This is a genomic window from Neolewinella aurantiaca, assembly GCF_008014675.1.
GTDB lineage: Bacteria > Bacteroidota > Bacteroidia > Chitinophagales > Saprospiraceae > Neolewinella > Neolewinella aurantiaca.
On record NZ_VOXD01000019.1, the window covers coordinates 57,672 to 115,342 of the forward strand.

At 54.0% G+C, this 57,671-nt stretch carries 54 protein-coding genes and 1 riboswitch (2 of these 55 cut by a window edge); of the genes, 38 read left to right on the plus strand and 16 right to left on the minus strand.

What is annotated here, in order from left to right:
• A protein-coding gene (locus FUA23_RS13145) for an NUDIX domain-containing protein (RefSeq protein ID WP_147931206.1) crosses the window boundary here: on the minus strand, positions 1-155 show its start. It extends 271 nt beyond the left edge of the window; only the first 155 of its 426 coding nucleotides appear in the window; it begins with the start codon at positions 153-155; its stop codon lies off the left edge, out of view.
• A 266-nt stretch (positions 156-421) separates the two neighbouring features.
• Between FUA23_RS13145 and FUA23_RS13150 the strand changes: the two genes are divergently transcribed.
• From FUA23_RS13150 to crcB, 7 genes are all read left to right on the plus strand, one after another.
• A complete protein-coding gene (locus FUA23_RS13150) occupies positions 422-1,513 on the plus strand; it encodes a PLP-dependent cysteine synthase family protein (RefSeq protein ID WP_147931207.1) in 1,092 nt (363 codons plus the stop codon).
• A gap of 60 nt (positions 1,514-1,573) precedes the next feature.
• On the plus strand, positions 1,574-2,233 hold the full coding sequence (locus FUA23_RS13155; RefSeq protein ID WP_147931208.1) for a sterol desaturase family protein: 660 nt from the start codon (positions 1,574-1,576) through the stop codon (positions 2,231-2,233).
• A 14-nt stretch (positions 2,234-2,247) separates the two neighbouring features.
• A complete protein-coding gene (locus FUA23_RS13160) occupies positions 2,248-2,568 on the plus strand; it encodes an MGMT family protein (RefSeq protein WP_147931209.1) in 321 nt (106 codons plus the stop codon).
• Positions 2,565-3,302: a tRNA (adenosine(37)-N6)-threonylcarbamoyltransferase complex dimerization subunit type 1 TsaB gene (tsaB, locus tag FUA23_RS13165; RefSeq protein WP_147931210.1), complete on the plus strand. Its 738-nt coding sequence runs from the start codon at positions 2,565-2,567 to the stop codon at positions 3,300-3,302. Before FUA23_RS13160 ends, tsaB begins: the two co-directional genes overlap by 4 nt.
• A complete protein-coding gene (gene truA, locus FUA23_RS13170) occupies positions 3,302-4,072 on the plus strand; it encodes a tRNA pseudouridine(38-40) synthase TruA (RefSeq protein WP_147931211.1) in 771 nt (256 codons plus the stop codon). Before tsaB ends, truA begins: the two co-directional genes overlap by 1 nt.
• Before the next feature lie 86 nt (positions 4,073-4,158).
• The gene (locus FUA23_RS13175; protein ID WP_187271016.1) at positions 4,159-5,265 is read left to right on the plus strand and encodes a glycosyltransferase family 4 protein; all 1,107 of its coding nucleotides are present in this window, start codon (positions 4,159-4,161) and stop codon (positions 5,263-5,265) included.
• On the plus strand, positions 5,265-5,633 hold the full coding sequence (crcB, locus tag FUA23_RS13180) for a fluoride efflux transporter CrcB (RefSeq protein WP_147931213.1): 369 nt from the start codon (positions 5,265-5,267) through the stop codon (positions 5,631-5,633). Before FUA23_RS13175 ends, crcB begins: the two co-directional genes overlap by 1 nt.
• On the opposite strand, the gene FUA23_RS13185 is transcribed toward crcB, so the two are convergent.
• Positions 5,583-6,851 carry an O-antigen ligase family protein gene (locus FUA23_RS13185; protein ID WP_147931214.1) on the minus strand — a complete coding sequence of 423 codons (1,269 nt, stop codon included), beginning with the start codon at positions 6,849-6,851 and terminating at the stop codon, positions 5,583-5,585. The two genes, crcB and FUA23_RS13185, sit on opposite strands and share 51 nt — an antisense overlap.
• Before the next feature lie 113 nt (positions 6,852-6,964).
• A complete protein-coding gene (locus FUA23_RS13190; protein WP_147931215.1) occupies positions 6,965-8,560 on the minus strand; it encodes an ArnT family glycosyltransferase in 1,596 nt (531 codons plus the stop codon).
• A 169-nt stretch (positions 8,561-8,729) separates the two neighbouring features.
• Here FUA23_RS13190 and FUA23_RS13195 point away from each other — a divergent pair, with 169 nt between their 5' ends.
• Positions 8,730-10,139: a hypothetical protein gene (locus tag FUA23_RS13195; RefSeq protein ID WP_147931216.1), complete on the plus strand. Its 1,410-nt coding sequence runs from the start codon at positions 8,730-8,732 to the stop codon at positions 10,137-10,139.
• On the opposite strand, the gene FUA23_RS13200 is transcribed toward FUA23_RS13195, so the two are convergent.
• On the minus strand, positions 10,124-11,593 hold the full coding sequence (locus FUA23_RS13200) for an O-antigen ligase family protein (protein WP_147931217.1): 1,470 nt from the start codon (positions 11,591-11,593) through the stop codon (positions 10,124-10,126). The genes FUA23_RS13195 and FUA23_RS13200 overlap by 16 nt on opposite strands.
• A 146-nt stretch (positions 11,594-11,739) precedes the next feature.
• Entirely contained in the window at positions 11,740-12,867 is a 1,128-nt protein-coding gene (locus FUA23_RS13205; RefSeq protein WP_147931218.1) for a Wzz/FepE/Etk N-terminal domain-containing protein, read from the minus strand.
• A gap of 247 nt (positions 12,868-13,114) precedes the next feature.
• On the opposite strand from FUA23_RS13205, the gene FUA23_RS13210 reads away from it, so the two are divergent.
• The 7 genes from FUA23_RS13210 (at position 13,115) to FUA23_RS13240 (ending at position 18,776) form a co-directional block, all read left to right on the plus strand.
• Entirely contained in the window at positions 13,115-14,152 is a 1,038-nt protein-coding gene (locus FUA23_RS13210) for a dipeptide epimerase (protein ID WP_246144201.1), read from the plus strand.
• Positions 14,153-14,305: 153 nt separating this feature from the next.
• Positions 14,306-15,271 (plus strand): potassium channel family protein, encoded by a 966-nt coding sequence (locus FUA23_RS13215; protein ID WP_246144203.1) that lies wholly within the window; start codon positions 14,306-14,308, stop codon positions 15,269-15,271.
• 3 nt (positions 15,272-15,274) lie between these two features.
• The gene (locus tag FUA23_RS13220) at positions 15,275-15,511 is read left to right on the plus strand and encodes a hypothetical protein (RefSeq protein WP_147931221.1); all 237 of its coding nucleotides are present in this window, start codon (positions 15,275-15,277) and stop codon (positions 15,509-15,511) included.
• Positions 15,512-15,720: 209 nt separating this feature from the next.
• Complete coding sequence (gene meaB, locus FUA23_RS13225; protein WP_147931222.1) at positions 15,721-16,785, plus strand: methylmalonyl Co-A mutase-associated GTPase MeaB; 1,065 nt, start codon at positions 15,721-15,723, stop codon at positions 16,783-16,785.
• On the plus strand, positions 16,782-17,372 hold the full coding sequence (locus tag FUA23_RS13230; RefSeq protein ID WP_147931223.1) for a LemA family protein: 591 nt from the start codon (positions 16,782-16,784) through the stop codon (positions 17,370-17,372). The genes meaB and FUA23_RS13230 overlap by 4 nt, the downstream gene beginning before the upstream one ends.
• A complete protein-coding gene (locus FUA23_RS13235; RefSeq protein ID WP_147931224.1) occupies positions 17,373-17,804 on the plus strand; it encodes a TPM domain-containing protein in 432 nt (143 codons plus the stop codon).
• 141 nt (positions 17,805-17,945) lie between these two features.
• Positions 17,946-18,776 carry a TPM domain-containing protein gene (locus FUA23_RS13240; RefSeq protein ID WP_222707031.1) on the plus strand — a complete coding sequence of 277 codons (831 nt, stop codon included), beginning with the start codon at positions 17,946-17,948 and terminating at the stop codon, positions 18,774-18,776.
• 23 nt (positions 18,777-18,799) lie between these two features.
• Here FUA23_RS13240 and FUA23_RS13245 read toward each other — a convergent pair whose 3' ends face one another.
• On the minus strand, positions 18,800-19,387 hold the full coding sequence (locus tag FUA23_RS13245) for an HD domain-containing protein (protein WP_147931225.1): 588 nt from the start codon (positions 19,385-19,387) through the stop codon (positions 18,800-18,802).
• Positions 19,388-19,779: 392 nt separating this feature from the next.
• Here FUA23_RS13245 and FUA23_RS13250 point away from each other — a divergent pair, with 392 nt between their 5' ends.
• The 5 genes from FUA23_RS13250 (at position 19,780) to FUA23_RS13270 (ending at position 24,960) form a co-directional block, all read left to right on the plus strand.
• Positions 19,780-21,078, plus strand: a complete 1,299-nt coding sequence (locus FUA23_RS13250; RefSeq protein ID WP_147931226.1) for a citrate (Si)-synthase — start codon at positions 19,780-19,782, stop codon at positions 21,076-21,078.
• 93 nt (positions 21,079-21,171) lie between these two features.
• Positions 21,172-21,561, plus strand: a complete 390-nt coding sequence (gene gcvH, locus FUA23_RS13255; protein ID WP_147931227.1) for a glycine cleavage system protein GcvH — start codon at positions 21,172-21,174, stop codon at positions 21,559-21,561.
• 105 nt (positions 21,562-21,666) lie between these two features.
• A complete protein-coding gene (locus tag FUA23_RS13260) occupies positions 21,667-22,014 on the plus strand; it encodes a VanZ family protein (RefSeq protein ID WP_222707032.1) in 348 nt (115 codons plus the stop codon).
• Positions 22,015-22,034: 20 nt separating this feature from the next.
• Positions 22,035-22,964, plus strand: coding sequence for an energy transducer TonB (locus FUA23_RS13265; RefSeq protein ID WP_147931229.1), 930 nt, complete (start codon positions 22,035-22,037; stop codon positions 22,962-22,964).
• A 196-nt stretch (positions 22,965-23,160) separates the two neighbouring features.
• A complete protein-coding gene (locus tag FUA23_RS13270) occupies positions 23,161-24,960 on the plus strand; it encodes a tetratricopeptide repeat protein (RefSeq protein ID WP_246144206.1) in 1,800 nt (599 codons plus the stop codon).
• Here the strand turns inward: FUA23_RS13270 and FUA23_RS13275 are convergent.
• A complete protein-coding gene (locus tag FUA23_RS13275) occupies positions 24,957-25,499 on the minus strand; it encodes an RNA 2'-phosphotransferase (RefSeq protein WP_147931231.1) in 543 nt (180 codons plus the stop codon). The genes FUA23_RS13270 and FUA23_RS13275 overlap by 4 nt on opposite strands.
• Positions 25,500-25,632: 133 nt before the next feature.
• Here FUA23_RS13275 and FUA23_RS13280 point away from each other — a divergent pair, with 133 nt between their 5' ends.
• The 10 genes from FUA23_RS13280 to FUA23_RS13325 all read left to right on the plus strand — a co-directional run bounded on the left by FUA23_RS13280 (position 25,633) and on the right by FUA23_RS13325 (position 37,375).
• On the plus strand, positions 25,633-26,385 hold the full coding sequence (locus FUA23_RS13280; protein WP_147931232.1) for a UDP-2,3-diacylglucosamine diphosphatase: 753 nt from the start codon (positions 25,633-25,635) through the stop codon (positions 26,383-26,385).
• A gap of 298 nt (positions 26,386-26,683) precedes the next feature.
• The gene (locus FUA23_RS13285) at positions 26,684-29,056 is read left to right on the plus strand and encodes an alpha-ketoacid dehydrogenase subunit alpha/beta (protein WP_246144207.1); all 2,373 of its coding nucleotides are present in this window, start codon (positions 26,684-26,686) and stop codon (positions 29,054-29,056) included.
• Between the two features lie 102 nt (positions 29,057-29,158).
• Entirely contained in the window at positions 29,159-30,274 is a 1,116-nt protein-coding gene (locus tag FUA23_RS13290) for an AraC family transcriptional regulator (protein ID WP_147931233.1), read from the plus strand.
• Positions 30,275-30,380: 106 nt separating this feature from the next.
• Positions 30,381-31,166, plus strand: a complete 786-nt coding sequence (locus tag FUA23_RS13295) for a hypothetical protein (RefSeq protein WP_147931234.1) — start codon at positions 30,381-30,383, stop codon at positions 31,164-31,166.
• A gap of 58 nt (positions 31,167-31,224) precedes the next feature.
• Positions 31,225-32,262 (plus strand): S41 family peptidase, encoded by a 1,038-nt coding sequence (locus tag FUA23_RS13300; RefSeq protein ID WP_147931235.1) that lies wholly within the window; start codon positions 31,225-31,227, stop codon positions 32,260-32,262.
• A gap of 144 nt (positions 32,263-32,406) precedes the next feature.
• The gene (cysQ, locus tag FUA23_RS13305) at positions 32,407-33,210 is read left to right on the plus strand and encodes a 3'(2'),5'-bisphosphate nucleotidase CysQ (protein WP_147931236.1); all 804 of its coding nucleotides are present in this window, start codon (positions 32,407-32,409) and stop codon (positions 33,208-33,210) included.
• A gap of 164 nt (positions 33,211-33,374) precedes the next feature.
• Positions 33,375-34,139 (plus strand): glycosyltransferase family 2 protein, encoded by a 765-nt coding sequence (locus tag FUA23_RS13310; RefSeq protein WP_246144209.1) that lies wholly within the window; start codon positions 33,375-33,377, stop codon positions 34,137-34,139.
• Positions 34,140-34,303: 164 nt separating this feature from the next.
• Entirely contained in the window at positions 34,304-35,722 is a 1,419-nt protein-coding gene (locus tag FUA23_RS13315) for an NAD(P)/FAD-dependent oxidoreductase (protein WP_147931238.1), read from the plus strand.
• A 138-nt stretch (positions 35,723-35,860) separates the two neighbouring features.
• Positions 35,861-36,352 (plus strand): methylated-DNA--[protein]-cysteine S-methyltransferase, encoded by a 492-nt coding sequence (locus FUA23_RS13320; protein WP_147931239.1) that lies wholly within the window; start codon positions 35,861-35,863, stop codon positions 36,350-36,352.
• Between the two features lie 228 nt (positions 36,353-36,580).
• On the plus strand, positions 36,581-37,375 hold the full coding sequence (locus tag FUA23_RS13325; RefSeq protein ID WP_147931240.1) for a glycoside hydrolase family 25 protein: 795 nt from the start codon (positions 36,581-36,583) through the stop codon (positions 37,373-37,375).
• 55 nt (positions 37,376-37,430) lie between these two features.
• Here the strand turns inward: FUA23_RS13325 and FUA23_RS13330 are convergent, their stop codons facing one another.
• The 5 genes from FUA23_RS13330 to FUA23_RS13350 all read right to left on the minus strand — a co-directional run bounded on the left by FUA23_RS13330 (position 37,431) and on the right by FUA23_RS13350 (position 42,614).
• Positions 37,431-38,531 carry a homoserine O-acetyltransferase family protein gene (locus FUA23_RS13330; protein WP_147931241.1) on the minus strand — a complete coding sequence of 367 codons (1,101 nt, stop codon included), beginning with the start codon at positions 38,529-38,531 and terminating at the stop codon, positions 37,431-37,433.
• A gap of 124 nt (positions 38,532-38,655) precedes the next feature.
• Entirely contained in the window at positions 38,656-39,114 is a 459-nt protein-coding gene (locus FUA23_RS13335; protein WP_147931242.1) for a DinB family protein, read from the minus strand.
• 58 nt (positions 39,115-39,172) lie between these two features.
• Positions 39,173-39,628, minus strand: a complete 456-nt coding sequence (locus FUA23_RS13340; protein ID WP_147931243.1) for a DinB family protein — start codon at positions 39,626-39,628, stop codon at positions 39,173-39,175.
• Between the two features lie 149 nt (positions 39,629-39,777).
• Entirely contained in the window at positions 39,778-41,064 is a 1,287-nt protein-coding gene (locus FUA23_RS13345; protein ID WP_147931244.1) for an O-acetylhomoserine aminocarboxypropyltransferase/cysteine synthase family protein, read from the minus strand.
• A 131-nt stretch (positions 41,065-41,195) separates the two neighbouring features.
• On the minus strand, positions 41,196-42,614 hold the full coding sequence (locus FUA23_RS13350; protein WP_147931245.1) for a pyridoxal phosphate-dependent decarboxylase family protein: 1,419 nt from the start codon (positions 42,612-42,614) through the stop codon (positions 41,196-41,198).
• 60 nt (positions 42,615-42,674) lie between these two features.
• Positions 42,675-42,787: riboswitch (SAM riboswitch) on the minus strand.
• 145 nt (positions 42,788-42,932) lie between these two features.
• On the opposite strand from FUA23_RS13350, the gene FUA23_RS13355 reads away from it, so the two are divergent.
• The 6 genes from FUA23_RS13355 (at position 42,933) to FUA23_RS13380 (ending at position 49,658) form a co-directional block, all read left to right on the plus strand.
• Entirely contained in the window at positions 42,933-43,202 is a 270-nt protein-coding gene (locus tag FUA23_RS13355; RefSeq protein ID WP_147931246.1) for a GldL-related protein, read from the plus strand.
• A 33-nt stretch (positions 43,203-43,235) separates the two neighbouring features.
• Complete coding sequence (locus tag FUA23_RS13360; protein ID WP_147931247.1) at positions 43,236-44,411, plus strand: MFS transporter; 1,176 nt, start codon at positions 43,236-43,238, stop codon at positions 44,409-44,411.
• 103 nt (positions 44,412-44,514) lie between these two features.
• Entirely contained in the window at positions 44,515-44,835 is a 321-nt protein-coding gene (locus FUA23_RS13365) for a hypothetical protein (RefSeq protein ID WP_147931248.1), read from the plus strand.
• A 172-nt stretch (positions 44,836-45,007) separates the two neighbouring features.
• Positions 45,008-46,960 carry a DNA mismatch repair endonuclease MutL gene (gene mutL / locus FUA23_RS13370; RefSeq protein ID WP_147931249.1) on the plus strand — a complete coding sequence of 651 codons (1,953 nt, stop codon included), beginning with the start codon at positions 45,008-45,010 and terminating at the stop codon, positions 46,958-46,960.
• A gap of 102 nt (positions 46,961-47,062) precedes the next feature.
• Positions 47,063-47,920 carry a rhomboid family intramembrane serine protease gene (locus FUA23_RS13375; RefSeq protein WP_147931250.1) on the plus strand — a complete coding sequence of 286 codons (858 nt, stop codon included), beginning with the start codon at positions 47,063-47,065 and terminating at the stop codon, positions 47,918-47,920.
• Between the two features lie 175 nt (positions 47,921-48,095).
• The gene (locus tag FUA23_RS13380; protein ID WP_147931251.1) at positions 48,096-49,658 is read left to right on the plus strand and encodes a YifB family Mg chelatase-like AAA ATPase; all 1,563 of its coding nucleotides are present in this window, start codon (positions 48,096-48,098) and stop codon (positions 49,656-49,658) included.
• Between the two features lie 273 nt (positions 49,659-49,931).
• Here FUA23_RS13380 and FUA23_RS13385 read toward each other — a convergent pair whose 3' ends face one another.
• The 3 genes from FUA23_RS13385 to FUA23_RS13395 all read right to left on the minus strand — a co-directional run bounded on the left by FUA23_RS13385 (position 49,932) and on the right by FUA23_RS13395 (position 52,500).
• On the minus strand, positions 49,932-50,255 hold the full coding sequence (locus FUA23_RS13385) for a PepSY domain-containing protein (RefSeq protein ID WP_222707033.1): 324 nt from the start codon (positions 50,253-50,255) through the stop codon (positions 49,932-49,934).
• Entirely contained in the window at positions 50,240-50,734 is a 495-nt protein-coding gene (locus tag FUA23_RS13390) for a carboxypeptidase-like regulatory domain-containing protein (RefSeq protein ID WP_187271018.1), read from the minus strand. The genes FUA23_RS13385 and FUA23_RS13390 overlap by 16 nt, the downstream gene beginning before the upstream one ends.
• A 656-nt stretch (positions 50,735-51,390) precedes the next feature.
• Positions 51,391-52,500 carry a M42 family metallopeptidase gene (locus FUA23_RS13395; protein WP_147931254.1) on the minus strand — a complete coding sequence of 370 codons (1,110 nt, stop codon included), beginning with the start codon at positions 52,498-52,500 and terminating at the stop codon, positions 51,391-51,393.
• 408 nt (positions 52,501-52,908) lie between these two features.
• Here FUA23_RS13395 and FUA23_RS13400 point away from each other — a divergent pair, with 408 nt between their 5' ends.
• Positions 52,909-53,232, plus strand: a complete 324-nt coding sequence (locus FUA23_RS13400; RefSeq protein WP_147931255.1) for a hypothetical protein — start codon at positions 52,909-52,911, stop codon at positions 53,230-53,232.
• Between the two features lie 115 nt (positions 53,233-53,347).
• Here the strand turns inward: FUA23_RS13400 and FUA23_RS13405 are convergent, their stop codons facing one another.
• The gene (locus tag FUA23_RS13405; protein WP_147931256.1) at positions 53,348-55,570 is read right to left on the minus strand and encodes a patatin-like phospholipase family protein; all 2,223 of its coding nucleotides are present in this window, start codon (positions 55,568-55,570) and stop codon (positions 53,348-53,350) included.
• A 1,049-nt stretch (positions 55,571-56,619) separates the two neighbouring features.
• Between FUA23_RS13405 and FUA23_RS13410 the strand changes: the two genes are divergently transcribed.
• Positions 56,620-57,671: the 5' portion of an OmpA family protein gene (locus tag FUA23_RS13410; RefSeq protein WP_147931257.1), read on the plus strand. Its footprint extends 145 nt past the window's final position; only the first 1,052 of its 1,197 coding nucleotides appear in the window; its start codon is at positions 56,620-56,622; its stop codon lies off the right edge, out of view.

Sequence of the window (57,671 nt, forward strand, 5' to 3'; positions counted from 1 at the left end):
CTGATCAGGGTGCGGGCGGCATACTCTTTGCGTTCGATGGTGCCTCCTACCAACGTGTAGTTGCCACCATTGGGCTTGGTTTGCTTGAGAAGAAGTAACCGGCCGTGATTCTGCAGAATGAGGCGGGCTTTGAGAGAGACGGCGAATTTGGCCATTTATACTAAGGATAGTTCTGTAAGGAAAAAATGGAAGCCGGTTGAAAATGGTTACTTTTGCGGCACCAAACGTACTCAATGTATGTTCGAATGTTCATAACACTGAAGTCCCGATAAGCTCTAAACCCTTGATTAAGGCTGCTTGTTTGGATTTGTAAATTTACACGAACCAACATTATTTCAGCGACGTTCGTACTTTGGGTCACGATTAATATTCGTTTAGTACTGATTTTAACAGTGATAACTCGAACCACTAAAGATTTTCTATGCGGCACGACAGCATTCTATCCACCATCGGTCATACTCCACTGATCAGCCTTGATCGTATCTGCGGAGACCGGATACCGGCAAAAGTTTACGGAAAAGTAGAGTCTTTCAACCCAGGACAGTCCGCCAAAGACCGTGCCGCTCTGTACATGATCGAACAGGCCGAAAAGAAAGGGCTCATCAAACCGGGCGCAACCCTCATTGAAGCAACCAGTGGAAATACCGGTTTCAGTATTGCCATGATTGCAGCGGTAAAGGGCTACAAATGTATCCTTACTCTATCGGACAAGGCCGGGCCGGAAAAACGCGCCCTGATGACCGCACTAGGTGCAAAAATTGTACTGTGCCCCAAAGACGCAGCCCCTGAGCACCCCGACTCCTACTACTCCCGTGCAGAAGAGCTCGCCGCTACCATCCCCAATAGTTTCTACCTCCGGCAGAACTGGAACCTGGACAATAGTGGCGCCCACTACGCCAGTACTGGCCCGGAAATTCTGGAAGACACCGATGGCAAAGTGACGCACTACGTTTGCTGTGCAGGAACAGGCGGAACGCTTTCCGGCACCGCCCGCTACCTGAAAGAAAAGAAGCCCGACGTGACCATCGTAGGCGTAGACGCCTACGGCTCCGTCCTCAAAAAGTACTGGCAAACCGGAATCTTCGATACCAACGAAATTTTCAGCTGGAAAGTAGAAGGCCTCGGAAAAACAATCATTCCCGACAATGTTGCCTTCGATCTTATCGATGAATTCATCAAGGTGGGCGACCGCGCCGCAGCCCTGAGGGTGCGTGAACTCGCTACCCGCGAAGGGATGCTGCTTGGCTACAGCAGCGGAGCAGCTCTGGAGGCAGTCTTTGCCATCAGAAAGCAACTAACCAAAGACGATGTCGTCGTTGTATTGTTCCCTGATCACGGAAGCCGCTACCTTGGTAAGGTCTTCAACGACGACTGGATGAAAGAGCAGGGTTACCTGACCCCTACCGGCGAGCCGGCAACCTACAGCGTAAAACACCTGCAGCGTATGTACCGGGTGTATAAACGCATGTATGGGAGAAAAATCAAGCAGCGTCTCAAACTGACCTCAGAGTAAGAGCGTTTCTAACGCGAAGACGAAACAATTGCGCCCACTGAGCCGGCAAAACCGAGCCTTATGAAGACGAGTACCGAAAAGTTTAAATCCAATGGGGAGGCCCCACCGATGTTTGAGAACAAGTTTCTCAACCGTCTCACCCAAACCCATATTGCTACACCCATCATCATCTTTCTGGTCTATGCCGCAGGATTGTTATGGTACACCGTAGCTAAAACCGACGTCCCGCCCTCAGCTGTCGTTGGGTTATTCTTCCTGGGTACGCTCGGCTTTACTTTTGCCGAGTACGTAGTACACCGCTGGGTTTACCATCCTCCTCATGGCGCATCCGACAGCTATAAGGAGATGACCTACAATATGCACGGATTTCACCATGATTACCCCAAAGACAAGAAGCGGTTGGCTATGCCCCCCATTCTTGCGGTGATTATTTCCACTTTGCTCCTTTTCCTCTTCGAGCTCGTGCTGCAACAATACGCTTTTGCCTACCTCGCTGGTTTCGTGGTTGGCTACGCCATGTACCTGGTTGTTCACTATACTGTGCACATGTACCCTCCACCCAAAAACTTCCTCAAAGCTCTTTGGGTAAACCACGCCTTGCACCACTACAGTGAGGACGACATCCTCTTCGGTGTTTCCCAGCCTTTGTGGGACTATGTTTTCCGGACCATGCCCAAAAGTGACAAAGACAAAAAACGGGGAGTGGAGATCGTCCGGTAACCCCAAAACCAACAATGGCTCAATACATAGAAGACGTACACGACGTGGCGAGGCTCATTCCGCCCGGGCGGGTCACTAATTACGGAGCCATCGCCGATTTCCTTACCCTTGGTAGTGCTCGCATGGCTGGCTGGGCGATGAATAAAGCCCACGGAGATGAAACCATCCCTGCCCACCGGGTAGTAAACCGGAAAGGAGAACTGAGTGGCCGCAACCACTTTGCCACACCAACGTTGATGCAGGAGCGGCTGGAAGCCGAAGGCGTTGAAGTTGTAGACAACAAAATTGTAAACTTTGACGAACTATTCTGGTCACCCACTGAACTCCTGAAATGATTCGATTACTACTGGAAACCGCTACCGACGTTTGCTCGGTTGCGGTGGCTAAAGATGACCTGATCCTTGCGGAGTATACTGCAGCAGAGGTTCACCAGCACTCCAGCCACCTCACTCTTTTCATCCAGCAAGTGATGGAAGAAGCCCAACTCAGCATGGCGGACCTCGACGAGGTGGTACTGTCTGACGGGCCAGGAAGCTACACCAGCCTAAGGGTCGGAGCCGCTACGGCAAAGGGACTTTGCGTGGCTTTACCGGAGTTGAAATTACGGGTAGTTCCCACCCTGCAGGCGCTGGCTTTTGCCTGCGCTCATAACGGGCCGGTTCTGGCCACGATCAAGTCCCGGAAAGGGGAAGTATTTGGTCAGCTTTTCGGGGCTCGGCAGCAGGTGCAGGGCTCGGTAAATGGCACAGCCTCTGACGCTACAAACCAGTCTCACCTGCTTCTGGAACCACAAAATATCCGCATGACGGAGGACGGCTGGCTGGAGGCCATCACCGCCGCCGGCGACGCCCGCGTTACCGTGGTCGGCTCCGGAGCGGAACGGCTCCGGGATGCTACCGAAGGTAGCAATGTGTTCAACTTTGCTTCGCCCAGTCAGTGTGCCGCCCAACTTTTGCTTGCACCTGCGTTATCGCCCGATACCTCCCGGCTCGAAGACATGGCCTCTTACGAACCTTTCTACCTCAATCCTCCCTTCGTAACCAAGTCGAAGAAAAAATTACTGGGCTGATGGAAGGCAACCGCTACGCCCTGGAACTGGCATACAACGGTACGAATTACGCTGGCTGGCAACGCCAGCCCAACGCCATGAGCGTGGAGCAAACCGTAGACTCGGCACTGAGCCTGATCCTCAACGAAAAAATAAAAATCGTAGGCTGTGGCCGTACCGATGCTGGTGTACATGCATCTCATTACGTTGCTCATTTTGATTTCACCGGTGAATTCCCGCCTTTTTTCCTGCGCCGCCTGAACCGCTTTCTGGCCGAAGATGTATCGGTTCAAGCCCTGTGGCGCGTGCAGCCACACTTTCACGCCCGGTTTCACGCTACCGGCCGCAGCTACATCTATAAAATCGCCCTGAAGAAAGACGTATTCCGAAGAGATACCGTAGCAAGTCTGCCTCAGCTCCGCGATCGGGTCGATCTGAAAGCGATGCAGGCTGCAGCAGACATGCTTCTTGAATTTGAAGCTTTTGCTCCTTTTTGTAAAACCAACTCCGACGCCTTCACTATGAACTGCGATCTTACCGAGGCAAAGTGGGAATTTGCAGAAGACACCTGGACTTTCCACATTTCGGCCAATCGTTTTCTCCGCGGCATGGTACGGCTGATCGTCGGGATGTGCATCAGAGTAGGCCAGGGTAAACTATCCCTGGACGATTTACGCACTGCGTTGGAGCAACAAACCCGCCTGCCGAAGCCCTGGAGCGCCCCTGCCGAAGGGCTCTTCCTGAACGATATCCGCTACCCAGAACGGGATAGATGGGAGGAGGTGAAATAATAAAGCCGCTATTTTCCGGCACATTAAGTTTACCTTTGTGTGACCTAAAAACTGAAATAGTGCTTCCATTTGACATCCCGAGAGACATGTTGATTCTCGTTCTGAGCTTCCTCATGTCGTTTGCCTTAGTGTTTTCCATCTCTCCATCCGTTATCAGAATAGCCAACGAAAAAGGGCTAGTCGCTAAAGCTGTTAACCGCAGTAGCCACAAAATCCCTACTCCCTGCATAGGGGGTATCCCCATCTTCATGGGTATCATGTTCACGACGCTTTTGCTTACTCCTCATCATCAGTGGGATACGCTGCAGTACATTCTGGGAGCAACCGTCATTGTATTCATGGTGGGATTCAAAGATGACATCGAGGGGCTTTCGGCCTGGAAAAAGATGGTTGGCCTCATCGTTGCTATTTCTATTCTGGTTTTAAAGGGCGGCGTCCAGCTGAAAGGCATGTACGGTCTGTTCGGTATCGAAGCCGAATTCCCGGGCTGGTTATCTATGATCATCACCGGCTTCACCCTTCTCGTTATCTCAAATGCTTTCAACCTTATTGACGGCATCAATGGTTTATCCGGAGTTGTCGGGACAATCGCATCGGTAACTTTTGGTATTTATTTCTTCATGGTGGACCAGTTCTACCTCGGTGTGCTTTCGATGACGACTGCCGGCAGCCTCCTTGCTTTCCTACACTTCAACATCAGCCCTGCACGCACTTTTATGGGAGATACCGGAGCACTGGTCATCGGGCTTCTGCTGGGGATTTTCACCATCAAATTCATTGAGGTTGGTTCGGGTGCCGACATCTTACCACAGTACCGTTTCGTCAACCCTGTTGCCGTTGCGGTCAGCATAATGATTATTCCTCTGTTCGACACCATCCGTGTATTCACGACACGGGCGCTACGGGGGGTGAGTCCATTCACTCCTGACCGCCGCCACATCCATCACCTTCTGATCGACTCCGGCCTGGACCACATGCAAGCCACCGCCGTTCTGGGGCTTACCAACCTGTCGTTCATCAGCACCATTTTTTACCTCGACTCTTTCGTGGAGCTGCACACTTTGATCGGGTTGCAACTCGTCGTGGCCCTGGCCATAACTTATTTCCTGCACCGCAATGTTGTCCGGATCAACGCCGAAAAGCAGGCTTTGGCCGACAATCGTGCAATCGAGATCAACCCTAAAGTGGTCTGATGCCGTGGCTCTTCGTCTTTATTGGAGGAGGGTTAGGTAGTCTTGCCCGTTACGGTGTGGGGCAACTCCTGCCGTCGGCGACACTGGAAGATGGTCAGATTCCCTGGTTTACGCTGGTGGCCAACCTGCTGGCCTGTGTCGTTCTTGGGTTAGGCGTCGGCTGGGTGAGTAAGGACCTCCTTTCTAAAGAACTACAACTTCTGTTACTCACCGGTTTTTGCGGTGGGTTCTCTACGTTTTCCACCTTTGCGCTGGAGTTAGTACTGATGGGCGAGGAAGGGCACTGGGGCAGCGCTGCTGTGTACCTAGGCATCAGTTTAGCCGGTGGCGTTCTCGCCATCGTGGCCACTTACTGGTTGGTACGGTAAACCCGACACCAGCAACAAGAACAAGCAAAAGAGAGTTACCCCCGCCGAGGTTTCCAGGGTGTTTTCGACCTGGCAACTGAGGAAAAGCACCGTCCATACAGCCAGGTAGACCGGCGCCCGCCTCCGGATTCCGACCCTGGCCAAAAGGAAGAAACAAGCCAGCGTAAAAACGCCCCCGATCAGTCCGCTACCGGCCAGAGCGCTGACAAATTGATTGTGGGGTCTTTTCCCTTCTGTTCCGGGCAGAATAGCGGCGTAGCGGGCATCCATTTCCTGACGGAGGTTTCCCGGCCCAACACCAAGCCAGAAGTGATCCTGCCACAAAGCAAGGCCAAGACGAATGCTCGTCAGCCGTCCCTCGTCACTGTATTCATGGGTATCTTTACTCGCATCGCGGTGAAAAAGTTCGTAGCGGGCATACTGTATTTTAGTGCGAAAGCTCGGCACCGCGACGTAGGCAACTACCGGCAAAGCGGCCAGCCCGATCAGTCCTGCAACCGCCGGCCACCAGGTTCCCCGCTCCCAGGCCAAAGCAAGCACCAACACCCCTACCCCACCGTAAGCTCCGGCCAGACCACTACGTACCGCCAGAATATGCTGTCCGATAAAAAGTAATGCTGCCACAGCAAGCCAAAACTTCCGGCCGCCCCAAGCTTTCAGCCGGTATGCTCCAACACTCAGCAAAGACGCAATGGCCACCAGCAGGCTGAAACGGATATGGTTACGCGGTACGGGCATGGGTTGCCCCTGGCGGATCATCGTTTCCACTTCTTCGAAGTGGAAGCCGTAATTCACAATAACTCCGGTCAGCACCGTCAGCATAAACAACGCAAAGCCGCCGAAAAGCCATCCCGTTTCCTTCTTCCCCATATCCGGCAATCCCGGCCAGATCAGGGGAAGTGCCAACAAAGGGACTTTGATCCGAAGGCGTTCGGTGAAGTACCCCCAATCCTCCGTTTGCCAGATCCCCGCCACCAACAGAAGGTACAGGCCCGCCATCCCCCAAAAAACGAGCGAGCGCAGCGTTGCGGGCAGCCGTTCTTTCCAGCGGGGGTTGAGACCTTCAAGCGGGTCCAGAAGACCGAGGACAAAGAGGCTGATGAGAGCTACCGATATGAAAGGCGGAGAAAAGACGAGGCCAAACATAGCCCCCGCGATCATCAGGAGAGTCAGGTAATAACGGGCTGTTTCTATGTTTTCGCGGCTTAGTCCCGACATGAGCTAGATTTTAACGGTGGAGGAGTTTTACTCCAGCATGAGCGGCATTGCACTCAGGGTTTTAGCCCTCACTTACTAACCTGATACCGACAAACCTCCAAGTCGTGGTAAGCTCACTCTTCTTTTAATTTGTAAACCCCGATAATCAAATGCCCGCCCGGAGCGATCTCTACCGCAGGGTTGGCAAAATGCAGCTTAAGGTCACGACGGTCATAGCGGGAATTGGCGTAAGTGAAGTTAGTCGCCAGGTAATCTGCCTTATGCCATGCACCTTCGAGCCTGAGCTTGGCCTTTGCTTCGGGGGGGAGAGAATAAAAGTTGTCTTTGCAGGGCCAGATTTCGCACTTCACAGAGCGGACCTCTCCTTCGGGAATCTGATCTGCGAGTTGCAGGAAAGCATCGCGGAAGCCGGTACCCCAGTAGTCCATCTCAAAGCGAACCATCAGGGGTTCGCCCTGAATAGCTTCGTTGAAATATACATTCTGATGTGGATGGTATCGCACCATTTGTACGGCAGTAAACAGCAATGCTGCTCCGAAAACCACCCTTTGCACCTGCTGCCGAGCCCAGTTCCTTTGCGCATAATCGAAACCTATCATCAGCAGGTAAACCAGCCCCGGATAAACGAAGTGCAGATGCCGCCAACCGTTGTACAAGGTGGAATGAAGAATGATTACCACCAGAATCGGGCCGATGCTCAGGCCGAGCTGGGCGAAATCGGACAGTTCATCATCGTTGCGCCATAACCGGAGGTCGCGCATACTGCCAATCATATTTTTCAGCGTAGCAAAGATGCCGGTAAACATCAACAGCAGATAGATAATGGGAGTCGTGATAAGTATCCAGGCCGGGATGTAGTAGGCCGGCAAATCGAGCGCATGGAGGTTATCGCCAAAGAGCAGCACGTGGCTGTCCCATTCAAAGTCCGACATCTCCGAAAAAGCAGCGATCAAACGCGTAAAAGTGTCTTCCCAGAGAAAAGGGAAAAATGGCACCATGAAGGCGATGGCAAGCGGCAGATAGACACCAAGCCATCCCAGGTTCTGACCAATGAACTTGCGTTCGCGCAACAACTCGAAGCCCAGAATACAGATAGTCGTGAGTGGTACGATGAGGGCCGGCAAGCGGGTATTGAGGGCAAGGCCCGTAGCAAAAGCGTGAAAAACAAGGTTGCGCCATGTCCGGTGCCTGAGAAAGCGTAAGAGCGTAAAAACGCTGATAAGGTAGAACACAAGCAGGATGTGGTCCTTGGGGTTGTAAAATCCGTGCGCGAAGATGCGGGGACTCAGAATGAGAGCGAGCGTACCCAGCAAAGGATACCATTCGTGATCGGGGAACCTTAGCTTTACTGTTCGGTAGAAGTACATCATGGCCAGCCACAGCAACAAAAAATTCATGACGTGGCGAAGCTTGTAGTAGCGGTAAAAATCTTGCTCCCAGCCAAAAGCCTGTTCCAGCAGATTAGCTGTGATCTGATAGATCATTCCGTAATTCGACCACTGGTAATCCTCAAGGTCCCAGTCCGGTTCGAGCTTGGTGTAATTATCGACACCTAATTTTTCTGCGGCGTAATCGATAGATACCCGGCCATGACGACGCTGAATGGACTCGTCCCAGCTGATTCCGTAATCATCTACAATTGCCAGGCCCAACAAAAGGAAAAGACCGAAAAAAAGAACAGGAAACCAAGGTTGGAACTTGAAATTCAAGTAATGGGAATTGTGGAGTGGAAGCCTGGGTGCTCCAGGCCTGGCGCAAATATCGCCATTTAGCCAAAGACTTTATCTTGGGCCGGGATTTACTCCGCAAAAAATATGCGAACTCAGTCAAAAAGACACGGTTAACCACCTATTGCAGACGCCTAAATCAGACGCACCAATGCTCAAGCATCGTTTCAAGACCCCCGCGTTATACTGTCTCATCGGAGCCGGCTTGCTGCTATGGACCATCAACTGGTGGTACGCCCGACCGGTCTTCATCGATGAAGCCAATGTAGCCCGTAATCTTTTCGACCGTTCTTTTGGTGGTTTTTTCCGGCCTTTGGATCACCAGCAGTACGCCCCGCCGTTTTTCATGGTGGCCGGCAAGCTCTTTGGGGAGTTGTTCGGTTACGGCGAACGGGCGCTGCGCCTGCCCGCTATGCTGGGCGGGATAATGACCCTGGCGGGCCTCCTCCTGGCGCTCCGCAAACTGGAAACAGGCTGGTGGGGCCTGCTGCCGGTGGCTCTGCTCTTTGCTAACCCGACCGTGCTCCGGTATGTGGGCGAAATGAAACCTTATGCTCTCGATCTCGGGGTAGCATCTTTGTTGCTGGCTGCTGTACTCAACTGGCGTGCACCTTCCTGGAAGTGGGCCCTGGCCGGGGCGCTTGCCGTCTGGCTTTCTTTACCGTCTGTATTTATGCTCGCGGCAGTAGGTATTGGAGCTCTTGCGCTAAGCGAGCGCGGCGAACTTAAAGGATGGGTATTGTGCATCATTTCCTGGTTAATTTCTTTCGCGCTTTTATACGTACTTATTCTTAAGGCTCACCTCGGCAACGGATACCTCAACAATTTCCACCAGGCGTACTTTTTCCCTTTGCCTTCGGCAAATGGTTTTGCTGCCGACCGGGCAGTCATTCTTCTGCTGAGCCTGCCCAAACTTGCCTTCGGCTTCACTGCTCTCGCGATGGTGGGGGGGATGCTGGGTACTATTTTCGGGCTGCAGCATGAAAAGCGAAGATTTGTAGTTACCGCCATCCTCCCGGTTCTGATCGTCCTTGCGGTTTCGGCTTCGGGCCGTTACAGTCTCATCGGCCGCTTATTGCTGTTCACGCTCCCGGGTTGGTGGCTTTTGGCCACCCTGGGCACCGTGCATGTGGCAGGTCTGCTCGCGGAGCAAAAGAAATGGCTTCCTTACCTGCTCGGTTTGTTATGGCTAATGATTGTGGGAGGAACCAACGTTGTCCGGCACTACGCCTCGCCCCTTAGTTTCAGCGATTCCAGAAAACTGGTAACCGGGCTCGAGCCGGGTTACAAGCCGGTGTTGCATTCCGGCGCGCAGCCCGCTTACGATTATTACCGGAGAATTCATCCATTCTGGAGCACCCAAGGCATCCCGGCCGCTGAAGTCGGAGACATCCGGGAGGTGGCCCGGCCCGGCCAGTATGTTTTCCTGTACAGCGTGCTCACCAGTAAGAGCACTGTGCAACGGAAGGAGAAAGACATCGATTGGGCGCGGACGCAGGGTGCAAAGCGCGTCGAGGAGCAGAGGATGTTCCGCGCGAGTGCGGTTTATGTGGATTTCTGAGACAACTCTTCCTCTGCCGGACCCGGCCGGTAATTACCCATCCCGATCAGGATGGCCAGGTTGAGCAGGTATTGTGCGCCGACTTTATCCGTCTCCATCTGATCATTGATGATGTTGAAAGCATCCACAACGAGCATGGCCAGCAGAGCCGCCATAATTGCGTTCCGGGCAGCTGGGTCGGTTTGCTGGTGGTACATCCGTTCACCAACAATAAGCGCTCCGAGGATGTACACAAGAAAAATTATCAATCCGGGAAAACCCTGCTCAACGAGCGTCATCAGGTAATAACTATGGATGCCAGACTGGCCTTCATTGTCGCTCACGTAGGTACGGAAGGCGTTTACGGTGTAGCCTTTATAGTTTTCAAGAAAAGTGCCTGGGCCCCACCCCGTATACGGCCTGTACGGCACCATGTGGCCGGCGGCCACCCACCGGTAAAACCGTTCCATCGTAGAAATGTCCTCCAGCTTGTAAGTTGCGGTAATCAGGCTGTTGAACTCCTCATGCGTAATGGTGGTGTCAAAATTCGGAGCATAGTCCAGGTACTTATTATTCCGGACGAAGTAAACAGAAACCGCAATGCCGCCAATAACAGCCAGCGCCAAGGCTGGCTTCAGCAAGCGCCACCTGATTATAAAGTAGGCACCGCCGGCCATGAAGAGAGCTACAAAAGCGGCCCGCGTGAACGAAAAGTACACCGCTGCCAACCAGATGGGAAGAATCACCATACTCAACCACCAGTTTTTCTTCCCCTTGCTCTTCAGCCACCAGCCTAAAAATATCAGCCAGGGCGCAAAGGTTGCCAGGCACCCCGCGTAAGAAACGTGTTCGTTCATGAACGGAAACATCGTTTTGTGCTGCATCGCAAAACTGAAGCCGTAAGCACCGTGCCGAACCAACGTCTGAACAGCCACAAACAGTAACGGCCACAAAATACAGTGCACCAAAACAGACACCTTCTTCGGCGTCTTGATGATGAGCAAAGGAACAAGAAAGTAAGCCCCGACGTACCACAACTTGGCCAACGAAAACTTCAGGCTGATCACAAAACCATCGCTGAATACGGTCGCGAACAGAATCCATCCTACGTGCAGGTACAGTAACCAGGCAATCGGGTGGCCAAAAGCTTTGGTATCGTACGAAGGCCAGTGTTTCGCAGCGTGCAGGATCAACAACCCGGTAAGGCCGATGGCCAGCGGCTCCGTTGGCAGATCAGTACCAAAGCCCCCCGGCAACAAAATGTTGGTGCTGAGCGGTATCGTGATCAGCAGCAACCAGAATAAGGGACGAAAATCGAGAAAAGCCTGCGCCGCAACCCAAATCAAAACGGGTGCTCCGATCAGCCAGTACTCCCCCGTCCCGATGCCAACGCCCAGGCACAGAAGCACCAGGGCTGCATAACCGTAGAACAGCTTGCGCACCGAAGGCGAAGGAGATGGAAGTACTTCTTTCAAGTTACTGGTTTAAAATTCTAAACTGAGTCACTGAGTTATAGCGAGTTACTAAGTTGCTATTGCCATTCGCGACGCTTCGCTTACTCGCCGGGCGAATGAGCGGCAACGAAATGAGTAGTAACAGTGGGAGCAACTCACCAACTCCCTTACTCTTCGAAGATCTCGTTCCAATCGTACCGCCGCCCGGAGTCGATGAGCAACACACCAACGACCGCCGCGATGAAACTGAACACCAGGGCTCCAATCACGATGAGACTCCGGACAGGGCTCGATTTAGCAACGGGTACCCGGGCGTCCTCTACCACTTCTATGGCCCGCATATCGGTACCAAGGATGGTTTCAAACTGCTTGAGACGAATGCGGTTGCGGGACAGAGCATCGTTGAGGCGGAGTCGCTCTTCTTCCAGATTATCCAACGGCCCCAGGCTTTCGTTGAGGCGGACGAGCTGGGTATCCAGGTTCATGCGGGCAGACTCGTAACCTGCCAGCTGGACGGTGTACTTCGCGATGCTGTCCCTCGAACCCCGACCGCCGTTGCGGCGGTAAGACTCGATCTTAGCCGCCGTAGTGGCCATGTCGTTTTGCAAAGAGGTGGTTTTAGTCGCAAGGGCTTCGCTTTGTGCCTCGGTGTTGTACACTCCGGAACGCTGCCGCAGCTCCCGGATACGCTCATCGATTACCTTCAGGTTTTCCTCGGCAGAATTGATCTCGCGGCGCAGACTCTGGGCGCTGCGCTGCTGGGTACCTCGCACCAGGGTCAGACTGATATCGTTCACCTGTTTGCGGGCCTCCCGCACCATCTCAGCCACCCGCTCGGGGTCCTGGTCCATGATGCTCAGTTCGATGGCATCCCGGGCGTTTTTCTTCACGTCATAGTTACTCAGAAACTCACGGCGGACATAGAGCGGTGCTTTCGCCTTCGTCGAGTCGATGTCGTAAACAGAATAGAGGTCAAATTTATCGACCATAAAATCTACCAGAGCGTCGCTTTCTGCAACCGACATGGCGCGGTCTATGTCGTCGCCTGTTCCGTAGAATTGCATCCGTCCGCCCGAATTACCGAATACCCCATCGATGGAGATTTGATCAGGACTGATCGTCAGAAAAGTAGTACTGGCTGCGTAGTAAACCGGCAATAGAAGCGAGATAACAGCCGCCAGTACCGTTCCGGCAATGGTGACAATAATTATCTGCTTGCGCCATTGCCACAGACTGCGGAGCGCACTCAGCAGATGGAACGGCGGAGATGTATCGCCTTGCTTATTTCTTGCCATAAGATTCGTTGGTTGTGATTGGGGCGCAAAGGTACGGTTTTGGGGTACGCCTGGGTTTATGATTGGTTCTGTAATAAAATCGTGGCCTTGGGAGGGGGAACAGATGTCAAAGTACAGAAAGCAGACAAATGACGTCTGCTCTTCGAGTTATACCTGAAACGAAGTGGTTCAGGTATATGACTTCTATAGCTGCCAACTCCCTATTTTTGTTCTCATGCAGCTAATTGTTCATCCTTATACTTTGCCAATGGCTAATCCTTTCCGCATTGCCCACGGCAGCCGGACAGAACAGCCTACACTGATCGTTGAATTAAGCACCGTTTCAATGACCACCAGAATAAGTGGCTACGGAGAAGCCCCGATGACGAGCTATTACGGGCTCGACTCCGCAGAGTGTACCCGGGTTTTAACCGACCTGGCACCTGCGTTCGCGCAAAAAAAGGACCTCCCGGAATCGATGGAAAGCTTTCTTGAAGAGGTCGCTCCGGATCTGCACCCCTTCCTCCGTTGCGCCCTGGACGTTGCCCTTGAAGACCTCCGCGCCCGAGTGCAGGGCGTCCCGCTGCGCCACCTCTGGCGCGGAAAAACAAGTATGGATTCGCCCGACCGCTATGGAGAAGCGAAGCTCAGGCAAACCCCAACCTGTTACACCATAGGCCTTGCCCCGGTTGAAGAAATGGTGCGTAAGCTCAAAGCCTTTCCCTGGCCCATCTACAAGATAAAACTCGGTGCCGGAGACGACGACCTGGCCATCATCCGTGCCCTGCGCAAGCACACCGAAGCTCCTTTTTACGTAGATGCCAATACCGGGTGGACGGCGGAGCAGACCATTGCGTTGAGCCACGAATTGAAAGCACTCGGAGTTGTCTTCATCGAGCAACCCCTGAAAACGGACGACCTTACCGGGCAAAAAGAGGTATTCCAACACAGCGCCCTACCCATCATTGCCGACGAGAGTTGCCAGACCGAAGTCGATGTAGATCGGTGCGCCCGGTACTTCCACGGCATCAACATTAAGGTTGTAAAGTGCGGTGGCCTTACGCCCGCCCGCAGAATGATCGCCCGTGCCCGTGAACAAGGGCTAAAAGTAATGGCCGGCTGTATGACCGAAAGCAGTGTTGGCATCAGTGGTATCGCCCAGTTATTGCCCGAACTCGATTACGCCGACATGGACGGTGCCATGCTCATCACCAATGATCCCGCCCGGGGAGTGACCTTTGACCCCGTAACCGGCTATGCCATTTACCCCGACCGGCCGGGGATCGGGGTGGAACTTATCGCTTAGATCGTAAGAGACTTAATTCGTTGCGGCATTGAACCTTACCTTGCGCCAACGAACCAAAGTATTAAGAAAACAATCCGCCTCCTCTACCGCATACTCACCCGACTTGGCCTCAGGCGCACAGCGCTTGACCTTCGCTTTGCCCTTTACCTCGTATTGGGGACAATTGCCGTGGAAACGCTGGGCCTCGTCTTCATCGAGGAATATACCCTGATCGACGCCTTCTACATGGCTGTGATCACTATTTCGACGGTGGGATTTTCTGAAGTACAGCCGCTCAGCGAGGCCGGCCGGCTCTTCATGGCCTTTATGATCATTCTGAACATCGGGGTTTTCGCTTATGCCCTGGCAACCTTTTCGTACTACATCATTGAAGGTAAAATTTTCGAGCTTATGGAACGGAGCTACATGCAGGCAAGAGTAGACAGCCTGAAAGGCCACACCATTATTTGTGGTTTCGGGCGCTACGGACGCGAAGTCGCCCGCCACCTCAAAGAACAGGGGCAGCCTTTCGTGGTGATTGAGGAAAATCTGGAAAAACTGGATATTCCCGAATTTGAAGACTTTGAAGTTCTCTACGTAGATGGTGATGCCACCCACGACGAGGTGCTCCGCGAAGCTGGCATTGATCGTGCTGTTGGCCTCATCACTTCTCTGAACGACGATTCAGACAACCTCTTCATTGTCCTTTCGGCCAAAGAACTCAACCCCAAACTGCGTATCATTTCCAGTGCCCATTCCATACGCAGCCGCCAAAAGTTGATGCGTGCCGGTGCCAGTAACGTGATCCTACCCGAGCAGATCGGAGGTTTTTACATGGCCACTCTGATCAGCAAGCCCGGAGCCGTCGAATTTTTCAGCTACGTTACCAACGAACTCGACAGTGACATCGGCTTCGAGGAAATCCGCTACGATCAATTGCCGGACACGATGCGGGGAAAAACCATAATGAACATGAACCTGCGGGAAATATCCGGCGTAAACGTAATAGGCCATCGTTCCGGGGCGGGCAAGTACAACGTCAATCCCGGCCCGATGGCAGTCCTCAAACCAGGTGAAAGTTTTATCATTGTCGGGAGCCAGCCGCAAATTCTGGCCCTTCGCAACGCCCTCAAAATCTAATGTATGCTTACCCCCAGACTGAAACGTACCCTGCGCTACTGCCTTGTTCTGTACATCTTCATTGTACCGACGTACTACCTGGTGTATCGTTTGATGTGGGACGACGTCCCCGCCAAAGTAGCGTTCATCAACAGCTTGATTTTCGGGATTGTAAATTTGACCTTTCTCGGGCCGCTGCACTACTTCAGGGTGGGCAACAGAGACGAAGGCGGCGCGGACGCAGGTGCCGGAGAAAGTTGACAGGAGCAATGATAAAAAGCCCGGCATCAAACCAAGAACCTCCGGGGCAGACTCGCGTAATACGGTTAAGTAGGGTGCGATCGGAAACAAAAGGGATGACGACCGGGCGATTTACAATGACGGAATAATTTTGCTTGTAGTAACAAGCCGGGCGTCCCTTTTACTTATTTTTAGGAGCTTATCTTAAGGCTGCGTTAAACCACGAATATTTGTCCAGTAAATCAATTAATCCAAATCTAAAACACCAACCGGCTCAGCGGCCGGTCTCGGCGGCGAGTCTGATCACGGAGCTACAATCGCCCAGCCACCGTCGTGCGCTGGGCAGAGCCATCACTTTACTGGAATCAACGCAACCCGAAGATCGCCGCCTTGCCGATGAACTGGTAAACCTTGCGCTCCAACACGAGCCAGCCAGCCCCACCTTTCGGCTCGGCATCAGTGGCACCCCCGGTGTGGGCAAATCTACCTTCATCGAGCACTTCGGGCTGGAAGTAGCGAACGCAGGGCACCGGCTGGCGGTACTGGCCATCGACCCCAGCAGCAGCCTTAGCGGCGGCAGCATCCTGGGCGACAAAACGAGGATGGAGGAGCTCACCCGCCACCCCAACGTATTCATCCGCCCCAGCCCAACGGGCGGGCACCTCGGCGGTGTGGGAGCCGCCAGCAGGGCGGCCGTCCTCCTTTGCGAAGTCGCCGGCTATGATTACATCATCGTCGAAACCGTCGGCGTCGGGCAGGCCGAATGGCAAGTTCATAGTATGACCGATGCTTTCCTGCTGCTCGCCCAGCCCGGAGCAGGAGATGACCTCCAGGGCATAAAGCGTGGCATCCTGGAATTGGCCGACCTCATCGCAGTCAACAAAACAGACCGGCTGCCTGAGGCAGCCAAACAAACCGCCCTCGAACTCCGCAGAGGCCTTCACCTCGCACCGGCCCGGCCCGACGGGTGGACCGTATCGGTGCTAAACATAAGTGCTCTGACCGGTAAGGGCCTGACCAACATCCTCGAAAAACTCAGAGAATACGCCTCCAAAATGGAGGCAACCGGCTATTTCCGGACCCGCAGGGCAACCCAACGGGTTGCGTGGCTGAAAGAACACGCAGAACACCGCCTGCTTGCCGATTTTCGCAAATTTATGAACCGCGAGGTGCGAACAACCGACGAACCTGGGCGTATTCTCGACGAACATTCCTCCCTTTCTAACACCTCGGGTGTTATTTTGGCGAAGTTTTACCAATCAAAACACATAGAGAATAAAAATTCCGAAACATGAAATCAATTGGAACATTAGGCATTGTCATTGCTGTCCTTGCCGTCTTACTCATCGCCGGTTGTGGCAGCTACAACGGTTTTGTTGACGGCGAAGAAGACGTGGAACTGAAGTGGGCCGACGTCCAAACCGAGTACCAGCGCCGCTCCGACCTGATCGGCAACCTGGTCAATACCGTTAAAGGTGCTGCCGACTTCGAAAGAAGCACCCTCGAAGCAGTTACCAACGCCCGTGCCAAAGCGACCTCTATCAACATCGACCCCAGCAACATGACCGCCGAACAACTCAAGCAGTTCGAGGCAGCGCAGGGTCAGCTTTCTCAGGGCCTCGGCCGCCTTCTCGCTACCGCCGAGAACTACCCGAACCTGCAGGCAACCCAGGGTTTCCGCGATTTACAGGTACAACTGGAAGGAACAGAAAACCGGATTTCAACTGCCCGGAAGCGCTTCAACGAGCAGGCAACTGCATTCAACAAGAGCGTTCGTCGTTTCCCCGGCACCGTCTTCGCTTCCGTTTTCGGCTTCAGTGAGAAGCCCCAATTCGAGGCACAAGCCGGAACTGCCAATGCACCAGAAGTAAATTTCGACTAGATGATCCGATTTTTCAGCAAGGACGAGGAAGCCGTTATCGTAGCTGCAATCCGCAGAGCAGAATTAGCTACATCGGGTGAAATCCGTGTACACGTAGAGGTAGGCGCCGAAGTGGCCGCCATATCTGTCGCTAAGCGGGTGTTCCATCAGCTGGGGATGGATAAAACTGCCGATCGAAACGGCGTCCTCATCCTTCTGGAAGTGGATCGCCGCGAGTTCGCTATCATCGGCGACACAGGAATCGATAAAGTGGTTCCCTCTGGGTTTTGGGACAGTACCCGCGACATAATGGAACAACACTTCCGCAAGGGCGAATTTACCCGCGGTATCGAGTTAGCCATAGACGAAGTTGGTGCTCAACTGAAAACCTATTTCCCTTATCAGACGGACGACGTTAATGAACTGCCGGATGAAATCAGCTACGGCGGATAACACCCACTGGCCACGATCATATCGCGATGGGCTGACGGAGGCCTCAGGCTTTCACTCAGCCCATCGTCACTAAAAGAGGTTTCTATCCCGAAGCTCTGACCCAATAAATAAGCAAGTATCAAACCTTCCACCACATACCCCGTGAGATTCTTACAGCGCGCAACCCTTCTGTTGCTGGTCGCTCTGGTATCTCTCCAACTGGCCGCCCAACGTCCCATCCCCCCTAAATCGAACGATCTCGTTAACGATTATGCGGGTATGATGAGCCGTAGCGAACAGGACCGGTTGCGCAGCAAGCTGACCCAGTATGCTCTGGAAACTTCAACCCAGATCGCGGTAGTTACCGAAAACTCGCTGGAGGGCGAAACAGCTTTTGACCGCGGCCTGGCCATCGCCCACGGCTGGGGTGTGGGTGGAACCGCAGAAAACGACAACGGCGTGATGGTGTACATCGCAAAAAATGAACGCCGCATCCAGATTCTGACGGGCTACGGTGCCGAGGGTTTCTTACCCGACATCCTCGCAAAACGCATCATCGATAACATAATGACGCCAGCTTTCCGGCAGGGAAGGGTGTATGTTGGTATCGACGAGGCGACCACCACGATCATGGAGCTGGGCAAAGGAGAGTACACCGCCGATGAAGTCCCCGCCAGTGGCGGGGGTGGCATCCCTCCCATCGTCATCATGGGGCTCATCCTGCTTGTCTTCATCCTCATTTCTTACTACGGCAACCAGCACAATGATGATGACGACGACGATGGTGGTTACTGGCGCAACGGTCCTTATGACATGGACGACCCCGGCAGAAAAGTCCGGCGCCGACGCCGCAGAGGCGGCGGCTTTATCATCTTCCCCGGCGGCGGAGGTGGCGGCTTCGGCGGAGGCGGCGGCTTTGGAGGCGGAGGTGGTGGCTTCGGCGGTTTCGGCGGCGGTGGCTTCGGCGGCGGTGGAGCCGGCGGTGGCTGGTAGAGCAGACTTTGCAGCGCTGGCAATCACCCCACTCCTAAACCATAAATATCTTTCCGCCGCTGTAGCTCTTTCTTCCCGTAGTGGGTGAAGTAACTATGCTCGAGCAGGAACAAATCATTTTCCTGTTCCCATTCCTGATCGGTCCGCTCGTGGCCCAGCGTCAGCCACCATTCTTCGCGCAGCAGTACCTGGCTTTGTTCGTAAGTCGGATGAGACAGATGGTACATATCTGCATCGCAAAGGACTTCTTCCAGATGGTTCTTTGGCGACTGCGGCATTTTTGTTGCTCTGATACAACCCAGTACTTTTTCGAGGTCCTCTGCCGGATAGGCTTTCCGCTCCAGGTACTCCCGGGCGATGACGCAACTTTCAGCTTCGTGGCCGGCGTATACTTTCGTGTGCCCGGTATCATGAAACCAGGCTGCCAGCAACACAATTTCCAGGTCCTTCTGGCTCAATCCTTCCGCCTCCCCGATTTCAAGGACACCTTGTACCACGTCGATGGTATGGTGGAGGTTATGAAATATTCTGTCTGCGGGAAGGTCATGGATGAGCAATTGCCCGACATGACGCCCAACGGCCCGGGTTATCCGGGAGAGGCGCTGTATCATTGAGTATGCAGTTTGTTGTAGTAATGCAAAGGCCGGTAAGCTGATTCATGTTCGATTCCTGTGCTTTTCAGAACCTTGCCTGCACCTGCGTTTGCGCCCCTTTCAAAATCTGACGGCGCGACCGCAGGTGCACAGCCTGGTTGGAAAAGCAACGATTTGCGGCAATAATCGGGTGAATCACCATAGTATGACTCTAAAATGGCTGTCACGACAAATTTTAGGGAAGCAACGCTTAGAAAGACGGCATAAATACACGTTATTTGCCCGTCAGGGCCCAATGCCCTCTCTCGCCACGAACCGAAGAGTATTCATGGCGTTACTCCCTTTGTACTCTTTAATAGTCAAGCACTGCTTACAAAAAAAGCTAAGTCGCATAAAACGCTCCCGCCACAATGGATAGTCTTAAACAGAAATTTGCAGAAAAAGCACTCACCCTTTACAAAGAACTTCGCGCCATCGGCAAAGAACATGGCGATAAAGTGATGGGCGAGGTAACCCTCAGCCAGATCACCGGTGGTGCCCGTGGCATCAAAATGATGGTTTGGGAAACCAGCCAACTCGACGCTCAGGAAGGTATTCGTTTTCGCGGTTATTCTATTCCTGAAATCAAAAAATTACTCCCCAGCGGACCTCAGGGCGAGCCTCTGCCCGAAGGTTTGTTCTGGTTGATGCTTACCGGTGAAATTCCTACCGAGGAAGAAGTCAACGCCCTCACCAAAGACTGGCAGAGCCGCGCCGAAGTTCCCCAGCAGGTGTACACCACCCTGGACAGCCTCCCGGCCGACACTCACCCCATGACCCAGTTCACCATCGGTATCATGGCGATGCAGTCCGACAGTATTTTCGACCGCCGCTACGCCGAAGGCATGGCCAAGACCGATCACTGGGACGCCGTCTACGAAGACAGTATGAACCTCATCGCCCGCCTGCCGCGGGTAGCTGCTTACATCTACCGCCGCGCCTTTAAGGGTGGCGAGCACATCGCTCCCGACACCAGCCTCGACTGGTCCGCTAACTTCGCTCACATGTTGGGCAGCGACGACGAAGACTTCCGCAGCCTGATGCGCCTTTACCTCACCATTCACGCCGACCACGAAGGAGGAAACGCCTCTGCACATACCGTCAACCTGGTAGGATCTACGCTTTCAGACCCTTACCGTTCCTTTGCTGCGGGTATGAATGCTCTGGCTGGCCCGCTGCACGGTCTTGCCAACCAGGAAGTAATCAAGTGGATCTTCGAGATGATCGAAGAGCTTGGCACCAAGACGCCTACGAAAGAACAAATCCAGCAGTACGTACAGGAAACCCTGGACGCCCGCAAGGTTATCCCTGGTTACGGCCACGCTGTTCTCCGGGAGCCCGATCCGCGCTTTACTGCTCAGCGCCGCTTTGCTGAAGAGTACATCAAAGACAGCGACCTGATCGAAACGGTCTGGAAGATTTTCGATGTGGTTCCTCCGATGCTCGAAGCACTTGGCAAAGTGAAGAACCCGTGGCCCAACGTCGATGCACACTCAGGAGCACTCCTCGTTCACTACGGCTTTAGTGAGTATAGCTTCTACACAGTACTATTCGGAGTCAGTCGAGCCCTGGGTGTACTGGCTGCCGGCATCTGGACCCGCGCCCTCGGTATGCCACTCGAACGGCCGAAGTCCGTTACCAGCGACTGGATCAAAGATCAACTTAAATAAACTGCTTGTTCGTTGGTGCGCCGGGCTTCCGGGCTGGCGCACCAACCTTCAACAGGCGGCCAACCAATAGCCTAACCAACCAACAGACCAATAATGAACGTACCAGCAAACCTTTTTTACACCGAGGAACACGAGTGGGTTCTGATTGAAGGAAATACCGCTACGGTAGGAATCACTGACTTTGCTCAGGATGCCCTCGATGAACTTGTCTACGTGGAAGTGGAAACCGTAGGAGAAGAACTGGAGCGCAACGAGGTCTTTGGGACCATCGAGGCGGTAAAGACCACCAGCGACCTCTTCTTGCCACTTGCCGGCAAAATAATCGAATTCAACAGTGAACTCGACGAGAACGAGGGCGACAACCCAACACTCGTAAACGAGGATCCTTACGGTAAAGGATGGATCATCAAGGTTGAACTTGCCGATGCTGATGACCGCGAAGGTCTGCTCTCTCCGGAGCAGTACCAGGACCTGATCGGATAATTTTTTTTGGAACACCCACCAAAAAAATATCCGAAGGCATCTTCTTCCCGTAAGCAGCGCATACAATGGTTTGCCTCAGGTGCTTACACACTATTTCTCATCGTTGTGAGTCTTCTGCCTGGTGGAAACGTGCCGTCAATTCCTGACTGGTTTTCACTTTTTTCGCCCGATAAGGTGGCTCACTTTGGTGCTTACGGTGTTTTTGCCCTATTATTGTCGGTAACCTTTTCGGAGGGCCGTATTAAATGGGTGATTCTTCGTTCTGTTTTTATCGCTGCCGGCTTCGGCGTTTTGATGGAAATACTACAAGGAATCAGCGGAACAGGACGGCATTTTGACCCTGTAGACATGGTGGCCAATTTATTGGGTGCCGTTCTCGGAGGGCTCGTTTACTACCTGTTCAAACTACTTAGAAAAAAGACCTCTGCAACGGCGGCGGATCTCAACGATTAACTTTTATAAACTCAATAGTCATGGATATCTCTCTTTCCGGAGGTGCCCTGGCAGGAACTTTGGCAGCTCTTTTGGTGCTGTTTATTGTCATGATTCTCGTCCTGAGAAATGTGTACAGTAAGCGGACGGAGAAGGCGCTTCAGGGGGAATACCAGGCGGCTGACAATGCGGACAAATCGTACCTCCTCAACCGAGCGAAGTACGAGCGTCTGGATGTTTTCAGCCTCAGCTCCACCTTCTTTAACTTCGGTCTCGCTCTTGCGGTAGGTCTTTCCCTGCTCGCTTTTGGCTGGACCCAGTACTCTAAAGAAATTTTTATTCCCGATGGCGCCCTCGAACTCGACGAAGAGATCGAAATGGAGCCACCACGGACGGCCGAACCGCCACCACCGCCACCACCGCCACCACCACCCGTAATTGAGGAGGTGCCGGAAGAAGAGCTCATCGAGGAAGACCCACCGGAATTCGAGGATACCTCTATCGACGAAGAAACCGTGATGGAAGCTCCACCGGAAGTGAAGGAGGAAGCGGCACCACCGCCCCCACCGCCCCCACCACCACCACCCCCGAAGCCAAAGGTTGAGGAGATCTTTAAGGTGGTAGAGCAAATGCCACTCTTCCCAGGTTGTGAAGACATGGGCAGCTACGCTGAGCAAAAAGCGTGTGCTGATAAGAAGATGCTCGAATTTATCTACGGTAACATCAAGTACCCCGCCATTGCCCGTGAGAACGGTGTTGAAGGTATGGCCGTTGTTTCTTTCGTAGTAGAGAAAGACGGTTCGGTAACCGATGCCAAGGTAGTGCGTAACCCCGGTGCAAAAACCGGCGAAGAAGCACTCCGCGTAGTAGAACTTATGAACACCAAGGGCCTCAAATGGAGCCCGGGTAAACAGGGTGGACGGAACGTACGCGTTCAGTTCAACCTCCCGGTGAAGTTCAAACTCGAGTAGAAGGAATCTCTTCCTTATTACAGAAGAAGCCGATGTCGTTCCCCTAACGGAACTTCATCGGCTTCTTTCGTTTAGGATATTTTCACCCGCCTGAGTCCCAAGCAAGCAAACATCATTCCCGCCCCGGACAACTAGCTCATGTTCAAATTCGTTAGCTTTACGTTCTCCCTATAGAATCCCCCCAATGAACAGGCTTATGCGTTGGTTACTACTATCACTTTTCCTTACCCTTACTACCCTCGTTTCTGCCCAGAACAACCAGCTCGCGCAGCAATATTATCGCGACGGGGAGTACGAAAAATCAGCAGAGCTTTACCTGGCTCTCGCTAAGGAAAAACCCGGTAACAGTTTCTACTTCGACCGCTACGTTACCAGTCTTCTCCAACTCCAACGTTACGACGAAGCAGAGAGCGCCCTGAAGAAACAATTACGCAAACGGCCAGAAGAGGTATCTCTTTACGTCAAGTACGGCCAGTTGCTGGAAGAAAAATTTGACGAAGAAGGCGCGAAGCAGCAATACCTTAAAGCGGTGGAAGAGCTCCCTGCCGATCAGTACCGCATCACCCAGTTGGCCAATGCGTTCATCGGGATGACAAAGTACGAGTACGCTATCCTGGCTTACGAAAAGGGCGCAAAACTCTTAAAGAAAGAAGGACTCTTTAGCTATAATCTCGGCGATCTCTACCGACGTAAAGGAGAAATCGAGCCAATGATCAGTAACTACCTCGATGCTATCCGGGATCAGCCAAAAAGGGTTCGTCAGGTTCAGACGTACTTCCAGCGTTACCTCGATAAAGATGGATTGTTGGAAGCTCAGAAACAGCTTTACGCCCGCATTCAGGAGTCAGGAGAAAAAGACCCGACTTATCCGGAAATGCTGGCCTGGGTTTTTATCCAACGTAAGGATTATAAATCTGCACTCCGCCAGGCCAGAGCCCTGGATAAGCGGCTCGACGAAGAAGGGGAACGCGTCCTCGGCATCGGGCGGATGGCCGCCAACGCCCGCGATTACGAAACCGCCATTGCCGCTTTCGATTACATCACGGAAAATAAGAACCCCGGAGGCGGCCTCTACCTCGAAGCTAAGCGGGAAGGCTTGCTCACCCGCCGCCGCGCCATTACCGATGGCTACGACTACACCCGCGAAGACCTGAAAATACTGGAAGCGGCTTATGAAGAATTCCTCGCAGAATTCGGCACCAATCCTGCTTCCGCCCGTATTGCGATGCAACTCGCCGAGCTCGAAGCAATTTACCTCAACGACCTCGACAAAGCAGTTAAGCTGCTCAACGACGTGGTCGAAACCAAGGGTGTTCACGCCAAAATTCAGGCCCAGGCTAAAATTTCGCTGGCCGATTATTACCTGATGCAGGGTGAAGTATGGGAGTCGACCCTGCTCTACAGCCAGGTCGACAAAAAATTCAAGGAAGACCTGCTCGGGCACGAAGCCAGATTCCGCAATGCCCGTCTTAGTTACTTCCGGGGAGACTTCGAGTGGGCACAGTCTCAGTTCGATGTCCTGAAAGCTTCTACTTCCCGTTTGATCGCTAACGATGCACTCGATCTTTCGGTCTTTATCATGGACAACCTCGGCCTCGACACCAGTGCCCTGGCCCTGCAAACTTACGCTGACGCGGAGCTTCTGGTTTTCCAGAATAAGTTCGACGATGCATTCGCCAAACTCGATGAGCTGAAGGCCAAATTCCCCGGCCATGAACTGGAAGATGACATCGTTTATCTCAAGTCGAACATTTACGTTAAACTGCGGCGTTACGACGAAGCAGTTGCCGGTTACCAATCTATTCTCGACAACTACCCCGAAAGTATCCGCCTTGACAACAGCCTCTGGAAACTTGCGGGTATTTACGAAAACCAACTCGACGATAAAGAAAAAGCCAAGCAGCTTTACGAAACCCTTTTCATCGATTACAGCGGCAGCATTCTGGCCGTTGAGGCACGGAAGAAATACCGGGAACTGAGAGGAGACGCGCTTTAGCGGGACAGGAAGCGGGCGGGGACTTCCTCCGTTAGCCAAACGTTGTTGGCGGAACAGTAAAATTTATAGCCTTCGGCGTGCATTGCACCGGCATCGACGGTCAGGACAACGGGCTTCCCGTGGCGGGCCCCAACCTTGGTAGCGGTTTCCAGGTCCAGGCTGAGGTGTACGTGCTGCCGGGATCTTGCCTCCAGGCCCGATTTCAGAATGGAGTCAACCGAAGTAACCGCAGTGCCGTGAAACAATTTTGCGGGAGGAGTTAGGGGCTCCAGGTTCAGATCGATGTCGATACTGTGACCCTGACTGGCACGGATTTTCCGTCCGTCTTCACTAAATGCAAAACGTTTTTTATCGTTCTCTTCAACTACTTTTTCCAGATCGGAGAGGGAGAGTTCCGTTCCGCTGCCCGCCATCTTGTGCAGCAGTGATTTCACATCGGCCCATCCCTGGGCGTCCAGTTCGAGGCCAATTGTTTCGGGCTTGTGGCGCAACACCAGACTCAGTTTGCGGCTGGTGCGAATAATTTTTTTCGGGTTCATTGTCAAGCGTTATGTTGAATAAATAACAAACACCCCAGCCCCTAAAGTTGCTTTGGGCCCTGACGCAGGTGCAAAGTATGGTTTCGGGAAGCGACGTCACTGCACCCGCCGGTCATTATTATCTTTGCCGGCAATGGCTATATACTTCTCATCTGATTTCCATCTCGGCGTTGCTGCCCGTGTTTCCAGCCGCGAGCGCGAAGACCGTATCGTCTCCTGGCTCGACGATTGCTGGAAGAAGGATGCCGAAGCCTTTTACCTCGTCGGTGATCTCTTCGAGTTTTGGTTCGAGTGGGCCGAAGTTGTTCCCCGCGGATACGTGCGGTTCTTCGGAAAGCTGGCCGAAATCGTTGACGCTGGCATTCCCGTGCATGTCTTCACCGGCAACCATGATATGTGGTTCGGTGATTATCTCGAACAGGAAATAGGTGTAACGATGCACCGCAAGCCTCTCAGGACGACACTGCTCGGCCACCAGCTGCTCATTGGCCACGGCGATGGCCTGGGCCCCGGAGATTATGGTTATAAACGGCTGAAGCGACTCTTTGCGGCAAACTGGTCTCAATGGCTCTACGCGCGCTTACACCCCAACTTCGCCATGCGCCTCGCTTTCTTTTTCAGCGGCAAAAGCCGCAGCAGCCAACCCCCGGAAGATGAGTTCCTCGGTGCAGATAAAGAATGGCTCGTTGCGTACAGTGAACGAAAGATCGCAGCAGACCCAACGCTGGACTATCTGATCTTCGGGCACCGCCATCTTCCCATCGATTTTAAGCTCTCTAACGGAAAATCACGCTACCTTAATCTGGGAGAATGGCTACATTACCAGTCGTACGTCAGGCTAGACACAAACGGGGCAAAACTCCTGTTCTGGCCAGTCCCAACTTAAATGAAGTATAATTTTAACGTAAAAAATCTTAACGCACGGGTTTCTCCAACTACAATATAAAAAACCGCATTAGAAACAAGAAGCCTTATGTCGGTTGGTAAACCCGTCATAATCCGTTGTGATTGAACTAAAACCGCACCCCAGACGTAAACTCAAGGTAAAGAGAGCTTTAGAAATTTTGTAATTTTGTAGCTCTTGACCGAGAGCAGAAGAGTTTTATTTTTTTATTATGCCCACGATGAACTGACCATTCATCACCTGACCACCGCCGGCTAGACCGCGGACAAAACCATATCCATTGCCAACGAAGAATCCCGAATTAAAGTTGTCAGAACAACAAAACACACCGGAATCTCTGCCAAATGCGGCACTGCGAGATTATCACATCTGCCGGGTAAGCAGGGAACTCAGCAACGTCATCCGGCGGGATGTACTTACCGGCAGGGCAAAATTCGGAGTCAGCGACGATGGAAAAGAATTGTACCAGGTTGCGATGGCCCGGGCGATCAAAAACGGTGATTGGCGAGCAGATTACTACCGGGGGCACACCCTTCTTCTTGCCCTGGAGATTGCTTCGGTAGAAGACATCCTTGCTCAGTTGTACGCCGACGCCAAAGAGGACCCGTTCAGTGTTGGCCGCTCGATGGTCGGTCACCATGCCACTCCGTTTGTGGACCACGACGGGAACTGGCTCGATCACCTCGCCGGGTTCAACATCAGCAGTGCGACCTCCCCTACTGCCGGCCAGATGGCACGTGGCCTTGGTCTCGCTTTTGCGAGTAAAAAATACCGCTCCGGAGAAGGCTTACCCTCCGGATTCAGCGACAACGGCAACGAGATAGCCTGGACGGAAATCGGAGATGCATCGACCTCGGAGGGTGTTTTCTGGGAAACCCTCAATGCCGCCGGCGTACTACAGGTTCCCATGATTACAACCGTAGTGGACGATGGCTTCGGGATATCCGTCCCCGTCGAGAAGCAAACGACCAAAGGCAGCATCAGTAAAGCCCTTGCCGGCCTCAAGGAAGAGAAAGGAGAAACAGGAGGTATCGAGATTCACCACGTACACGGCTGGGATTACCCCGCGCTCACTGCCCTCTACCCTTCCCTTGCATCCCGCGTGCGCGCCACCCACCGTGCCGCCGTAGTACACCTGACCCAGCTGACGCAGCCCAACGGCCACAGCACCAGCGGCAGCCACGAACGCTACAAAAGCAAAGAGCGGCTGGCCTGGGAGAAAGAATTCGACTGCCTCGTGCAGTTTCGCCACTGGATGATCGCCACCGGCGTTGCCGAAGCAAGCGACCTCGACGAGATCGACAAGCGAGCCAAGAAAGAAGTCATGGCAGCCCGCAAAAATGCCTGGGATCGCCTGAACAACCGCCTGAAGAAACGGCGCAACGAGCTGGTGGCCCTCTTCCCCACCAGTGACCCCTCCATCGAGATTTACAACAAATACAAGGAGGCCATCAATCGCCTCGATATGCCCAACATCTCGGAACTGATCGATGAGATGCGCCGACTCCGGCTCCAACTGGGCCAGACCCCACTGCTGCCACAACTGCAGGAATGGCTGCGCGACGCCCGCCGGGAACTTAAGACGGACATGGGCTCTCACCTACTCAGTGAAACGCCAAAATCACCCGTTCGCCTGCCCGCTCTTCCGCCAAAAACAGAAGAGGGCCAACCCACGGTACCCGCGTACGAGTTGCTGCAGAAATATTTCACCGCCAAATTTGAGAACAACCCCGCCCTTTACGCTTTCGGAGAGGACGTAGGCCATATCGGCGACGTGAACCAGGGGTTTGCTGGTCTGCAACTCAAATTCGGCGAAGACCGGATCTTCGACACCGGTATTCGAGAATGGTCTATCGTTGGCCAGGCGATGGGTATGTCGATGCGCGGCCTGCGCCCGATTGTAGAAATTCAGTACCTCGATTACATTTTCTACGCACTTCCGTTGTTGACCGACGATATTGCGACCCTACGCTGGCGAACCGGTGGCACCCAGGCTTGTCCGCTCATCGTTCGGACCCGGGGACACCGCCTGGAGGGCATCTGGCACAGTGGCAGCTACCTGGCTCCGCTGATCAACAGTTTGCGGGGCATTCACCTCTGTGTACCGCGCAACATGACCCAGGCCGCAGGGATGTACAACACCCTGCTGCAGGGTGATGACCCGGCGATAGTGATCGAGGTTCTTAATGGCTACCGCCTGCACGAGACTGTACCGCAAAACCTTACGGATTTCAGGGTTCCGCTAGGTGTCCCTGAATGCCTCCGGCCGGGTACAGACCTGACGATTGTAACCTACGGAGCGTGTGTAAAAATATGTCTGGAGGCCGCCGAACTGCTGGCCAGCAGAGGTATTGACGCCGAAGTGATCGACGTTCAGACCCTCATGCCTTTCGACCTCGAGCACCGCCTGGCCGACCACCTCAGCCGAACCAACCGTCTTCTCATCGTAGACGAGGATGCCCCCGGGGGCACTTCGGCGTTCATCCGCCAGCAGATCCTGGAAGTGCAGGAAGGCTACCAGCACCTTGATGGAGCCGTAAAGACACTCACCGCTGCAATGCACCGCCCTCCGTACGGAGATGACGGGGACTACGCCGGTAAGCCTCAGGTGATGGACGTGGTAGAAGCCTCGTTTGAAGTGGTCGAGTTTTAAGACGAGACAGGCCCCTCTTACGGGTCCCTGGCAAGGCTTAAAGGCAACCTAAAGCCAAAAGCACCGTCTCTACCAGCGCAACTACCTGTTTACCTTTGCGCCATGTCTTTGAGCTTATCGGACTTTTTTGTTCTGGCCAGCATCCTCCAGGGTTTCTTCCTGGGTATCGCTATTTTAATTGCTCCGTTCTTCCGGAGCGAAACGAATGTCTATTTAGGCTGGAGTGTGATCATGATGAGCCTGATCACGTTTCTGGGCTGGCAGGACTTCGGCAATTTCTGGATAGATTATGCCTGGTCGCTCATGCTCGAATTTCTCTTTCCTGCTCTCCTGTTTCAGTATTTTCTGAAGGTGCTGGACCACCCATACCTCAGGGCGTGGTGGTTGCCACTCGTGTACGCTCCCTTTTTCGTTTTTCTGCTGGTGGATCTGGTCATCGACCTCGACTTCGTTTTTGACGTTTACGAACTGCCCTTCTCTCCGGAGAGCCCGGGCTTTGATTTTTTCGACAGCCTGGAAGACAGCCTCGCTCTGTGGTACAACATCTTCATGATCAGTTGGATGTTCCGGCTCGCACGGGCAGATACCCGGCTCGCTCCGCTGAAAAGACAATGGCTCGTCCGGTTCAGTATTGCCATGGTGGGGATTCTGGCGATATGGTTCCTGTCGGATCTCGTCCGGGTCGAAACGAGTATCGACAATCCGTACGCAGCCATCTGGATCGCCATATCGGTGCTCTTTTGGTGGATTGCCTACGTAGGTGTGTACCAACTCCGGATTCTGGACGAACAGACCGAAATACACCACCTTTTGCACAGGAACCGGAGCGTCGTACGGGAAGAGCCCGTCCTCGTTGCAGCAACTGCAACCGCCAATAACAGCTACGCCCCCGCCCTGGAAAGTCTGATGCAGGAAGAAGAACTCTTTCGTAACCCGGACCTGGGGCGGCAACTGGTCGCAGAGCGTTTGGGCATCAGTGAAGGTTACGTATCCGAGATCATGCAGGACAGCGTAGGCAAGAGTTTCGTGGAGTACGTCAACAGCTACCGGGTCGATGCCGCAAAACTGATGTTGAAAGATCAATCCTTCGCTCCCTACTCTCTGGAGGCAATTGGGCGGGAAGCGGGCTTCAGGTCCCGCAGTACTTTCTACGAAGCGTTCAAGAAGGCTACCGGACTTACACCGGGCTTGTACAGAAAACAGCAAAAACCGTCCTGATTCCACGGTTTCCCGGAATTCCGGACAGGCCGGTGGCGGATATTTTTGTTCCGTGGGGAGGTTTACTACGATGTTTGGCACATCTTAAAACAACCTCTGCACCCCCATGCCTTCAAGTTATCTGTTTCCGCTGCTACTGCTGCTTTGTTCCATTACCCTTAGTGCTCAAAACGTGTACGCTCCGCAGTACACCAACACATTTACCATAAGCCTTGGCCTGCACCAGGGATACTTTAAAGACCAGAACTTCTCGCCCCTCAACTACCGGGCCTCCGGGCTTCGGGTAGGGTTCGGCTACGCCCGTAACACCAAAGGTGGTAACCGTTGGCACACCGGTTTGGGCTTTGGGCTTACCGAGTTAAAATCCGGCATAGAGAACCAACTCGCTACAGACCGCTTCCTCCTCGATGTCTCCGTTGGCTACCTGAAAGGATTGGCGGGCAACGACGAAGACAAACAACACTACCTGGGCGGCAACTTTCGCTCTTACGTGGACATCAGTATTTTCGACGGGGCCGAAGCCATCACCTTTTACGGCTTGCACGCTTTCGAACTCGCGGGCGCCCTGAACTGGAAGACGGGTAACAAGCACCGACTGACGGCGGACGCCTCACTTCCCGTTTTCGGTTTACTCTCCCGCCCACCTTATTCGGGCTGGGATAAATTCATTGGCGACAACTCCAACAACATCCCTAAGATAATTACCCGCGGTGACTGGACGACCATCGGCGACTTCTTCGGGCTGCGCGCGGGCCTGGGGTGGCAATACCAACTCGGCCAGCACTGGGCGCTGGGCGCCCGGTACGATGTCGCCTACTACACCACCCGGCAGATCGATCCGGTCCGAATTCTGAACAACACCTTTTCGGTACAGGCCGTCCGCAGCTACTAACCAACGGCCCAATCCGCCATGCCGGATAAGCAATTGCCCCTGAAAAAATCCACACCAAATGAAAAACATAATTTTCCTGTTTGCCCTTATCACATTATCACTTACCGGTTGCCAGAAAATGGTACTGGGCGAAGACGAAGCCAACAACCCCGAGAACAATTTCGAGCTGTTTTGGAATGACTTTGACCGGCACTACGCCCTGTTCGGGGTTCGGGGCTGGAACTGGGACAGCATCTACACCGAGTTCCGCCCGCAGGTAACACAACAATCCCTACCCGATGAGCTTTGGGACATCCAACGGCAGATGATTGCCTACCTTGATGATTCCCATACCTTCATTTACCGTCCGGGGGTCAGCTTCTTCGCCTCAGGCTCGGAGGAAGATGAGCGTACAGCAACCGAATTCAGCCTTCCGCTCATCATCGACAAGTACCTCGAGACCATCGACTCCTCTTCGGAAAACGAATACATCTACGGCAATTGCACCGGTCGCAACATCGGTTACCTCTACCTCGGCGGCATGAAAATCGAGGACGAAAGCATCATCGACGACATGATCACAAACATCGGAGACAACGATGCGATCATCATCGATCTGCGCAACAACACCGGTGGCGACGACAATGCAGGCGCAGCTATTGCCGGACGCTTTGCCGACCACGAGGGTTTGGTGTACACAGTACAGGAGCGAAACGGTCCGGCCCATACAGACTTTGCGGGAAAGACAGAATACTTCCTGCGACGGCAGGGGCCCCGGCAGTTCCTGAAACCCGTTGTGCTCCTGACCGACTACATTACGGTAAGTGCAGCGGAAGTCTTTCTGATCTACATGAGCTCACGGGAACAAACCACGCTGATCGGGACACCGACGTCGGGCGATTTTTCGGATACAAGTATGCGCCGTTTTCTTCCCAACGGAACGGAATACCAGTATTCGATCATGAAATTCCTGTTGCCCGACGGGACGAGCATAGACGGGACGGGGCATATTCCCGACCTGTTCATCCGCAATTCCGCCGAGGACATTGCAGCTGAAAACGACCGGGTACTGGAGCGGGCATTTACTTTTTTGTTCGAAGAATACGGCATCGAGTAAAAGCAAATCAGGCGCGGACGCAGGTGCAGAAGAACGGTTTTACGGAGCCCCAGGCCAGGGAACAACCACTGCCTGAAAGCATACTTTGCACCAGCGGCCGCGCCTCCTCTTTGCTATCAGTTTTCCTCTATTTACCTTTGCCCCATGACTGATTACCTGAAACTAGCCGCCGAAGTAGGCGAGATTGCCCGCAAAGCGGGCGCAGCCATCATGGCCATCTACGAAACCGAAGACTTCGGCGTAGAAATGAAATCTGACGACAGCCCCCTGACTAAAGCCGATAAAGCCGCCAACGATGTAATCGTTGCCGGTCTTGAAGCCCTCGAATTTCAGGCTCCGATCGTGAGCGAAGAAGGCAAAGAGCTAAGTTACGCGACCCGTTCGCAGTTTACCCGCCACTGGCTGGTAGACCCGCTGGACGGAACGAAGGAATTCATTAAGCGAAACGGAGACTTCACCGTAAACATCGCACTGATCGAAGCCGGGAAAGCGATCCTCGGCGTTGTTTATACACCCGTTGCCAACGAGCTTTTCTACTCAGCCCCCGGTCAGGGAGCTTTTGAAGTTCTGACCGAAGGAGGTGAGCCTAAAAAAATACAGGCGGCTTCTTTCACCCTTCAGGACAGCAACCTCCGTATCGTTGCCAGCGCGAGCCACCTCAACCAAGCGACAAAGGACTTCATGGATAAGTTTGACCAGCCGCAGATCGTGCAACGCGGAAGCTCCCTGAAGATCATGGAACTCGCCCGTGGCAATGCCCACCTTTACCCGCGCCTGGCCCCGACAATGGAATGGGACACCGCTGCCGCCCACGCCATCCTGCTGGAAGCAGGTGGTAAGATGGTAGACGACGGAACCGGCAAAGAAATGCGCTACAATAAAGAAAACCTCCTCAACCCCCACTTTATCGGATACGGTGCAGTTCAGGAGGAGTTACTATCCTGCTAATGGGTAATGAGCAGATGTAGTGGGTAGTGTGCCGCCGCTGCTTTCTCTCCAGTCGCTATACTCATTCGCCCCCCCGTGAGTGAGCATAGCGCCGCGTTGTATACCTAAGACAAAGAGGTTAGGTGTAGCGTTTTCGGAGCACTGCCCACTATATACTACTGACCATGCTCTCTATAATTTATACGACTTACAACGAGATCGACATCATCGAACGCTCCCTGGCAACCGTTGCCAACTGGTCGGATGATCTTGTGGTGGTGGATAGCTTCAGCGATGACGGAACAGCAGAGTTGCTCCGCAGAACCGAAGGTGTAACCCTCCGGCAACGCAAATACGTCGGTCCTTCAGACCAGAAGAACTGGGCCATTGCGCAGGCCAAACACGAGTGGATCCTGCTTCTCGATGCAGACGAACTCGTAACACCAGCCCTGCGCGCCGAGATAGAAGCCCTGCTGGCTGCCGGGGAAATCCCCCACGATGCCTACTGGATCGGCCGCGACAACCATTTCATGGGGCGCCGGATTTACCACTCCGGCTGGGCCGGAGATAAGGTGATCCGGTTTTTTCACCGCGACCGCTGCCGCTACAACGATAACCAGGTCCACGAAGAAATCATCACCGAAGGCATCAGTGTCGGCTGGCTGAAGGGCCGCATGGAGCACTACACCTTCAAGGACCTCGACCACTTCCTGGCCAAGACCCGGCGCTACGCCAAGTGGTCTGCTCAGGATTATGCGGAGCGCACACCGCGCGTTGGGCTTTACCACCTGTTCGTGAAGCCGGTTTACCGTTTTTTCAAGCATTATGTGATGCAGGGAGGCTTTCGTGACGGACGGGAGGGGCTCATCATTTCCGGAGTACTTGCCTGGGGAGTATTTCTGCGGTATGCTTATATGATGGCTGAGCGCATCAGTAAAAAGCAACCATAGCCCCGGAACTGGTACTCCCTCCGGAGCCCTTATTCTGGTCATTGTTGTCTGCCTTCAAAAGCCTGCGGATACGGTAGCCGAAACAGTGAACGTATTATTTGATTTGCTCTTTTGTCATAACATTTCGCTTCGCGTCAGCATTTACAGACAGTACCCCACCCCATATGGCGAACTTTTTCGCCGTAAAAAGATTCGATTCTCAGCGAAAGTCAGAAAGCCTGCTTTCAAAGCAGATGCCCGATATGCCAAAGCGCAAAAAGGAATTCGGCTGGCGAGTCGGGACCTTTATTACTTTTGTCTTTACCGCTCTTTTCCTTTCACCCCTTACTCCTTTACCTGTGTCTACCCCCAACATAACCATCATCGGCGCCGGAGCCGCCGGCCTTGTAGCCGCCATCGAACTGGAAAAAGCGGGCTTCAGCCCATTGCTGCTTGAAGCAACCGACCGGGTTGGAGGACGGTTGAAAACCGATAAAGTAGATGGTTTTATTCTCGACCGCGGTTTCCAGGTGTTGCTTACGGAATATCCAGAAGTGAATCACTACCTCGATTTGGAGGCACTTGATCTTAAGACATTCCGGCCCGGAGGCCATGTTCACACCAGACAAATGCACTTTCGTTTTGCCGATCCGCTGCGCGAGCCGGCGCAGCTTATCCGTTCGGCCCTTTCTCCCGTTGGAACCCTGAGCGATAAAATCAAACTGGCCCGCCTCGGGCTGAAACTGAGAAGAACCCCCATCGAGGATTGCTTCCCCGGCTACGCCGAGGTACGGACTATTGATTACCTCTGGAGCCTCGGCTTTAGCGAACAGATCGTGGAGCGCTTCTTCCGACCTTTCTTTGGTGGCATATTTTTAGAACAGGACCTGCACACCCCGGCTGCGATGTTTCGGTTTATTTTCAAAATGTTCGGGGCGGGGTCAGCCGCTTTACCTGCCGACGGCATCGAAGCGATACCGAAACAACTGGTCGGGCAACTAAAAACGACGGAAATTCGCTGCGATACGCCAGTACAGGAGGTGAGCGGCACCACCATTACTCTAAAAGATGGTACGCAGCTGGAATCGCCCGGCGGCATCATCATTGCATGTCCGCCAGAGCAAATTCTCCCCCAGCTGGCCGGCCCGTCAACACAATGGAAAGGCACTACCAATCTTTACTTCTACAGTAACCGGCGCCTGAAGGAGAACCGGCTGATCAACCTCGTTTCTGACCCCACCAGCCTGATCAATACCTTTTGCGTGCTGGACGAAGTCTCGCCAAGTTATAAAGTCAACCACCAGGGCGGCTCCCTCATCTCCGTCACCCTCCGCGACATGATGCCACGCGAGAGCATCATCGGGCAGGCCGAACAAGACCTCCTGCGCCACAGCCGACTCCCCAATGACAGCCTCAGGTTCCTGGCGCGCTATGATGTAGAACAGTCTTTGCCCAGACTCAGCCCGGTTGCTTACCAGTACACTCCTACCCAATGCCGGGTGGCCGACCGGATTTTCCTTGCCGGAGACCATCAGCTCAACGGGTCGCTCGATGCAGCTTTCCGGAGTGGCAGGTTAGCGGCGAAGGCAGTTTTGAGCGTTTAATTTTTAAATTCAATTTATCTACAGTAAATTGTTGCATATTCAACGGCTTCCCACCTGCCGAACACAATACTTATCCACACAACGCCCGCTGTGCCTGCGACTGCTTATCCGAACAGAAGGTCCCTGACCATATTCCCCATGACCACCAACTGGCTAAAGACTGATTTTGGAACGTTCAGGATGTCCGCTACCGAGCAAGGCCTTACGGAAGTACGACTCACCGACACAAAACCTCCTCAGAACCTTTCTTATCCGACCAATCCTCACCTGAAGGCTGCCTCTGAGCAACTCCTGGCTTACTTCGCAGGAGCGCTGCGGGAGTTTGACCTGACGTTTGACTGGACCGACGCAACAGATTTCCACAAAGCCGTTTGGCACGAACTCACCCAGATCAAGTACGGTCATACGTGCAGTTATCAGCAAATCGCCGACAAGGTCGGCGCGCCGAAAGGGATGCAGGCCGTTGGGCAAGCCAACCGTCGTAACCCCATCGCTATCATCGTCCCCTGCCACCGCGTAATTGCAAAAACGGGTGATCTTCAAGGCTACTTCTACGGGCTCGATTTCAAGCGTAAGCTACTCGCCCTCGAGAATCCGCTGAGCTTTGGCGAACAAGGAACATTGTTTTAAACGCCGGAAAGTTAGGCACAAACCAGATTGTCGCGATTGCTCCTCCCCAGCCCAGCGATGTGGGGAGGGGGTTGAGCGACAATCTGGTTTGCGCCCGGAAAGTTTGCCTTTTCCGGGCGCGGCCGCAGGTGCAATGAGCAGGACAAAACCCTGAATTATACGTTAAGCGTACCTTAAACGACATTCCATTATTCTCCTTTCCCCTATCTTGCCAGCACAATAGTCTCTTTGAATATTAAACAGAATATCCTCAAATCGCTGGTATTCCTACTTCCTTTGCTGGTTACGACCTCGTGTATGCCCGATTGGCCAGACACCGCCGACCGCTACGAGGTTTCCGGTATTGATGTGAGTCACTACCAGGGCGCCATCGATTGGGACGAACTGGCCGCCGACGGACACGACTTCGCCTTCATTAAGGCTACCGAGGGGAAGGAACTCAAAGACAAAGCTTTTTTCGCCAACTGGACCCTTGCCGGCAAAACGGGAATCCGCCGTGGTGCCTATCACTTTTTCCGCCCCGAAGTAACGGCTGAACATCAGGCCAGAAACTACTTCGCGGCCGTCAACCTGGCCCCGGGGGACCTGCCGCCCGTCATCGATGTCGAAGACCGTGGTAAACTCTCCGCCAAACAGCTTGTCCGGCGGGTCAACAGCCTCGCCGAAATGATGGAGATCCGCTACGGAGTAAAGCCCATCATTTATACCGGCCAAAATTTCTACAATCGCTATCTCGCTGGTCAGTTTGATGACTATCCACTCTGGCTGGCGCGTTACGACCAAGACGAGCCCGTGACGGTATGCGGCCGTGATTATCACTTTTGGCAGTACACCGACCGGGGCGAGCTCCCCGGCATCAATGGCCGGGTAGACCGCAATGTATTCATGGGTACTCACCTGGACCTCGCAATGCTGTGCCTGCCGCCCTCTCCGGGTGCGGGTCCTGCAGACCTGGCTAAGACCGAAGAAAAAACGCCAATGCCCGTCGTCGTTACGGATGACCTGGCCGGGTTTGGACGGTGACCAGAGCTATAACCGGCTGAACAACCCCACACCTTGCACCTGCGGCCCCGCCCCTTTATACTTCCTCCGTTCCTGGAATAGCGAACGTCCGTCCGCTGAGGCTGTCGGTGAATGCGTGCTTGGTATTCGCATCGATCTGGAGTTGATCCGCCAAAAAGTCGGCAAGTAAAAGACCGATGGTAGGGGTTTCCACCAAAAAGCCATCGTGACCGTAGTCGGAAGACATCACATCGAGGCGGCTGTTGGGGATGTACCGGCTGAGCAACGATTGCTCCTCGGTCGGGAAGAGCACATCAGTATCGATGCTGATGATGAGGGTAGGCGATGTAATTTTTTGCAAAGCGGCGGCTTCGCCTCCGCGTTTCCGGCCCAGGTTGTGGCTATCCATGCCCCGGGTGAGCGCATAGTAACAAGTCGGATCGAAGCGTTTCCAGAGTTTGTACCCCTGGTAACGCTGGTAGCTACTCGCCCGGAAGTCGTCTATATCATCGGCATCGGGCTGTTGTTGCGTAGCGTGATAGGTACGGTAATGTCGGTAAGAGAGTACCGCCACAGAGCGGGCGGCCTCGAGCCCCAAACGCCCCGCATCGGGAGCGTCGGTCCCCAGGGTGGGGTCGGCCCGCAGGGCCATTCGCTGGCTTTCGTTGAAGCCTATCCCGTAGGGCGAAAACCTCGCGTTAGTGGCCAGGAGGCAAAGCAGATCGAAACGATCCGGATTCAGACAGGCCCACTCTCCGGCACACTGTCCACCCATACTACCTCCCATCAGAAGGCGAATCCGGCGAATGCCGAGATAATTGGCGACCAGGTCGAAAAACCGGCCCTGATCCCGGGTGGTAACAAGCGGAAAGTCGAGCCCGTAGGGTTTACCCGTATCGGGGTCAATGCTTTTCGGGCTGGTAGTCCCGTAGCTGCTGCCCAGCATATTGACACAAACGATGAAGTATTGGTTGGGGTCGATCGTGAACCCTTCCCCAACAAGGCCCGGCCACCAGTCTTCAGCATCGCTGTTAGCAGTCAGCGCGTGGCAAATCCAGATCACATTGTCGCGGGCCTCATTCAGCTCACCGTAGGTATTGTAAGCTGCCGTGAGGTAAGGCAGAGACGCCCCCGACTCGAGCGTAAAGGGATGGTTTATATGAAGGTAATTGGTCAAGGTAAACTTTTAAGTAAATCGTTAGAACAGAAAAACACTAAAGAGCGGGCAAACGGCAAGCAACATTTTTGATATCAGGCTCGTGCACCGGCCGAGTAAAGAACAGCGTCTTACCCACGAGCGGTTACGAACTGATTAGTTTGGCCAGCAGATTGATTTGCCCGAGATGATAAATATCATGTTGTACAGCCCCGTCAAGCGCATGCCGGTAGGTGTAGTAATAGTCCGGATGAAGTTTTTCGTTGACTTTACCGTAATCGAATTCTTCGAATGCCCGTAGCATTTCGTTTTTCGTTTCCCGGAGTTCGGCCAGCATTTCAGCCTTCGTCTTTCCGGAATAGTCTGGCCAGTCTTCGGGGGAATTGAGTTCGATCTTCGGCCGGGGAAGCCCTCGAAAGCGCAAGGCCGTATTTCTCCGCCAGGCCACAATGTGCCCAACCAGCTGGGCGATGGTTCGGTGGCCGACGGGTTGGTGAAAGTCAGCTTCGTCAATCGGCTCAAGGCTTTCCTCCACGCCGGAGCCAAACATCGGCATCGGGCGGTGAAGCACTTCGTATTGTTCCTGGTAAAATTCGGTAGTCATGATCGGTTCTTTTGATGATAGAAGGCGGGTTGCACCAATGGAGTTACCCGCACAAGCATTAGCTCAGCAGTTTAGCAAGAAGGTTGATTTGCCCCGTGTGGTAAATATCGTGCTGCATTATCCCCAGCGCGAGGTCGCCACGGCTGTAGCCATACTGAGAAGGGAAGTGAGTATCCAGGTCGGCATCGGTGAGTCTTTCCAGTGTAGCGAGCAACGCCACTTGCGTATCGGCCAGTTGCTGTAAGAGAATCGCTTTGGAGAGACCGGAGCAATCCGGCCAGTCTTCTTCGGTATTCATTTCGATGCCGAAGTCGGTACGACCGTCGAGGCGGGCAATCGCAAAATTGCGCCACGCAATTACGTGGCCGATCAGATCAGAAATGGTTCGGTGGCCATGCTGCTGGTGCCACTTTTCTTCAGGTATTTTATTGAGGCTCTCGAGCACCCCGGAGCCATACCACGGTTGAGAAGCGTAGACGGTGTTGAGATGTTTGGCCAGGTAGTTTGTTAGCATTGTTTTCGTGGTCTGGTCGGGAGCGCTGCTCCTTCGGGGGGGGGGGAGGGTGAAAACCCCGGGACGCCAGACCGACGCTTCGCGTCGGGCCGGGTCCGGGGTTAGAACGAGTCGATCCCACCGGGATCGGAGACGGATACACTAGTAGACTAGATGAGATCGAGAGCCTGCTGGAGGTCTGCTTTGATGTCATCGACATGCTCGATGCCTACACTCAGCCGGAGGGCATTGGGATAAACACCGGCAGCCAGTTGTGCCTCGGCAGGAAGTTGCTGGTGGGTAGTTGCCGCTGGCTGAATAATGAGCGTTTTGGCATCACCAACGTTGGCCAGGTGGCTGATCAGTTTGAGGTTATCAACGACTTTGGTCGCAGCAGCTTTATCGCCCTTGACCTGGAAGCCGAGAACACCGCCAAAGCCGTGCGTCAGGTACTTCTTAGCGTTGGCGTGGCCGGCGTGGTGGGGCAACCCGGCGTAGGTGACGCTTTCCACTTTCGGATGCTCATCGAGCCATTGGGCTATTTCCAGCGCATTATCTACGTGGCGCTGTACGCGCAGGCTCAGGGTTTCGAGGCCCTGAACGTGGAGCCACGCGTTGAACGGGCTGGCAGCAGGGCCAAAATCGCGCAGGCCTTCCACCCGGGCACGGATGGCGAAGGCGATGTTGCCAAAAGGACCATCTTTGCCGAAAACATCGTTAAATACGAGGCCGTTGTACCCGGGGCTAGGATCAGTAAACTGCGGGTATTTCCCGTTACCGAAGTCGTAGGTACCACCATCGACGATGACACCACCAATGCTCGTTCCGTGACCTCCGATCCACTTCGTCGCAGACTCAACCACAATGTCAGCGCCGTGCTTCAGCGGTGCACACAGGTAACCGCAAGCTCCGAAGGTATTATCGACGATTAAAGGCAGATCGTGGCTTTTGGCCACGGCGCTGAGGCCTTCGAAATCGGGCACCAGGAAGCTGGGGTTGGGCAGCGTTTCGGTGTAAATCGCTTTCGTTTTGTCGTCGATCAGCTTAGCGAAATCAGCAGGATCGGTGCTTTCGGCGAAGCGTACTTCGATGCCGAGGCGCTTGAAGGCTACTTTAAACTGGTTGTAAGTTCCGCCGTAGAGGTACGGGCTGGAGACGATGTTTTCACCGGCCTGCGTGATGTTATTGATGGCCAGAAACTGCGCCGCCTGACCGGATGCCGTAGCTACCGCAGCAACACCTCCCTCGAGGGCGGCTACCCGCTTCTCGAATGCATCCGTAGTCGGGTTCATGATACGGGTGTAGATGTTACCAAATTCCTGCAAGGCGAAAAGTTTGGCACCATGCTCGCTGTCGCGAAAGGTGAAACTTGTCGTTTGATAAAGCGGCAACGCGCGGCTGCGGGTGGTTTCGTCGACCTCCTGGCCGGCGTGTAACTGAAGTGTTTCGAATTTCATATTTTCAGGTTTTTCAGACTTGAAGCGGGCTTATCCGCCAATGATGTCCGAGGTTAAATCGATTTAGCTTTAAGGTTTTTTTGTGGTGATCTGATCAGGATCAGTTCTTGATTTGCGTAGCACCAAAAAGGTCAGGGCGCGGGCGCAGGTGCAGGCCGGCGTTCGTTGAGGGCAGCGTTGAACTCGGTCATGATTTCCTGCACCTGCGAAGTCCGACACTGCCAGTTGACGAAGGCGGCCCGGAGCCCCTTGCGGCCAAACAAGACCGTTGGGGTGAGGAAATAGCGGCCCCGGTCGTTGAGGCGTCGGACAAAAGCATCCACTTCCTCCGTTGTGGCATCTGCGAGCGTGAAGGCCACTACGTTCAGCCTGACCGGAGCCAGGAGATCGAAAGCGGGGTCACCGGTGATTGCTTCGCCCAGCAGCGCGGCCGTTTCTGTACAACGAGCAACGATGTCTTCGTAGCCCGGGCGCCCGTAGGCCTGCAGGCTGAACCACGCGGGCAGTGCCCGCAACCGGCGGCTGTTTTCAGGACCTGCGTTGAGGTAATTGAAGTCTGCTGCCGGATCACCGAGGTAAGGCGCGCTGCTGTTCTGGAACGTTGCAATCTGTAACGGCAGATGCTCCTCCCGGACAAACCAGCAGGCCGAGTCGTACGGTACGTTGAGCCATTTATGGTTGTCGATGGTGATGCTGTCCGCCATTTCCCAGCCTGCCGTCAGGTGGGCGTGGTTGGGGCTAAGGGCCGCAAAGCCGCCGAAGGCGGCATCTACGTGTACCCAACAATTATGCTCTTCGCGCAGGCGGGCGATGGCCAGCAGGTCGTCGAAATCGACGGTATTGACGGTGCCTCCGCTCGCGATGATGATGAATGGTTCGCCTCCGAGCGAGGCTATTTTTGTTTTCAGATCGTCGGTATCCATCGCTTCACGACCGGGCAGGGTTGCGACCCCGACGATGTTCCGGCTCCCGATACCCAGCATCGCCAGACACTTGACGGCCGAGCTGTGCGGCGTCGCCGTAAAAATTGGGATAGTGCGTTGCAGCCCGTCTTTTGCGATGTCGTACCCTTGCTGCTGCCCGACCCACTGGCGGGCAACACCGAGGCTGGTGAACGACGCCATGGTAGCACCGGTCACGAAACCGCCATTGAATACATCCGGTAGTCCGAAGAGCTCGCGCAACATTCCGATGGTAGACAGTTCGATGGCTGCGGAGACATCGCCGAAGCCTTTAACGGCCTGGGGGTTCTGATCTACCGCCGAGGTGAGCCAGTCGCCGATAAGCGCGGCGGGAGTCGCACCACCGGTTACATAGCCGAGATAGCGGTTGGAGGGCGAAGCGACGAGGTAGTCTTGCCATTGCTCTCCGAAAACTTTCATTGCATCCTGCGCGCCGCCGCCCAAAGCCGGCAACGAAAACTCAGGGACCGTACGCAGGGTTCCCCCCGCGGGTCGTTCGTCATCGGCCCGAAAGCCAATGGTGTACTGCTTTACCTGTTCGAGTAAAGAGGCGAGCGAAAGTTCGTCCTGAAGTAGCTGCTTATCCATGATCTCTGCCGATTACGGGCGTGAGACGGATGGCTTGTATGATTGAGTGCATTGGCTGAGGTTTTATAGATCCGCAATATCGCGGCAGGATTTGGCACCTTTTTCAACCGGCCAGGCAGAAGTGGTTGCCAGCGTTTCACAGAGCCTGTGCTCTCCACGCTTCGTTATAAAATGATCCGGACGCTACCGGAACGGTTGCAAATGTAGGGGGCGTTTTGTTACGGGACAAATGATGGAGACTTCATACTTCATGGTTTTACGACTTACAGCCAGCAAACAGCTGCCTTATTTTTTTCGTTGCGGTATAAAACACCAATCATGAAAATACTGCTCATTACCGGCATTGCCCTATCCACCATCATCGTATTCGTCGGAGCAGTTTTTAAACTTCAGTCGTGGCCGGGTAGCGATTACCTGATTCCCGTTGGTCTGGCGGGAGAAGTACTTTGTGTCGCGGGCCTTTTTTACTACCTGACGACGACCGGGAAGAAGCCGGATGCGGAGCTGGAGCTTGATCCGAACGAAGTACCACGTACCGTTGAGGAAGTGGAAGCAGAAATTAACACCGACAAAAACCAGTACGGCTAAGTGCGGGGATGAGACGAACGTATCTTCGCGCCCATGTCTACCACCTTCCGATTATCGGCCCTTCAATTTCTACAGAATGCGGTTTACGCTACTAGTGTAATCAGCCTGGGAACCTACCTGCTGCAGACCCTCGATTTCAGCGGCAGGGAGGTAGGCATGATCTACGCCACCAACGCAATTGCGGCTACTGTGGCACCTCCCCTGGTCGGCTGGCTGGCCGACCGCCACTTCAGTGCCGACCGGATGCTGGCCATCCTGAACGTACTGGCTGCGATTGCGATTACAGCTTGCTTTTACGCTACGACGTTCACGGCGGTTTACGGTCTTATTCTGGCCTTCAACCTGTTCTTTATGCCCACCTTCGGGTTACTGGCTTCTATTTGTTTCCACCAGTTGGATTCCCCGGCCCGAAGTTTTCCTGCCGTCCGTGCCTGGGGCACGGTATCGTTCATGTTGGTTGGTCTGGGGCTCAGTTTCTTTGGGGTGGAGAACTCTCCCTGGCCGCTTATAGCCGGCGGAGGGCTGGCGGCGCTGACCACCCTGATGGCGTTCACCTTACCCCGCATCCCTCCGCAACCGGGCTTCAACTTCTCGATGCTGACCGGCCCCGAAGCGGGCCGCATCATCCGTGAGCCGGGGATGATCGTTTTACTGCTGGCAATGCTGCTTTCCTGCATCCCGTCGTCCTTTTACTACAGTTTCGTGAACCCCTTCCTCAACGAGGTCGGCTGGTCGGCAGCCGCAGCCAAGATGTCTTTGGGCCAATTCTTCGAGATCGGCATCCTGTTTGCGATGCCGTACTTTTTCAGGAAGATCCGGTTTCGGAAGTTGTTCTTCTGGGGTTTATTCGCCTGGGGCTTCCGGTACTTTCTTTTCTCTTTTGCCCGGCCGGACAACTACGAATTTCTGCTCTACCTCGGTATTGCCGTTCAAGGGGTAGCCTTTGTGTGGATCGTGATCGCGGCTCAGATCTACGTAGACAACCGGGTACCGAAAGCGCTGCGCAGCACCGCCCAGGGGCTGGTCTCGTTTGCCAACCAGGGAGTCGGCGTTTTCATCGGCAGCTGGGTTGCCGGCGAGGTAGTACTGGCCAACACACTATCAGCGGGCGGGCATGACTGGTCGGTGATATGGCTCGTCCCCGGCGTCGTCGGTGTTCTGAGTGCGTTTGGGTTCTGGATGTTTTTCCCGAAGGCCAGCAAGCTATGACCCACCATTTATTATTGCAGCCTGACGGCTTGCCGACCCGCCAGGCCGGACATTTCATGCATCTTTATCTGACTTAAACCGTTATAAACAAAAACGATTCATCATGGCTTTTCTCCGCCTTTTCAAACCCCCGAAGAACCAGCAATTCAGCTACAAACCCCGCTATTGGGACCCAAAAAAGGAAGAAGCGGAGAAGCTCAAGGAGCGCGTCGAGCAACTTCAACAGGGTGGCGTTGATGCGATGAAAACCCGGATTTCGGGCGGTTTCCGGAAGGGCGCCGGCGGCGCCGCTGCGGGAGCTTACCGCAGTGCCCGCGTCAAAAAATCCAATTCAACCCTGCTGATCGTTTTGATCTCTTTAATGGGTATCGCCTACATTGTTTACCAACTCTACTTCCCCGAGTTGGAAGCCTGGCTGAGCTAGTTCCCGGCTAAAAACCGAGTGTTTCCAACGGTCTTTTGCTCATTGTCGAAAAAAGGTACCGACGCAGCAGCTCTGGCGCTGGCGAATGAGTGATTCACCGTTCAGGTCCTACATACTTTTTCCGTATCTTAGCCCTTGCGTAAGTTGCTACTGATTTAACCTATTTCCTCTAATGACGGACAACCTCGTCCACCTGCTGCCCGATGCCATTGCCAACCAGATTGCTGCCGGAGAGGTAATCCAGCGGCCAGCCAGTGTTGTGAAAGAACTGGTTGAAAACGCCATCGACTCCGGCGCATCAGAAATCGAGTTGCTGGTTAAAGACAGCGGCAAGGCTCTCATTCAGGTCAGAGACAACGGTTGTGGCATGTCGGAAACCGACGCCCGCATGTCTTTGGAACGCCACGCGACCAGTAAACTGCGCAGTGCAGATGATCTTTTCGCTCTGCGTACGATGGGTTTCCGGGGCGAAGCCCTGGCCAGTATCGTCGCCGTTGCCCAAATGGAAATGAAGACCCGCCGCGCACCCGACGAACTCGGTACCCGGCTCGTCGTCGAAGCCAGCGAGGTAAAAATTCAGGAGCCCGTCGCTTCCGCTCCCGGCACCACCATCGCGGTGCGCAACCTGTTCTTCAATGTTCCCGCCCGCCGCAACTTCCTGAAAAGCGATACCGTGGAATTGCGGCACATCCGCGACGAATACATCCGCATCGCCCTGGCTCACCCCGAGGTTCGCTTTGACCTCCACGTCAACGACCGCCTCGATCTGGCTCTGCCGGCGGGAAAACTCCGCCAACGGGTCGTTCAGGTCTTCGGACGTAAGTACGATAAGCTACTGGTCCCGATTCAGGAAGATACCGACGTGCTCTCCATCAGCGGTTTTGTTGGCAAGCCCGAGGCCGCACGCAAATCGCGGGTCGGACAGTTCTTCTTCATCAACAACCGGTTCATCAAGAGCAGTTACCTGCACCATGCAGTCACCTCCGCTTACGACGATCTGCTACCGAAGGAGTCCTATCCTTTTTACGTTATTTACCTGGAGATCGATCCGGCGCGAATCGATGTCAACGTCCACCCCACCAAACAGGAAATTAAGTTCGAAGACGAGCGGCTGATCTACAACTACCTCAAAGCCACAATCCGCCACGGGCTCGGCCGGGCCAGCATCATGCCTTCGATTGATTTCGAAACCGACAACCCCTTCTCCCCTTCCCGGACCAATATTACCAACAAGCGCTTACCGGACGATGAGGGAGAAGCCCTGCCCAGCCGCATGAACGATGACTATCGCAAACCTGCGGCAGCCAGCGGGCAAAGCGGCTCCACCGGGCGTTCTTCTTCCGGAGCCAGTATGCCCAGGTCTGAAGCAGAACGTCATGCCTCTAACCTGCGCAACTGGAGCCAACTCTACGAAGGACTCGGAAACGATGCTCCGGCCACACCAGAGGCAGCCTTTATTGATTTTGGCGAAGCCGAAACCTCCAATCCCGAAATGGGGGAATTGCTCCCCAGCCGGATGAGTAATGACGAGGACGACGCAACCGGCAGCGCTATTCCTACCCAGGATCGTGCTCCGTATCAACTTCACCAACGCTACATCGTCTCGCCCATCAAAAGCGGCTGGCTGCTCATTGATCAGCGGGCAGCGCACCAGCGCATCCTTTACGAACAGTTCTTACGGACCCTCCAGGATGCTCCGGCAGCTTCCCAACAGTCTCTTTTTCCCCAGACCCTCGAATTACCCCACGTAGACGTAGGCCTGATGAACAGTATTCTACCCGACCTGCGTCAGCTTGGGTTCGATCTGGAACACTTTGGCGGAGAGTCTTTTATCATCCGCGGCATCCCTGCCGAGCTGGCCGGGCAAAATGAAATTCTCCTCCTCGAGCAATTGCTGGAGCAGTACCGGAAAGATATTGAAGTAGAGAGCAACGGCCATACACGTCTGGCCAGAGCACTTGTGCGTAGTGCTGCCATCAAAGCAGGGCAGTCGCTCGACGTGGCGGAGATGCGCTCCCTCATCAACCGGCTCTTCGCGTGTGAGCAACCCCGCCGGGCGCCCAGCGGGCGCCGTTGCTTCGTAAAATACGAGCTCAACGAAATCGATAAACAGTTCGAGGGCTAGTACCTCCACCCCGTCCTACTTTTGCCCGGAGACAACCACGGAGAGCGCAGAGCGTTCCCTTGCGGTAGCACTTACCATGCTACACCTACCAACTAACAACATATGCCTCCAGTTACTCCAATTGTCAAGAGCCTCCTGATTCTCAATTTCCTCGTCTTCGCAGTTGTGTACCTGCCGGGCGAAATGGGCTACGACATCGACATCGCTAAACACCTCAGCCTTTACTATCCCGGAGGCGATACTTTCAAGCCCTACCAGTTGGTCTCGCACTTCTTCATGCACGCTGATATTACGCACATCGCGTTCAATATGCTCAGCCTGTACTTTCTCGGCCCGATTGTGGAAACCCGGCTTGGAGCTAAACGCTTCTTATTCCTTTACCTGGTGGCCGCCCTCGGTGCAGCAGGACTGCACAGTCTTGAGAACTGGTACCAAATCAATAAATACCAGGACCTGGCAGCTGCCTTTCAGGCTGCCCCTTCCCTCAAAACTCTGAATGCCTTTTTCGATAGCGTAAATACCGGTGGGTTGGTAAATGGCAGCGGGCGAAGCCTGAGCCCCATCATCGGGAAACTGCAAAATCAAATGGCTTTGGGCCAGGCTACGCCCGACGCGATCAGCCAGTCGTACACCTGGATGCTGGACTACGTCAAATTACTGAGCAACGGGCAACCCGTACTGGGCGCCAGCGGAGCCGTATCCGGAGTCGCTGCCGCATTTGCTGTACTCTTTCCCTGGCAGAAGCTTCAGATTCTCTTCATCCCCATTGGTATTTACGCGGCGTACTTAATCCCGGTATTCTTCCTCATCGATCTCATCTTAGGTGTACTCAAACTAGAAATCGACAATATTGCTCATTTTGCCCACGTGGGCGGGGCCATTACGGGTGCGCTAATCGCCTTTTATTTTGCAAAAACCACCCTTCCTCCGTGGATGAAGCGTGCCGACCCCAATGCCTGATCGGGGGGAATACGCTGCTACCATATCCTTCCAATGCAGGAAAGAGTTCCGGGCGCGGCCGCTGGTGCAATGAAAGTTGACAATCATTTTTATTTAAAACAAATTTTGTTTTTAATTAAAAAACCAATAGATTTGTCGCTCGATACAGTGTGCTACACACAACCTGTAGCCTTTTATGTTAGTCAAAACTTTTGCCAGCGCCGTTGAAGGTGTTGATGCCCGTTGCATTACCGTTGAGGTAAATGCAGGCGGCCACGTAAGCGAACACAAACCATGGTATAATGTAGTCGGCTTGCCAGACAGTGCCATTCGTGAAGGTTCTTACCGAATTGAAGCAGCCGTTGTCAACAGCGGCTTCCACAACAAACGAATGAAAATCGTGATCAACCTTGCGCCTGCGGATATCCGCAAGGAAGGGGCTGCTTACGATTTACCGATCGCCCTTGCCTACCTGAATGCTACCGGCCAGATATCGGTCAACAACCTCAATGAGTACATGATCATGGGTGAGCTGTCGTTAAGCGGCGAGCTTCGTCCCATCAAAGGAGCACTCCCTATCGCTATCCAGGCCAGGGCTAAGGGTTATAAAGGTTTCATCCTTCCGGCCGAAAACGCCCGCGAAGCTGCTATCGTCAGCGATTTACCAGTGTACGGTGTAAGCTCTCTGCGGGAAGCCATCGATTTTGTATCCGGCACCATAGAAATGGAACCGGTGTGGGTAGACACCCGCGAAGAATTCTTCAAAGAGAGAACCAGTTTCGACGTCGACTTCAGCGACGTCCGGGGCCAGGAGAACATCAAACGCGCCATGACGATCGCCGCCGCCGGAGGCCACAATGTCATCCTGATCGGTCCGCCCGGAGCGGGCAAAACAATGCTCGCGCGCCGCCTGCCGACCATTCTTCCGGCCCTCGACCTCCGGGAGGCGCTCGAAACCACCAAGATTCATTCCGTTGCGGGCATCCTTCCGGAGAATGCAGCTCTGATAACGACCCGCCCTTTTCGTGCGCCTCACCACACCATTAGCGATGTTGCACTTGTAGGCGGAGGCAGTTACCCCAGACCGGGAGAAATCAGCCTGAGCCACAACGGTGTTCTTTTCCTCGATGAGCTCCCCGAGTTCAAGCGCAGTGCGCTTGAGGTGATGCGGCAGCCAATGGAAGAGCGCCGGATCATCATCAGCCGGGCAAAGCTTACGGTCGACTTCCCGGCCGGGTTCATGCTCATCGCAAGTATGAACCCCTGCCCCTGTGGCTTTTTCAACCACCCTGAACGCGACTGCACTTGCCCGCCGGGAACCGTGAAGCGTTACCTCAGCAAAATCAGCGGCCCTTTGCTCGACCGGATCGACCTTCAGGTGGAGGTTACGCCCGTCCCCCTGGAAAAGCTCGCCGGTAAAAATAAAGAAACGGAAACCAGTGCCATGATCGCCGAGCGCGTCGTGGCTGCCCGCAAGATTCAGGCCGACCGCTACGAAGGGCAAACCGGTATCTACAACAACGCGCAGATGCCGAGCCGACTCGTCAGAGAATGGTGTGTTATCGATGAGGCAGGAAACAAACTCCTGAAGCAGGCGATGGAAAAACTCCAGCTAAGTGCCCGCGCTTACGATCGAATCCTTAAGGTTTCCCGAACCATCGCAGATCTCGAAGGCTCTGAGCAAATTCTCTCCTGCCACCTGGCCGAAGCCATCAACTTCCGCAATCTGGACCGGGAAAGCTGGGGCGAGCAGCGGTAAAAGTGAGGTCTCCGTATAAATGAATATACCTGACTCAGCCAACCCAGGTGATGTTGGGTGACCGAGCATACTACTGGACATTTCGCTTTGCGGCTTCTTCGAGGTTTGGCTCCCTCTCCGCTGAGCCTTAGGCGAGCACGAAGTACTGCGGAGCAAACCTTGCTGGAGAGCGCGGAGGGTGAGGTGGAAAATCGAAAATGTCCAGTAGTATGGTGACCGAGTCAGGTATAGTAAAGTTTCGGCATGAACCACCGGGAGCTTTTGATGACGCATTTAAGCGCTTTGGTGGCCAACCAACTCTCGTTTGGGCTTTCTCTTCTTGCTTTTTTTACGTCTGCCGTACCAGATAAGTACTCCGGTAACGGGAAGTGAAGCAATAATAATGCTCGCAAAAAAGGCAATGATTTTGCCCGCCAACCCTCCGATGGAACCAATGTGAATATCATAGTTCAATCTGATAACCATGTCGGCCAGATCGGCGTCTTCATATTTAGCGTAAATACTGTTTGAGGGTAACTCCTCTAAGGTATTTTGATCGAAGAAGCGATAGTCGTTGTTATAAATAACGCCCTCGCTCCGACTTACTTCAATGTACACACTGCTGGAGTCTGTCTGATCCCCGGGGTGGTCTGTAATATTTGGTTGAGATCGGCGCTGAGGTTTTCGTACCCCTTTGTCTCTAACACCTCCACACCATAGCCCGACTCTCTGGTGACAGTTGCCGAACTACGTGCGGACACAGTTACGGCGCCGAGTGTAGCAGCCTCTTCCTCCAGCTCAAAACTGACGGTATAAGAGGTTTTACCTTCTTCCGGATTTACAGAGACCGTTCTGGCAGCGTACCCCAGAAGACTTGCCCGAAGACTTACTTTTTCTTCATCGGATATCTCTAAACTGAAATTGCCATCCACATCGCAAATGACTCCTGTAACAGTTCCCTCAACCACAACCTGAGCGAAGGGCAGAGGCTCACCGCTCAGTGCCGTAACCTTTCCGGAAATCATAAGATCCTGCGCGCTCAGCGCGCAAACCGAAAAGAAGACAATTGTCCAGAATAGTAGAATTCTCTTTAGCATACCGAACCTTGAAGTTGAGTTGATACAGTTCAATTTTTTGATCGCATGATGACTCCAGTAAGCAGTACAGGACGGAAGCATCTCATCCAGGATTAAAGCCCAAAAACCTGCACTCCCAACAGAAAAAAAGTCGGGCTTCGGCCTGATTCAATAATCAGGACCAACAGAAAAATACACAGTCAATTAACACTATTTTTATTTAGACTTACTATTGACAGTGTAAACGTAAGACGTATTTCTGAAAGATTCAGCAAGCTGATTACTTTTTCTTTTAATCCTTGCTGTTAAATGACGGGGACGGGGCAGGGCTGACGCATAGGCTAGTTAAGCCGTGTTACCCCCCCCAACCCCAACCCCACCCCATGGGGGATGGGCTAGTGAAAACGCTACGCGTTTTGGGTTGCAAGCTCTTAGGCGGTAAATATGATCTCGAGCTAAAAGCTTAAAATCGAATCCTATGCGTCAGCCCTGCGGGGACGGGGAGTCGCAATCATTCGCGGCTACGCATTCGGCTTTTTGAAGGCTGCTTTGCAACCAGCAATTTCCGCTGGGTGAAACTTCTGTTGCTCCGTAAAACAGACCGAGGGGGTAGAGCAACTGATTGCTCTACCCCCTCGGTCTTGTCCTGGGTGGATTCGTCGGATGTATTCTGCAGGCTACATCCAGTCAAAATCTCCGGCTCCGCCGGCGTCCGGGTGCCCGCTCTGACCGTGGTCCTGGCTAAAGTCCCAATTATAGGTATCCAATTGGCGGATTCCCTCGGTAAGCAAGCTGATAGAATGTTCAATGTCTTCCTGGTGAGCCATTTCTGTGCTCTGGTGCATGTTTCTGAGAGGGATCGATATTGCACCTGCGATCGCGCCCTTATTACCATAGCGCTGAATAGCGGCGGTGTCGGTTCCTCCGGCCGGCAGTAGCTCGAGCTGGGTTTTGATGCCTTCTTTCTTCGCCAGTTCTTTGAGGTAATTCACCATTCGGTAATCAGAGATGACTGACCCGTCCAGTACCTTGATGGCCGTTCCTTCCCCCAGTGAGGTCACAGCTTCGTGGGCGCTCGCCCCTGGGACATCATAGGCAATGGTGACATCGAGCCCGAAGCCGAAATCAGGGTCGATGTGGCCAACACTGCCCATCGCTCCCCGCAGTCCTACTTCTTCCTGAACCGTGAAGGTCGCGTACAGATCATAGGGTAGCTTCTCGCCCTTGAGGCGACGGAGGGTTTCGATGAGGATGAAGACAGATACCCGGTTGTCGAGCGACTTGCTGGTAACGCAGTCGCCGATTTCGGTCATGGCACGTTCGCGGGAGATGGGGTCTCCGACGCTGATCCACTTGCTGACTTCCTCTTTAGTCATGCCGGTATCCACGAAGTATTCGTTGATTGGGATAACGTTTTTGCGCTCTTCCGGCTTCATGATGTGGATGGGCTTACAGCCCAGCACCCCGAGTACGTCTTTACGACCGTGCACGATTACCCGCTGCGCGGTCAGGGTTTTGGGATCGAAGCCTCCCAGGGGGAGGAACCGCAGAAACCCCTTGTCGTCGATGTGATTTACGATGAAACCAATTTCATCCATATGCGCTCCAACCATCACCCGTTTAGGGTTTTGGCCGCGCCGGATGGCCATCACATTGCCCATATTGTCAACCTCAACCTCATCGGCAAGGTCCTTCACTTCACGAAGGACGAGTTCACGGATTCGCCGCTCGAATCCGGAAACACCGGGAGCTTCGCAAATAGACTTTAGCAGAGGTAGGTTTAGCATAAGAGAAAATGACTGGCACTAATTGAATTTCGCAAAAGTAACGCTAACCCATGACTTATGCGTGCTGCACCCCCTATTCTGTGCCCCAAAGGCTCAACGGTGAAGACTCTTAAAGGTCTTGCCTCCCTATGCCGGATAGGCTTCTTTTTCTTATCTTTGGTCCTATACCAGGGCAAGGATTTCGCAATTGCACATTCCTGAATCCTACCCTGCACTCGTCCTCATCGAAAATTGCCGTTTTAGTTCCGTTCCAGCCTTGTTGGTCCGGATTTCTGCGTTTTGTTCAGGTTATATTTTTGAGTTTGTCCATCCCTTGTTTCTCATTTGAAGAATATTACTTTTCCCTCATTTCCGCGTCCTATGGCGGAACAACACTTTTAACAGCACTTTTTTTAAATCATTATTCCTATGAAATTTTTCTTTACCACTCTGTTGCTGATCTCCGGATTGTACGCAACAGCCCAAACAACCGTGAACCTTACCGAAGACCTTGTTTTGACCGAGACGCTCGTGATCGAAAACGATGTCACCTACAACGGCAACGGCTTCAAAATAATCTGCGAAGGCTGTAACCCTTCCATCCACGTTAAAAATGGCTCCCGTGTGCATTTCGAAGATGTGATCTTCAAGAAAGGATACCAGCGCTGGATGATCGTAGACGGTGGCAACACCGGCAACGTAACCTGGAATTCGCTTTACATGCGCGGTCACGTCCGCAGAAGCGGCCAGTAAAAATCTAACACGTTCATTGGGATTATCTACTATCACTTTAGTTCAGCCGGCCACGTAATTTACGTGGCCGGCTTTTTTGTTGACGCATAAGTGATTTTTTCTGCCGGAGGGGAGCTTAAAACCAGTAGCCCAGGTTGAAGTAAATTTCCTGCCCGGCGTTGCCCCGGGCGTAGGTTAATTCCAACGGACCAAGCGGAGAGTTGAATCCGTACGTCGCTCGTCCGGCCCCAAGCCACCGGCGGCGAATCGATGTTGGCAGGCCCTCGGCGTTGCCCAGTCTCGCAGCCCGCGCACCAGCGGTGAAGTAATGGCTCCCACCCGGATGGTAACGGGCAATGAATTCCCCCATCATCAGGTCATCACCGGAAGCCTGCCCCAGCTGAAGGCTCGGAAACTGCTTGAAGTTATTCATCAGATTACGGTTATTGCTGCCCAGGTAGTAGCGGAAAGGGAAAGACGAACTCCCCGTAAAACCGCCGACGCTCACATCGATCCCCAGGCTGAACTCTCCGCCCAAAGGCTGGTAGGCGAGGAATTCGAGGTCGCCGTTATAGGTCCATTTGTCCTCGCTGCTTACGGTTTGACCCAGGTTCCAGATGGCGCGCGCTTTAGCGTTGATAGAGAAGCCCGACATCGGGAAGTTCCGGTTGTCCAACTTATCGTAAAGGAAGTAAATTTTGGGAATCAGGTAGTTGTCGTCACCTAACCTGAACCCGTCGGCGGCGTTCGCTCCGGCGAGCTGGCTTGAGCTGTTTTGGTAATACTTCAGCTCGGTGGCAACCCCGGTGAAGGAGTTATCGGTCTGTAAAAAGTCCCAGTACACCTCGGCGTTCAGGTCGGTGAAGCGAAAGTCGAGACGTTCAATCTGCAGGCCGCTGGGGGTTTCCATTATTTCGGGCAGGTCGATTCCGACCTCCGCGTAGTGCAGCCGGCTGCGCAGCCCGATGGCTGATCCGTTTATCTTGTTGAACCGGTAATCGAAACGGTACCGGAAGCGATTCCCCCCAATCAGGTCGATGGTGGTTTGGGTATTGTCCAGAATGAGGTCACTGATGGTGAGCCCCGCCAGAATGTTGGCCCGGTACACCTCATCGTAGTGAAGGCCGAGCCTCAGCTGTTGCCCGAAATCGGGAGACTGCTTCAGCTGCAACGCCAGCTTCACGGCTTTGTCGGGGTTGGGTTCGGGCATCCCGATCAGATCGTAGTCGATGTTGGCGTAGCGTCCGGTGGCGAAGAGTGCAATGAGTCCTCTGCGGAAATCGGCCCAGGATATTTTCCCCGGCAGTTCCCCCTTAAAGAAGCTCAGCACCTGACGCCGGCTCAGGTCATTGTTCCCCGTAATTTCAACGACCGGAGCGTTGAGGAATTCGGGCAGTGCGATGGTGTCTGCCGGTACTTTCTTTTGCTGAAGGTTGGCGATGGAATCCAGCGTAGGCAGCATTTTCCGGGCGGCCACCCGGCCGGCTTCCACCAGGTCGTCTACCGCATCGAAGCTCAGCTGGGTGTATGCGCCCAAATCCGGATCGATGTCGATATCGGTAAGTTCGTACTGCTCAATATTGCGGCGGGTAGCCTGAAAAAATGCGATTTGCAGCAGTAGCTGATCCAGCGATGTGATGTCGTCGGCCTTCAGGGGGTCCTGCTCTACGGTGATACCGATGAGATAGTCCATCCCTTTATTTTTCACTTCTTCGGCGGGGTAATTGTTGGAGACTCCACCGTCGGTCATTACATGTCCGTTCATTTCGAAAGGGCTGATGATGCCCGGGAGGGCGGCGCTGGCGCGCATCGCATCCGCCAGTTTCCCGCTTTCCAGGATTACCGCTTCGCCGGTTTCGATGTCGGTGCCGATACACAGAAAAGGAATGGGCAGCTTTTTGAAGTCGTCGACTTCCGCCACACCTGCGGTCCAGTGACTGAACAGGTCATGAATCCGCTGGCCGTCGGACAGGGCTGTGGGCAGCACGATCGCGAAGTCCTTCAGGCTGAGGCCAAGGAGGTAATGCTCGGTGTATATTTTCTCGTAAATGGTCCGGTTTTCGCGGTCTATTTCATCCTGCAGTTCCGCCATGATGTCGGTTTCGCGCAGCATCCGCTCCAGTTGATCAGGAGAATACCCCGCCGCGTAAAGCCCGCCGACGATAGAGCCCATACTGGTTCCGCCTACGTAATCGACCCGGACGCCGGCCTCTTCCAGCACCTGAAGCGCGCCGATGTGCGCGTAGCCGCGCGCACCACCTCCGCTGAGCACAAGACCGACTTTGAGGTCTTTCTGCTGAGCAAAAAGACCAAAACTAAGGGTAACCAACAGGAGAAATAAACTGAGACGGTTTTTCATGTCAAGACCATACTTTAGGGAGCGATGGACAAAAGTAAGGTATGTTTAGCCGTAGTGGCGCGGTCGCAGGTGCAAAGAAGGTACCAAGAGGCGCACGGATATCCCTCTCCCCCGGCCCCTTCTCCTCGGGAGAGGGGAGATGTGACGGGCTAACGCACAGGACGAATGTCCCTTGCCCCCTCTACCCCACGGGGGAGGGGCTTATGAAAACGCTACGCGTTTTGGGTTGAAAGCTCTTAGGCGGAGACTATGATTTTCAGCTAAAAAATTAAATCCTACGCGTTAGCCCCAGGGGTAGCAGGGCTAACGCATAGGCTAGTTAAGCCGTCTTAAACCCCAACCCCCTCCCCACGGAGGAGGGGCTCGTGAAAACGCTAAGCGTTTTGGGTTGAAAGCTCTTAGGCGGGGACTATGATTTTCAGCTAAAAAATTAAATCCTACGCGTTAGCCCCAGGGGTAGCAGGGCTAACGCATAGGCTAGTTAAGCCGTGTTAAACCCCCACCCAATCCCTCCCCACGGAGGAGGGGCTTATGAAAACGCTACGCGTTTTGGGTTGAAAGCTCTTAGGCGGGGACTATGATTTTCAGCTAAAAAATTAAATCCTACGCGTTAGCCTCAGGGGTAGCAGGGCTAACGCATAGGCTAGTTAAGCCGTCTTAAACCCCCACCCAATCCCTCCCCACGGGGGAGGGGTTTGTGAAAACGCTACGCGTTTTGGGTTGAAAGCTCTTAGGCGGAGACTATGATTTTCAGCTAAAAAATTAAATCCTACGCGTTAGCCCCAGGGGTAGACACGACAGGCGGCAACTTCAGTTGTCGCAATCCCGGTTCCTACCCTGCTTCTCAAACCGAGCCTGCACCTGCGACCGCGCCCCCTCCGAAACCCGTCCCAAAACGAAGCCTGCTTACACCCTGCCGGAGAGGATTTTACGCCGACCAAACCTCCTCCGGCGTACCCGAAACACCGGTAAGCTCACCGCTGCGGTACTGCTGTGGCAACAGCAACGCCGTCTCGTGCGTTATAAATTCAAATCAAGGCAAAGCACCTATGCTTCAATCAATTCGTCTGCTATTTTTTGTCTGCTTAACGTGCGCCTCCGGCGCACTTACGGCACAGGACGAGGAGGGGCTGATCTTCCTCCTCAATGCATCTTTCGAAGATATGCCCCGCAACAGTTCTCCGCCCCGCGGCTGGACCAACTGCGGCGCCCCCGGAGAAACTCCCCCCGATGTCCACCCCGATCCTGAATTCCTGTTTAAAGTAGGTATGGAAGCCCAGCACGGAAACACCTTCCTGGGCATGGTTACCCGCGACACCGAAACCTGGGAGAGCGTCGGGCAGCAACTCGCCCAACCCTTCGTGGCGGGACAGTGCTACCGGCTCGATATCGAACTGGCCCGCTCCCTCACCTACCTGAGCATGAGCCGGATGACCCGCCAGCCCACCAATTACGTCACGCCCGTCCGGCTGCGCGTGTGGGGAGGTTACTCCGTCTGCGACCGGGCCCAGCTGCTCGGGGCCTCCGGCCTCGTCAGCAACTCAGACTGGCGCAAGAACACCATCAAACTGAGCCCCGAAGACGATTTCACGCACATCATCCTCGAAGCGTATTACCCCGAAGCCATCCTCTTTGCAACTAACGGAAATATTCTGGTAGACAACGCCCGGCCGCTCGTACCCATCGATTGTGACGATGAAGCCGCCATGCTGGCGGAGTTCCCCGTTGCCGACTCCCCGGTTCCGCCCAGCAACCCCGACGCCGACATCGTAACCACCCCCGTACCCCCCAGAACGAAGACTCCCACTACCCAGCCAAACAGTTTCGTCCCCAAAACGCCAGAGGAGCCCACCGTCCGCCTGGGCCAAACCGAGGCCGTACTGCGCCAGGGTTCTGTCTTCGCCGTAGAAAACATCTCCTTTAAAGCCAACAGCGACGAACTGGAAGAAGAAAGCGAAGCCGCGCTGCAGGAGATCGTAGGATTCCTGAAGCAAAACAGCAAAGTGATCGTCGAGATCGGCGGCCACGCCAGCCGGATGGCTTCCGACAACTTCGCCTCCGACCTCAGCTCGAACCGGGCAAAAACGGTTGTGTCTTACCT

Coding starts and splice junctions, on each gene's coding strand:
- FUA23_RS13220 (WP_147931221.1), top strand. CDS start 15,275: ATGCTTACCCCCAGACTGAAACGTACCCTGCGCTACTGCCTTGTTCTG.
- FUA23_RS13175 (WP_187271016.1), top strand. CDS start 4,159: ATGTTGATTCTCGTTCTGAGCTTCCTCATGTCGTTTGCCTTAGTGTTT.
- FUA23_RS13280 (WP_147931232.1), top strand. CDS start 25,633: ATGGCTATATACTTCTCATCTGATTTCCATCTCGGCGTTGCTGCCCGT.
- FUA23_RS13355 (WP_147931246.1), top strand. CDS start 42,933: ATGAAAATACTGCTCATTACCGGCATTGCCCTATCCACCATCATCGTA.
- FUA23_RS13350 (WP_147931245.1), bottom strand. CDS start 42,614: ATGGATAAGCAGCTACTTCAGGACGAACTTTCGCTCGCCTCTTTACTC.
- FUA23_RS13295 (WP_147931234.1), top strand. CDS start 30,381: ATGCCTTCAAGTTATCTGTTTCCGCTGCTACTGCTGCTTTGTTCCATT.
- FUA23_RS13340 (WP_147931243.1), bottom strand. CDS start 39,628: ATGCTAACAAACTACCTGGCCAAACATCTCAACACCGTCTACGCTTCT.
- FUA23_RS13250 (WP_147931226.1), top strand. CDS start 19,780: ATGGATAGTCTTAAACAGAAATTTGCAGAAAAAGCACTCACCCTTTAC.
- FUA23_RS13290 (WP_147931233.1), top strand. CDS start 29,159: ATGTCTTTGAGCTTATCGGACTTTTTTGTTCTGGCCAGCATCCTCCAG.
- FUA23_RS13195 (WP_147931216.1), top strand. CDS start 8,730: ATGCTCAAGCATCGTTTCAAGACCCCCGCGTTATACTGTCTCATCGGA.
- crcB (WP_147931213.1), top strand. CDS start 5,265: ATGCCGTGGCTCTTCGTCTTTATTGGAGGAGGGTTAGGTAGTCTTGCC.
- truA (WP_147931211.1), top strand. CDS start 3,302: ATGGAAGGCAACCGCTACGCCCTGGAACTGGCATACAACGGTACGAAT.
- gcvH (WP_147931227.1), top strand. CDS start 21,172: ATGAACGTACCAGCAAACCTTTTTTACACCGAGGAACACGAGTGGGTT.
- FUA23_RS13405 (WP_147931256.1), bottom strand. CDS start 55,570: ATGAAAAACCGTCTCAGTTTATTTCTCCTGTTGGTTACCCTTAGTTTT.
- FUA23_RS13230 (WP_147931223.1), top strand. CDS start 16,782: ATGAAATCAATTGGAACATTAGGCATTGTCATTGCTGTCCTTGCCGTC.
- FUA23_RS13150 (WP_147931207.1), top strand. CDS start 422: ATGCGGCACGACAGCATTCTATCCACCATCGGTCATACTCCACTGATC.
- FUA23_RS13345 (WP_147931244.1), bottom strand. CDS start 41,064: ATGAAATTCGAAACACTTCAGTTACACGCCGGCCAGGAGGTCGACGAA.
- FUA23_RS13365 (WP_147931248.1), top strand. CDS start 44,515: ATGGCTTTTCTCCGCCTTTTCAAACCCCCGAAGAACCAGCAATTCAGC.
- FUA23_RS13320 (WP_147931239.1), top strand. CDS start 35,861: ATGACCACCAACTGGCTAAAGACTGATTTTGGAACGTTCAGGATGTCC.
- FUA23_RS13275 (WP_147931231.1), bottom strand. CDS start 25,499: ATGAACCCGAAAAAAATTATTCGCACCAGCCGCAAACTGAGTCTGGTG.
- FUA23_RS13315 (WP_147931238.1), top strand. CDS start 34,304: ATGGCGAACTTTTTCGCCGTAAAAAGATTCGATTCTCAGCGAAAGTCA.
- FUA23_RS13390 (WP_187271018.1), bottom strand. CDS start 50,734: ATGCTAAAGAGAATTCTACTATTCTGGACAATTGTCTTCTTTTCGGTT.
- tsaB (WP_147931210.1), top strand. CDS start 2,565: ATGATTCGATTACTACTGGAAACCGCTACCGACGTTTGCTCGGTTGCG.
- FUA23_RS13160 (WP_147931209.1), top strand. CDS start 2,248: ATGGCTCAATACATAGAAGACGTACACGACGTGGCGAGGCTCATTCCG.
- FUA23_RS13210 (WP_246144201.1), top strand. CDS start 13,115: ATGGCTAATCCTTTCCGCATTGCCCACGGCAGCCGGACAGAACAGCCT.
- FUA23_RS13380 (WP_147931251.1), top strand. CDS start 48,096: ATGTTAGTCAAAACTTTTGCCAGCGCCGTTGAAGGTGTTGATGCCCGT.
- FUA23_RS13375 (WP_147931250.1), top strand. CDS start 47,063: ATGCCTCCAGTTACTCCAATTGTCAAGAGCCTCCTGATTCTCAATTTC.
- FUA23_RS13155 (WP_147931208.1), top strand. CDS start 1,574: ATGAAGACGAGTACCGAAAAGTTTAAATCCAATGGGGAGGCCCCACCG.
- FUA23_RS13360 (WP_147931247.1), top strand. CDS start 43,236: ATGTCTACCACCTTCCGATTATCGGCCCTTCAATTTCTACAGAATGCG.
- FUA23_RS13235 (WP_147931224.1), top strand. CDS start 17,373: ATGATCCGATTTTTCAGCAAGGACGAGGAAGCCGTTATCGTAGCTGCA.
- FUA23_RS13265 (WP_147931229.1), top strand. CDS start 22,035: ATGGATATCTCTCTTTCCGGAGGTGCCCTGGCAGGAACTTTGGCAGCT.
- FUA23_RS13300 (WP_147931235.1), top strand. CDS start 31,225: ATGAAAAACATAATTTTCCTGTTTGCCCTTATCACATTATCACTTACC.
- FUA23_RS13395 (WP_147931254.1), bottom strand. CDS start 52,500: ATGCTAAACCTACCTCTGCTAAAGTCTATTTGCGAAGCTCCCGGTGTT.
- FUA23_RS13245 (WP_147931225.1), bottom strand. CDS start 19,387: ATGATACAGCGCCTCTCCCGGATAACCCGGGCCGTTGGGCGTCATGTC.
- FUA23_RS13310 (WP_246144209.1), top strand. CDS start 33,375: ATGCTCTCTATAATTTATACGACTTACAACGAGATCGACATCATCGAA.
- FUA23_RS13270 (WP_246144206.1), top strand. CDS start 23,161: ATGCGTTGGTTACTACTATCACTTTTCCTTACCCTTACTACCCTCGTT.
- FUA23_RS13400 (WP_147931255.1), top strand. CDS start 52,909: ATGAAATTTTTCTTTACCACTCTGTTGCTGATCTCCGGATTGTACGCA.
- FUA23_RS13205 (WP_147931218.1), bottom strand. CDS start 12,867: ATGGCAAGAAATAAGCAAGGCGATACATCTCCGCCGTTCCATCTGCTG.
- cysQ (WP_147931236.1), top strand. CDS start 32,407: ATGACTGATTACCTGAAACTAGCCGCCGAAGTAGGCGAGATTGCCCGC.
- FUA23_RS13185 (WP_147931214.1), bottom strand. CDS start 6,851: ATGTCGGGACTAAGCCGCGAAAACATAGAAACAGCCCGTTATTACCTG.
- FUA23_RS13335 (WP_147931242.1), bottom strand. CDS start 39,114: ATGACTACCGAATTTTACCAGGAACAATACGAAGTGCTTCACCGCCCG.
- mutL (WP_147931249.1), top strand. CDS start 45,008: ATGACGGACAACCTCGTCCACCTGCTGCCCGATGCCATTGCCAACCAG.